The sequence below is a fragment of the Winogradskyella undariae genome, assembly GCF_013285155.1.
In the GTDB taxonomy this organism is placed as follows: domain Bacteria; phylum Bacteroidota; class Bacteroidia; order Flavobacteriales; family Flavobacteriaceae; genus Winogradskyella; species Winogradskyella undariae.
Genome location: NZ_JABTEL010000014.1, coordinates 1 through 57671, shown reverse-complemented (window position 1 = coordinate 57671; position 57671 = coordinate 1). Strand labels below are relative to the sequence as shown.

Sequence of the window (57671 nt, the reverse complement as noted above, 5' to 3'; positions counted from 1 at the left end):
GTGAGTTCTCCCCACTTTTGCTTAATTTTTCCTTTAGCTATATTCCAATTTCCTTTTGCTTTATCTTCCCATGCTTTTGACATAATTCTTGAGTTTTTGTAGTTAATGCAAATCCTTGTGATTCGCTATGGTGTAAAGGTAATAGGCTTTGTAAAGGTATTTTAGCTCTATTCATTTATTAGTTGACTCGTTTCACTAAACAATGTTATCCTTGTTAATAGTAGATAAGAATCTATTTAATAAGACTAAACATAAACCTTTGTTAAAAAAAAGAATGAACGTTCATTTTTACTTACATTTGTACCAGAATTAAAATTATCATGGCAAAACTTCAAAAAAGTATAGACAAAAGAAACGCATTAGTTAAAGCAACCATAGAGTTGGTCAATAACAATGGATTTCACGCTACTCCAATGAGTAAAATTGCAAAAATGGCAAAAGTATCGCCTGCAACAATTTATCTCTATTTTGAAAACAAACAAGATTTAGTTAATCAAACTTATATCGAAGTTAAAGCAGAATATACCAATTATGCTTTTGCAACTTACGAAGAAAATATGTCCGTTGAAGATGGTTTTGAATTGATTTGGAAACGCATAGCAGATTTTAAATTAAAAGAGTGCGAACACGCTATGTTTTTAGCCCAATGTGATAATACACCAATGATAGATGAACCCAGTAGAATTGAAGGTATAAAACACCTACAACCCCTACTCGATCTTTGGCAACGCGGCAAAAAAGAAGGTTTAGTAAAACCTCTATCTGATTTTATTTTGTACGCCTATGCCATTAATCCTCTATCATTTTTAATGATTACTCAAAAAAGAGGTGCATTTCAGTTAAATGAATCCCATATCGAAGAGGCTTATCAAGCGGCTTGGGATAGTATTAAAGTGAATAAGTAATATGAAAAAAACAGCTATCCTATTAGGAGCTTCAGGCTTAACAGGCTCTCATGTGCTTCAAAAGTTAATTGCTGATGAACGTTACGAGACCATCAAATTATTTTCGAGATCTAGAATTGAAAGTTTACCTCAAAATAAAGTACAACAGTTTACAGGAAACTTACTAGAGTTAGAACAATTTAAAACCGACTTTATAGCGGATGAAATATACTGTTGCATAGGTACTACAAAATCAAAAACACCAGATAAGGTGATGTATAAAAGAATTGATTATGGTATTCCTGTTGCAGCTTCAAAATTAGCAAAAGCTAATGGCATCAACACCTTTTTGGTAGTCTCTGCAATGGGTGCGAATAAAAAGAGTAGTGTCTTTTATAACAAAACTAAAGGAGAAATGGAGCAAGATGTATTAGCACTAAAAATAGCTAACACTTATATCTTCAGACCATCTTTAATTGGAGGTAATCGTGAAGAAAAAAGAACTTTAGAAAAAATAGGGCTAGCATTATTTAAAATTATTCAACCCTTATTTATCGGAGCTTTAAAAAAATATAAAATTGTTGATGCTGCTATTATTGCTGAGGCAATGATTAAGACAGCAAATACTAAAAAACATACTGAAGCCATTATTACTTCAGATCAAATTAATACAATAGGTAATAACAATTAAAAAATAAAATATGGAATTATTAGATAAATTAAAATGGCGTTACGCAGCTAAAGCAATGAACGGTGAAACTGTTCCTGAAGAAAAATTACATAACATTTTAGAAGCCGCACGCTTAGCACCAACATCAAGTGGTTTACAACCTTTTGAAATCATAGTAGTTGAAAATAAAGACTTAAAAGAACAAATTAGACCAGTAGCTTGGAACCAATCGGTAATTACAGATTGCTCTCACCTACTCGTTTTTGCAGCTTGGGATACGTATACACCAGAGCGTATTAATCATATGTTCGATTTAACAAATGATATTCGTGGTTTTAAAAATCAAGGTTGGGAAGACTACAGACAAATGTTATTAAATTCTTATCCTCAAAAAGATGCTGAAGAGAATTTTAATCACGCTGCTAAACAAGCCTATATCGCTTTTTCTCAAGCTTTAACTGCTGCTGCTTTTGAAGGTGTTGATGCGACACCAATTGAAGGTTTTGACCCAGATGCTGTAGATAAAATTCTTGGATTACGAGAAAAAGGATTACGCAGTGCCGTTTTAATGCCAATTGGTTATAGAAAAGAAAATGAAGATTGGTTAGTAAATCTTGTTAAGGTGAGAAAACCTATGGAAGAATTAGTAACTGTAATGAAATAAAAACAAAACATGATGACAAAGACTATATCATTAAAAAATAGACCTCAAGGAAAACCATCACTATCTAATTTTGAATTTACAACAGACGATTCAGAATTATCAATTAAAGATGGAGAACTCCTTTTAGAAACCACTTATGTTTCTGTAGATCCTTATTTAAGAGGAAGAATGAGCGATGCAAAATCGTACGTACCACCTTTTAAACTTAACGAACCTGTACATTCTGGCGTTATCGCTAAAGTGATCAGTTCAAAAAATGAAAAATTTAAAGAAGGAGACTATGTTTCTGGTATGTTAAACTGGCAAACAAAACAAGTTTCTAATGGTGAAGGACTTAATAAGGTAGATCCATCTAAAGCACCATTAAGTGCTTATTTAGGGATTTTAGGGATGACTGGTTTAACCGCGTATTGTGGATTAACAGAAATAGGAAAACCTAAAAAAGGAGAAACTTTAGTGGTTTCTGGTGCTGCTGGAGCCGTTGGTTCTGTGGTTGGACAAATCGGAAAAATACTAGGATTAAGAGTGATTGGTATTGCGGGTTCTGATGAAAAAGTAGAGCTATTAAAATCAAAATTTGGTTTTGATGAAGGCATCAATTACAACACGACTGAAAACATGCAAGAAGCTATTGCTAAAGCAGCACCTAACGGTGTAGATGTTTATTTCGATAATGTTGGAGGACCTATTTCAGATGGTGTTTTAGTGAATATTAACCAATTAGCAAGAATCATAATTTGTGGTGCAATTTCAGTTTACAACAGTACAGAAGCACCAAAAAGCTTAAGTGTACAACCATTTTTAGTAAAAAACAGTGCTTTAATGCAAGGGTTTATCGTTTCTAATTATGCAGCTAAATTTCCAGAAGCGATTAAACAATTAGCAACTTGGTTAGCTGAAGATAAATTAACCTATTCTGAAACTGTAGTTGAAGGTTTTGATAACATTCCTCAAGCTTTTATAGACTTATTTGATGGTAAGAATAAAGGTAAAATGGTTGTTAAAATTTAAAAATCAAATGACAACTACTCCCAACATTTCCATTTATAAAATGATCTATTAAAGAGCATTTTAGAATGGATTAGAGTAAATAATAAAATTAAAAAAAGAAAAGAAAATGAATAATTTTGAATTTAAAAACCCTACCAAAATCATATTTGGTAAGGATACCATAGAAAAACTAGAAAACGAAATCCCTAAGGATGCAAAAGTCTTATTACTTTATGGAGGCGGAAGTATTAAAAAGAACGGCATTTACGACCAAGTAAAAACAGCTTTAGCAAAAGTCGATGTTGTTGAGTTTGGAGGTATTCCTGCTAACCCAGAGTATTCTAAATTAATGGAAGCTCTAAAAGTAATTAAAGACGAAAACATCACCTATTTACTTGCTGTTGGTGGTGGATCTGTAATTGATGGGACTAAGTTTTTATCGGCTGCTGCTTTATATGAAGGCGATACACCTTGGGATATTTTAACTCAAAACATCAGAACAGAAAAAGGAATGCCTTTTGGTACGGTTTTAACTTTGCCAGCAACAGGTTCTGAAATGAATTCTGGTTCTGTTATTACAAGAGCAGAAACTAAAGAAAAACTAGCTATGGGAGGTCCTGGTTTGTTTCCTCAGTTTTCTATTTTAGATCCACAAGTCATTACTTCAATTCCGCAACGTCAATTGGCAAACGGAATCACGGATGCTTTTACACACGTTTTAGAGCAATATATGACCTATCCTATTGGCGCTTTATTGCAAGATCGTTTTGCTGAAAGTATTTTGCAAACCTTAATCGAAATCGCACCAAAAGTATTGAAAGATCCTACAGATTATAAAGCCGCTTCTAACTTTATGTGGAGTTGTACTATGGCTTTAAATGGATTAATTCAACAAGGTGTTCCTGGAGACTGGGCCGTTCATGCTATTGGTCATGAGTTAACAGCCTTATTCGGAATTGATCATGCACGTACCTTAGCGGTAATTGCACCAAGCCATTACAAATATAATTTTGAAGATAAAAAAGAAAAATTAGCACAGTACGCTGAGCGTGTTTGGAATATTACTGAAGGAACTACTAATGACAAAGCTTATGCTGCCATTGATAGAACGGAAGCATTTTTCCATGAATTAGGAATTGATACTAAACTTTCAGATTACACTAAAGATTATGAGGGGACTGCTGAAGAAATTTCAAAACGTTTTGTAGAACGTAAATGGATGGGATTAGGAGAGCATAAAACCTTATCACCAGACCGTGTAGAGAAAATTGTAAAAATGGCTTATTAATTTTAGAAATGAAATTAATAAAAACCATGGCTATTGTGCTCATCAGTATAACAGCTTTCAGTTGTAATAATGCACAAAAAGAATCACCTTCTGAAAACGTTTCAGAAGCTATAAAAGAATTTAAAAAACAACATACAATGAACGTATTATTTGTATTAACGTCTCACGATCAATTAGGAGACACCGGAAAAAAAACAGGCTTTTGGGTTGAAGAATTCGCTAGTCCATATTACACCTTATTAGATAAAGGTGCAAACATTACTATTGCAACACCAAAAGGTGGTGCAGCACCAATAGATCCAAGTAGTGATGGTCCTGATGCAGCAACAGCAGCAACAGAACGTTACAATAAAGATGATGAGGCAAAACAAAAAATAGCAAACACAAAAGTATTAGCAGATATAAATGCTGATGATTTTGATGCGGTATTTTACCCAGGAGGTCACGGACCATTATGGGATTTGACTAACGATGCTAATTCTGTAGCGTTAATTGAGAAGTTTGACCGTCAAGAAAAACCAATTGCTTTTGTTTGTCACGCCCCTGCTGTTTTAAAAGATGTTAAAAATGCAGATGGAACAGCTTTAGTTAAAGGTAAAAAAATAACTGGTTTTTCTAACAAAGAAGAAGCTGCTGTTGGTTTAACAGAGGTTGTACCTCTTTTATTAGAAGATATGCTTATTGAAAATGGAGCGATGTATTCTAATAAAGAGAATTGGGCACCTTACGCTGTGCAAGACGGAAACTTAATTACAGGACAAAACCCTGCATCTTCTGAACTTGTTGCTGAAAAATTATTGGAAGCACTAAAATAATCTCTCAAGATTAATTACCCTAATTAATAACAAAAAGCCTGTATAACATTATGTTTACAGGCTTTTATTTGTTTAGTTAGTAATTAAAATCAGTTGTGTTTAATCATCACATGTAGCAATAAATAAACTGTTTTCAGTGAATGTAATGCCTTTTAAATCTTTTACTTCTGAAGCAATTTTATAAAATGGTTTTAAATCATTTTCATTAGGATGTTCATAATATGGAAAAAACTCATTACCATATTCTAATATTTGAGGCAAGATTTCTCTTTCGGTATACGTTTTGGCAAAATTTAAAGTTTCTTCACTTAAATCTTCATAATTTTTACCTTTTCTAAGCTTTGTATATTCATCTAACAACAAAACACCGTCATGGTATTTCGCAATAAATGAACCGGCTTGAGAATAGTTTTCTGATAAACCAGCCAAAATAAAATCATTGTAATTTTCTTCAACTTTAAAACTATAAATACTTACACTATCCGTTGGCTCATCTTCATAATAATAGTCGTCTCTTGGTACACTTACTTCTAAGGTATTTAATTTTCCCTTTTGCTTATAATAGTAAGGATAGCTGAAACAATTTGCATTTTTATTAAATATTGGTGTAAAAGGTTCTTCACTTATTTTATTAAAACGAACGGCTAAATCTTCTCGTGAATCTACACCTATACTAACATTTACAGAATCTTTAAGCTCTGAATTAAAACGTCCATATAGCACAAACTTCGCTTCGGCATGATACGTAAATTCATAAATACCATCTGCTTTCAGTTTCCAAGTTCCTTTTCTTGCTCCACCAAAATAAGCCACTATAAAAGTTTGGTTGGGTAGAACAATAAAGGTGCTACCGCCTTCGGGGTTACCGCTGCTTTGAGCATAGGATCCTGAAATTTGATCATTCTGTGCATATAGGTTTGAAGAAATAAGTGTCATAATTATAAATAAGGCTTTCATCATATCGTAATTTATAAAATTAAAGATATGTTGAATTTTTAATACATAGGAATTATTAAAATATATTTAAATAAAACTTATGTAACCTTCCTATGATTAGCATACACTCCACTAAACATTTGTATTTTTGCATGCTTGTTGCAACATCATAACCTTAATTAAAAACATGATCGTATCTAAACTACATTATATATCTGAAGGAAATACACCTGAAGAACATTTACAAAACATACAAAGTGCTTGTACCTCTGGCGTAGAATTAGTGCAACTAAATTTACAAAATGTATCTGAAGACCAACTATTGGAAGTCGCTAAATCTGCTAGAGAAATTACATTACATTTTCAAACCCGATTGGTTATCAGTAAAAATTACAAAATAGCAAAAGAAGTTAAAGCGGAAGGTGTTTATTTGGAAACAACTGACGTCTGCCCTACTGAAGTTAGAAAACATTTACACACTTGGCAAATTATAGGAAGTGCAGCGCATAATCTTCAAGATTGTGAAACCTTAATCACTAAAAAAGTAGATTATATCTGTTTGGGCCCTTTTAAACCTTCTACAACTAGCGAAACTCAGATTCCTGAGCTAGGATTAAAAGGTTACGAAGCCATCACAGCTATTTTAAATACAGAAATCCCAATACTTGGTTTTGGAAATATTACCACAGATGATGTGACTGACCTCTTAGAATCTGGCCTTTCAGGAATTGCTGTAGACCAAGCCATCACGCAAAATTTTGATAGTATTAAAGTCTTTAATCATTTACTAAAAGCAGCTGTTACAGCAGAACAACGCCATACTTTTGAATAAGTACTTAAGCAAATACCTAAACAACCAACAAATCACCATTCACAAATAACGAATCACCAATCACCAATCACAATAAATATGTGGATGTATTTAGGCTTATTAGCCGCACTTTTTCTAGGACTACATAACTTATGTAAAAAACATGCTGTACAAGGAAATGAAGTATTCCCTGTACTTTTAGGTACCGTTTCTAGTGGGTTTCTATTTGTAGCGAGTTTCTATGTATTGTCTTTGTATTTTCCAGAATATGCCTTATCAAACGGTTATAATTTTCAGAAAATCCCTTGGCAAACGCATGGTTATATTTTTATAAAATCGATAATCATGGCGAGTTCTTGGATTCTTGCCTACCAAGCGCTTAAGCATTTACCGATTACCATTGTAACACCAATACGATCGGCGGGTCCGTTTTTTACCTTTATTGGCGCCATTTTAATTTATCAAGAACGTCCTAATTTTTTACAATGGATTGGTTTTTTCCTCATTATCTTCTCGGTTATTCTCTATTCTAAAATCGGGAAAAAAGAAGGGATTAACTTTAAGCGTAATAAATGGATCTTTGCTATTATTGGCGCGACTTTTTTAGGGGCTTCTAGTGGATTATACGATAAATTTTTAATTCAGAATCTGACCTTAAATCCGCAAACCTTACAGTTTTGGTTTTGTTTATACACCATTCTAATTCTATTAATTATATTAACCGTAACTTGGTTTCCGCATACCGAAAAACGTAAAGCTTTTAAGTTTAGATGGTCTATAATAGCCGTTGGTATTTTATTACAAGCGGCCGATTACTTCTATTTTAAAGCACTTCAGGATCCTGATGCATTAATCATGTTGTTGTCTGCTATAAAACGAAGCCAAATACTAATAGCAGTAGTTGTTGGAGGTCTTGTTTTTAAAGAACAAAACAAACGAAAAAAATTAGTGCCTCTAATAGGTATTATGATCGGTGTAGGCTTAATTTTGTATTCATAAAAAATAGATCAATAATTTTAACAAAGCACTATACATGGGATCCGATTTTACAATCATCATTGAGAAAGCATATAAGAAAATAAGTCTGATTAAAGATGAAGGAAAAGTAGCAACTTACATCCCTGAATTAGCTAATGTAGATCCTGATATGTTTGGTGTGCATGTTACTAAAATTGACGGGACTAATTTTGGAATTGGTAATCATCTCGAAAAATTTTCAATACAGAGTATCGTTAAAGTATTATCCTTAACGTTAGCGTATAAAATTGTAGGTGAAGATTTATGGAAACGTATTGATGTAGAACCTTCAGGTACTAAATTCGATTCCCTTTTATTGCTTGAAACCTATGGGGGGATTCCTCGTAATCCGTTTGTAAATTCTGGTGCTATAGTCATTTGCGATGTTTTAATTTCACATTTAAAAAATGCGAAAGAAGAATTTTTAGATTTTGTAAGAGATTTAAGTGATATTCCAACACTCACCTACTCTGATAAGATTGCCGATTCAGAAAAAAGAACAGGCTTTAGAAATGTAGCGCTTTGTAATTTTATTAAAGCCTTAGGTAATATTGAAAATGATCCTGCTGAAGTCTTAGATTTTTATTTTGATATCTGTTCTTTAGAAATGACTTGTCAGCAGCTTTCGCAGACTTTTACTTTTTTAGCAAATAATGGTCGTAAAATTAGTGATGATAAAAAAATAATATCTAAAACGAAATCAAAACGTATTAATGCTTTAATGTTAACTTGTGGTTTTTATGACGAGTCGGGTGAATTTGCTTTTAGAGTTGGTTTACCTGGTAAAAGTGGTGTTGGTGGTGGTATTGTAGCGTTATATCCTAATAATTACACAATAGCTGTGTGGAGCCCTAAACTAAACAAACACGGCAATTCTTTTAAAGGTATGGAACTGCTTGAAGATGTCACAACATATTCTGAATTGAGTATTTTTTAATCCCTTAAATTATGGTTTTAAAATCATTTTTGCTTTTCTTTATATTAATTCATAAAAATTTAACAAACACTTTACTACAATATCATTTTCAGGTAAAATATCTTATTTTGCAAAGAGATAGGTCACTTTCAACCTTTCGTTACTAAAACCTTATACTTCTTATATGGCATTAAAAATTGTAATATCTCACAAAACGACCTACAAATACGATCGTAAAGTTTCATTGTCACCACATGTTTTTAGATTAAGACCAGCACCTCACTCTAGAACACCAATAGAATCTTATTCGATTAAAATAACACCAGAAGATCAGTTTTTTAACTGGCAACAAGATCCATTTGGTAATTACGTGGCACGTTTGGTATTTCCTGAGAAAACAGATGAATTGTCTGTAGACGTAGAAATTATTGCAGATTTAAAAACCATAAACCCTTTTGATTTTTTTATTGAAGAGTATGCAGAAGAATATCCCTTTGTATATACCGATACTGTTAAGAAAGAATTACAACCATATTTAGAAATCACAGATAAAGGCAAATTATTAGAAGGCTTTTTAAAAACCTTAGATTATACACCGAGGAAAACGATCTATTTTCTAATAGATATCAATCAGAAAATTTATGAATATCTAAGTTATAATATCCGAATGGATCCTGGTGTACAAACTTGCGAAGAAACTCTTGAAACTAAAAAAGGATCTTGTAGAGATTATGCTTGGTTATTTGTACAAACCTTACGTCATTTAGGTTTTGGGGCACGTTTTGTTTCCGGTTATTTAGTACAATTAAAATCTGATGAAAAGTCTTTAGACGGACCTTCAGGACCTGAGGAAGATTTTACAGATTTACACGCTTGGGCAGAAGTTTACCTACCTGGTGCTGGTTGGATTGGTTTTGATGCCACTTCGGGGTTATTAGCAGGTGAAGGTCATATACCATTGGCTTGTACGCCTTCTTTTGAAAGTGCAGCTCCGGTTTCGGGTATGACAGATGTTTGTGAAACAGAATTTTTCTTTGAAAATTCTGTAAAACGAATTTTAGAATCACCAAGGGTTACAAAACCTTATACAGAAGAACAATGGAAAGCCATAGATAAGCTTGGAAATAAAGTAGAAAAACAACTTCAAAAAAACGATGTTCGCTTAACTATGGGAGGCGAACCTACGTTTATTTCAATTGATGATTTAGAATCCCCTGAATGGAACACAGCTGCAGATGGTCCATACAAAAGAAAACTAGCTAAAGACTTATCTAAACGGTTATATGAAGAGTTTGGTCATCGTGGTGTTTTTCATCATGCACAAGGAAAATGGTATCCTGGAGAACCTTTACCAAGATGGCAAATAGAAATTTGTTGGCGTAAAGATGGAAGACCTATTTGGTTTGATAAAAAATATTTAGAAACCTTTGCAGATGCTATTGTTATTCCTAAACATACAGATAAGTTATTTTTAGAAACCTTAACCAAATACTTAGGTGTTTCTACGCAGCATATTCTACCTGGTTTCGAAGATGCGTTCTACTTTTTATGGGAACACGGAAACCTACCTATAGACATCGACCCTACCAAGGACAGAGATAATACACTTGTAAAAAATAAATTAAAGGAAATATTAGAAGGTGGAACATCCGAGCCTGTGGGGCATTTATTACCTTTAAATAATACACAAGGAAAATGGTTTACAAGCGAATGGACGTTTAGAAGACAACATTTATTTCTAACCCCCGGGAATTCGCCAATGGGATTAAGATTACCTTTAAATTCTTTACAAGAGAAACCTGAGCACGAAATTTTTCCTTCTTATGAACCTGATCTATTTTCTAAAAAGAAACGTTTACCAAGTTTTAGAAATATCATAAAGAAAAGGCATCAAGATTATATTGAAAACGGTTTAGACCCAAACCAACCTAACTATTTTGTAAGAACAGCAATCTGTGCAGAAGTAAGAGAAGGTAAACTCTATTTATTCTTACCGCCTTTAGATTCGGCAGAAAGTTTCTTAGATTTAATTACAGCGATTGAATTTACAGCCAAAGAATTAGATGTTCCTGTTATTATGGAAGGTTACGATCCGCCAAAAGATAACAGACTAGAGTCACTTAAAATTACACCAGATCCAGGTGTTATTGAAGTTAATGTGCATCCGGTAACCAATTGGAAAGATTTATGTCATAATACATTTACTTTTTATGAGCAAGCCAAATTATCGCGTTTAGGAACTGAGAAATTTATGCTCGATGGTAAACATACCGGAACTGGAGGTGGAAATCACGTTACTTTAGGAGGTACAAGTCCAGCTGATAGTCCACTACTTCGTCAACCAAGTTTACTAAGAAGTTTATTAACCTTTTGGCAACATCACCCTGGTTTAAGTTACTTATTTTCAGGATCATTTGTGGGACCAACAAGTCAGGCTCCAAGAATAGATGAAGCTAGAACAGATAGTTTATACGAACTAGAAATTGCCTTTAGCCAAATCCCAAAAGATGGCGAAGTTCCATTTTGGTTAACCGACCGTTTATTTAGGCACCTTTTAACCGATTTAACAGGAAATACGCATAGAGCAGAATTCTGTATCGATAAATTATACTCACCAGATTCTTCAACAGGACGTTTAGGGATTTTAGAATTACGTGGTTTTGATATGCCACCACACCCTAAAATGAGTCTCGTACAAATGTTGCTCGTTAGAACCTTAGTGTCTTGGTTTTGGAAAAAACCATACGAACATAATTTAGTACGTTGGGGAACCGAATTACATGATAAATTCTTAATAGAACATTATGTAAGAGAAGATATTAAAGACATTGTTTCTCAATTAAATAAAGCAGGTTATCAATTTGAAGAAGATTGGTTTAATCCATTTTTCGAATTTAGATTTCCGCTGCATGGTATGGTTGAAATTAACAATATTCATTTAGAATTAAGAGCAGGAATTGAACCTTGGAATGTTCTAGGTGAAGAAATGACTGGCGGCGGAACGGCAAGATATGTAGATTCTTCTCTTGAGAGATTACAAGTAAAAGTTTCTAATTTTATAGATGAACGCTTTGTATTGACTTGTAACGGCGTAAAAATACAATTGAAGAACACAGGAGTTCGCGGCGAATATGTTGCAGGTATTCGTTATAAAGCATGGAATCCATATTCGGCTTTACACCCAACCATTTCAGAAGATACCCCTCTAGTTTTTGATGTTGTAGATACCTGGAATAAGCGATCTATTGGTGGTTGTACGTATTTTGTAGCACATCCTGGCGGAAGATCTTACGATGCTTATCCTATAAATAGTTTTGAAGCTGAGTCTAGAAGAATCAATCGTTTTTGGGAATTTGGTCATACACAAGGTGAAATTAATCCGGTAGAAAACATTAATCAAGAAACGGAAAGTCCAAATAGATCGGTTGAGAAAAATAATAGTTCAAAAAGTTTTACTTACAAAGAATTACCTATTAATTTTGAATTCCCATATACGTTAGATTTACGTAAAAAATAAAAGATTGGATATTCATCCTATGAAGACCAAAACAAAGACATTATTTGAAAATTATTTTTCAGCATCAAAAAGTTATGATGAGCTACTCACTTCTAAAATGAGTATTAAAGACAATTGGAAAACATTGTCTAAAAACATATTGAATATTGGTCCTGAAAACTTAGCGATAAAGCAAACAGAAATCAATTGGCTTTTAGCAGAAAATGGTGTTACTTATAATGTTTATAACGATCCAAATGGATTAAACCGTCCTTGGGATTTAAATATTGTTCCTTACATCATTCATCAAAACGAATGGAACCAAGTAGAAAAAGGAATTCAGCAAAGAGCCGAAATTCTAAATCTTGTTTTAAAAGATTTATACGGTAACAGAGCGTTACTTAAAAATGGAATAATTCCACCAGAAGCCATCTATGCACATAGTGGTTTTTTACGTGCTTGCGACCAGATACAATATAAAAGCGCTAAACAACTTTCAATCTATGCGGCAGATTTAGCTCGTGGTCCTGACGGAAGATTGTGGGTTGTAAATGATAGAACACAAGCACCTTCTGGTATGGGATATGCTTTAGAGAATCGGTTTTCTACAAGCAAAATTATACCAGAATTATATACAGATATCAACGTAGCACAACCCTCTAACTTTTTTAACGACTTTAATACATTGTTGCAAAATTCAGCATGTACAAATGTTGAAAGTCCAATGGTTGTGATTTTAACCCCCGGACCGCATAATGAAACTTATTTTGAGCATTCTTATTTATCATCTTTCTTAGGCTACCCATTAGTTAAAGGGAATGATTTAGTGGTTAGACACGGAAAAGTTTGGTTAAAATCACTAAAAGGTCTAAAACAAATTGATGTTATTTTAAGACGAATTGATGATACCTTTATGGATCCATTAGAGCTACGAGAAGACTCTTATTTAGGAGTTGCAGGATTGCTCGAAGCTGTTCGTTTACAAAATGTAACTATTATAAACCCTATTGGTAGTGGTATTTTAGAGAACCCTGCTTTAATTCCTTTTATGGAAAATATTTGCAAATATTTTTTAGACGAAGAATTAATCTTACCTCAAATCGCCTCTTGGTGGTGTGGACAAGAAAAAGAAAGAAAACATGTTTTAGCAGACTTACCATCATTTGTAGTAAAACGAATAGACAAATCCCATAGAGAACATATTTATTTCTGTGAATTTTTAGATAAAAAAGCACTTAAAAATCTTAAAAAAGAAATCTTACAATATCCTTACAAATTTGTAGCGCAAGAAAAAATATCCTTCTCTACAGCACCTAATTATATTAAAAACCAGCTAGAACCACGTAAGATTTCTTGCAGAACATTTGCTATAGCAAAAGATGATGGTTATAGTGTTATGCCTGGTGGATTGGTTAGAGTAGCGCCAGAACGTGAAGAGTTATTTGTATCTAACCAACGCGGAGGCACAAGTAAAGATTTTTGGGTTATTAACGATAAACCACAGCCTAATCTTCAAAATTATTCTTGGAGTAAAACAAATTCTAGCCCATCAATAGACATCAACGATGTACCAAGCAGCACTGCAGAAAATTTATTTTGGTCCGGGAGATATATAGGAAGAGCTTTAATCACGGCACGCTATTTAAGAATGGTATTGAGCCAAATGACACACGCACAATACAACGACCGAAAACCAGAATCTGAAAGTTTAAAAATTTTATTTCAATCTATTACTAAAATCACCTCTACCTTTCCTGGGTTTATGACGGAAGATGAAGACGTTTTAAAAAACCCATTAAATGAAATTAAAGACATTATAATTGACGAAAATAAAATAGGCAGTTTTGCACAATCCATGCAAAGTTTCCATTTCTCTTATTATGCACTTCGTAATTTATGGTCTAGAGATATGTGGCGTGTTTTTGATGGCATTGAAAAACATATAAAAAACTTAAAAAAAGAAGAAAATTATACCGTTTATAAACTGACTAGTTTTTTCGATAAAATTATTACCAGACTCATTGCTTTTATGGCACTTACAGAGCAAAGTATTTTGGTTAGACAAGGACTTCTACTCTATTTTATTGGATTACAGATAGAAACAAGTGCTATGAATATCGAAAAATTTAGAGCCTTGCTTATCGTAAATTATGATGAAGAGTTAGAATATGAAATTTTAGAATCGTTATTAAACAGTCACGAAAGTTTAAATATCTATAGATACAGTTACAACTCTTACTTAAGTATAGAGAACGTCATAAATTTAATCATCCTAGATAAAGAATATTCAAGATCTTTAACTTGTCAATTACACCGACTAAAAAAGGATATTGATAAATTACCTGCTACCAATAAAAACGCTGAGCTCACCCTTTGTCAAGAAAAAATGAATCTTGTTATTTCTAAAATGGAAAGTTTAGATTTAGAAGATATGTTAGAAATAGACCAAAAATCTAATATGCGCCAGAATCTTGATGATTTATTATCAGATTTAAGCGAGTTGCTGCACACGACATCCATGTCTATTTCAGATACTTATTTTAATCATTCTCAACCACAAAAGCAGTTGGTAAACAGAAATATTACAAATTAATATGATTTTTGACCTTTGGCATAAAACTAAATATTCTTACGAAAACGGAGCTTCCTTTTGTCACAACATCACGACGATTAAACCTAAGAGTTTTCTTGGACAAACACTTTTAGAATATAGCTTAGAAATTACACCTACACCAACAGATATTTCAGAACGTTTAGATTACTTCGGAAATTCTGTGACGCGATTCTCTATTCAGCAACACCATAAAGAATTGATTGTTATTGCGCGTAGTAAAGTAGATCGAAATTATGAAGCTCAAGTTAATGAAGCAGAATTTGCAAAAGGAAAAAAAGTTACTATAGCAGAAACAAAAGTACATTTAAAAGCTACGGATTCTGAAATTATTGATGTCCGCCAATTTGTAATGCCATCACCTTTAATCTCTAATAATAGTGAAGAAATTAGAGCCTATGCTGCTGTATCTTTTAAACCTGAGCGCTCTTTTTATGAAGCCACTTACGAATTGATGCAACGCATATATACTGATTTTGATTTTGTTCCTGGCTTCACAAATATTGCAACACCTTTAAAAGAAGTGATGGTAGCAAAGAAAGGGGTTTGTCAAGATTTTGCACAAATTGCAATTGCTTGTGTACGTTCTATGGGGTTACCTGCCAAATATGTTAGTGGTTATATTGAAACAATCCCCCCAGAAGGAAAGGAAAAATTAATAGGAACCGATGCATCACATGCTTGGTTTTCTGTTTATATACCAACATATGGCTGGGTAGATTTTGACCCTACAAATAATCAAATCCCAAAAAACCAACACATTGTTGTGGCTCATGGACGAGATTATTACGATGTACCACCTTTAAAAGGTGTAATTTATAGTATGGGAAAAAACACGATGGAAGTTTCTGTAGATTTAAGACCTGCTAAATCACAAGATATTGAAAGAGTGATACAAAGTCAATCACAATCTCAGCAATAGTATTTAACTTAATTCCGTTTTACTAATAACAGCTTATGGATAAACCTTAGTTTTTCTATAATAGCAGGTGAAATTACAAAAGGATAAACATCTGGTATGCCCATCGCTCTATTAATACTATTTACGGCTAATGATAAAGGCACACACTTTTGTACAATTTCATCAAAATTAGTTTTTGTGTAAGGATCAAATGAAACTTTCGTTTTTAAAGCTTTGGTTTTAAACTTGGGTTTTACATTAAGTCGAAAGAAATAAGCCGTTTCAACCATATCCATAATATGTAAATAATGCGCCCAAGTTTCTGCCCAATCTTCCCAAGGATGAGCTGTGGCATAAGCACTAATATATGATTTTCGCCAATCTTTAGGCGGACCTGATTTATAATAAGTTTGTAATGCTTCAGAATAATTTAGAGTTTCATTCCCAAAAATAGTTCTAAATTCAGATAATATTTCCGGTTTATTTCTTACTAGACGTTCCCAATAATAATGCCCTACTTCATGACGTAAATGCCCTACTAATGTTCTATAGGGTTCAATCATATCTTTTCTAGCTTGCTCTCTTAAAACAGAATTTCCTTCTCTTATTAAAATAGTAATAACACCATTGGCATGCCCTGTCATTAATTTAGGGTCGTCTTGCTTTTTTACAAAATCGAAACAAAAACCATCAGGATCTCTTAGTTTACTAATGATCGGTAAACCTATTTTTTGAAGTTGATATATTAAACGATGTTTAGCAATTTCAAGATGTTGCCAATTTTCAAAATTATCTAATTCTGGATTCGATAAATTGGGAATGGTTCTATTTAATTGACAGGCTTTGCAGTACTCTTCAGGACTATTTTTTTCTATAACCCAATTACAAACGTGATAAGAATGATTTTTACAATATTTATATGCAACATGTTCTCGGTCCGATATAAGCGCTTCTGTATCAGGTTTAAAAGTGAGCATCATTCTATCCTCTGCTCTAAAACCTGTTAAATGCCCACAGTTATCACAAGTGTAATTCTCAAAAAACACCGAATAATTACAATTTCCACATTGAAATATCTTCATATTTAATTCCTGTATAAACTGTTTTGTTTTAACTTATACTGTAACAAGCAAATGTAATTGATTTTTCAATTTAATTAACATGGGGTTCTATAGAAAAGAAAGCTTCATAAATTGCTGTAGAAATATCATTTAGTTTCCCTTGAATGTTATCTAAATACTCATGTAAACCCTCTGCTATAATATCGTTAATATCTGTAAATTCTAACTGAGCTTTTAAAGCTCCTAATTGCCTTTGTGCATTATTACAGTAACCAAAAGAACTACCACATAGTCTAACAATAGATTGTTCTGCTCGTATTAAACAATTAAGTATAGATCTTGGAAAATCAGTATCTAATATTAAGAATTCCGCAATACTCGTTGAAGATAATTTTCCGTATTTTTTTCGGTACATATCGTAAGCACTTACTGATTTTAATAGTGCCGTCCATTGTATTAAATCTAATGAAGACCCCACTTGGTTTGCAGAACCTAAAAGTAGATGGTATTTAACATCTAGAACTCGAGATGTTTTGTCTGCACGTTCTATAAGTTGACCAAGTTTAGCAAAATTCCAACCTTCATTTCTAGAAATTGTAGCGTCATAAATTCCGTACAATAATTGACATCCATTTTTTATATCACTAAAAAAATGACGCACTTCAGAATCATTTAAACGCTTTTTTTCTGAAGCCTTTTTTACCAAATAATACAATGCATTAATTTGCTCCCAAACCTCTTTTGTGATTTCAGGTCGTATAGCACGTGCGTTTTCTCTTGCATTGATAATACAATTACAAATAGAATTTGGGTTCTCTGATTCAAAAGCCATAAAATTTATGACTTTATTTTTCTCTGCTTTTTCATGCAACGATTCATACAAAGGCCAATCTCCTGTTATAACCACAAGAGGTTTCCATTGTTGCTCCTCATTGGGAGATAATTCTAGTGATAAATTAAAATTAACATCCATAAAACGCGCATAATTTTCAGCACGTTCAAGATACCTATTCATCCAATATATAGTGTTTGCAACTCTACCTAACATAATTTTATTTTAACTGTTTAATACCCAAGTATCTTTACTTCCTCCGCCTTGAGAAGAGTTTACAACTATAGATCCTTTCTTTAATGCCACTCGCGTTAATGCGCCCGGAATAATCTTAATATCGTCACCAAATAAGGCATAGGGTCTTAAATCTACATGACGTCCTTCAATAGTATCATCTGTAAGCGTTGGTACACGAGATAAATTAATCATAGGCTGTGCTATATAATTACGTGGTTTTTGCTTAATCTTTGTTATAAATTCTTGTTGCTCTGCTTTCGTTGATTTTGGCCCAATGAGCATCCCATAACCTCCTGAAGCATCCGTTTGTTTGACGACTAAATTATGGATATTTTCAATCACATATTTTCGGTCACTTTCTTCATCACAGATATATGTTTTTACATTTGGTAAGATCATATCTTCACCCAAATAGTATTTTATAATTCTTGGAATATAGGCATAAACAGCTTTGTCATCAACCACTCCTGTTCCTGGCGCGTTAACTAAAACAACATTCCCTTTTAAATAAGCTCTAAATAAACCAGGGGTTCCTAATAGCGAGTTTTTATTAAAGACTTCTGGATCTATAAAATCATCATCCACACGACGATAAATAACATCTACACGTTGTAAGCCATGCGTTGTTATCATATAAACAATATCATTTTTCACAATTAAATCGCGACCCTCTACTAACTCTGCTCCCATTTGCTGCGCTAAGTAAGAGTGTTCAAAATAAGCCGAATTGTAAGTTCCTGGGGTTAAAACAACAACAGTTGGGTTATCTACTTCTGAAAGAGATTCTAAAGTGTCTCTTAAAATATGTGTGTAATTATAAACTGGTTTCACATCTAATTTCTCAAATAATTCAGGAAATGTACGCTTCAAAATTTCTCTATTTTCTAACATATAAGAAACTCCTGAAGGACACCTCAAATTATCTTCAAGCACATAATATTGACCATCTCCTCCTTTAATTAAATCGGAACCTGTAATATGACACCAAACATCTTTTGGAGGCTTAAAACCTTCTAATTCTTTTAAATATGAAACACTTGAAAAAATCATCTCTTTAGGAATAATCTTATCTTTTAAGACATTTTGATCATTATAAATATCTTGAATAAACATATTTAATGCACGGATACGCTGCTGCAAACCTTTTTCTAAATGATTCCATTCTTTATTATTAATAATACGTGGAATAATATCTAAATGCAGAATCCGTTCTATACCCTGATTGTCATTATAAACATTAAAAGTCATACCCAAAGAAAGCTGTGATCGATCTGTAGCATGTTGCAGTTGTTTTAATTTTCTTAGACTCATTTTTTCAAGCCGTTCTAAAAACAGTTTGTAATTAGGTCTAACAATATTATTTTCATCAAACATTTCGTCATAGAACCCATTAGAATCGTAAGCGGAGAAATCTAGTTTTGGCATAAGTGTTTCAAATACAAATTTTAAACGCGTTTTTAGATATTTATATTAAGCTAAAAAGCTCAATTAACACTTAAAGGCGAATTGAGTTAATAAAATATAATGATAAGGTAATACTAGTCATTGCATTCCAACAAAGTACAAAAAATATCATATAGATACTAATACAGTAACACACTTTACGATTCCAATAATTTAACAGTAAAAATAATATTGAAATAAAAATTTAACATTATTATAATTAATAATACCTAAAGAACACTAAAGAGCAAATCTTAACGTATGCTACGTTAATAAAGAAATATAGAGGATTTAAATCGCTGTAAAATGAAGTTTTTTTATATTTTAATCAAAAAAAAAGCATCACTCAACATAAGTTAAGCGATGCTATTTCTATTGTAATATAAATTCTTTTATTTAGAAGCAAACGGGTAATCGGTATAGCCTTTTTCTCCAGGCGTATAAAATGTATCCGTATCCCAATCTGTCAACGGCAAATTGTTTTCAAAGCGTTCTACCAAATCCGGATTAGAAATATAAACTTTACCATAAGCCACTAAATCGGCATCACCATCTGCAATCACTTTATTTCCTTTTTCCTGATCAAAATCACCATTAATCATTAATGTTCCATTATATAACGGACGGAAGTGCTTAGCAATTTCAGTAACCGCAAACGGTACATCTGTAACATCTGTAAAGGGTTCTGATAAATGGACATAAGCCAAATTATAGTCGTTTAGTTTCTTAATAATATATTCAAACGTCGGAATGGTGTCTTCATCTACCGTAATTCCAAATATACCATGAGCCGACGGATTAAAACGGGCGGCAATCTTTTCTTCAGGAATCACTTCTTTTATAGCATCTAAAACTTCAAAAAAGAAACGTGCATTATTTTCTATACTTCCCCCATAATCATCCGTTCTGTGATTGGAACAATTATTAAAAAATTGTTGAAATAAATAGCCATTTGAAGAATGAATCTCTACCCCATCAAATCCAGCTTCAATAGCATTAACCGCTGCCTTTTGAAAATCTTTAACCGTACGTTTTATATCTTCAATAGTCATTTCTTTCGGCGTCACCGTTTCTTTAAAACCCGAAGGCGTAAACGATTGTGCTTTAGGGTTAATAGCTGAAGCAGAAACCGGTAATTCACCATCATGGAAATCGGGATGCGAAATACGCCCCACATGCCATAACTGAATAAAAATCTTACCGCCTTTATCGTGAACACGACTGGTTACGGTTTTCCATCCTTCAATTTGAGCTTTAGAGTGTATTCCTGGTGTATTTATATAACCAACGGCTTCCTTTGAAACTTGTGAGCCTTCCGTTATAATTAAACCTGCAGACGCACGTTGTTCATAATACAACCCCTGCAAATCATCTGTTGCAACTTTACCTTTATTATCTGCACGACTCCGCGTCATTGGTGCCATAACAACACGATTATTTAATGATATATTTTTATGATAAGGTGTTAAAAGAATTTCTGTTTTCATTGTCTTTTTTTTTAATTAGAAGTATTAAAGTTACGAATTTCAATCACCAATATCTTTAAACGTTAAATCAATTAATACAGATTTAACGTTTAAAAACCATAGAACAACCTATCAGAAATTTCTCAGTAAAAAAGAACAACCTAAGAACAAAAAACGAAGTATTAGCCTAGAAAACAATAACCCATTCCTCAATATTACCTTTTAACAATTGGATTAAGAATCTTTAGTACTCTCATTCATATTTTTCTGATAATCAGCTTCAAAAACCTCTTTAATTCGTCTTTTTTTTTACTTTAAATTTTCAATTTCAGCCTTAGAACAGTTCAGTTCTTTTACTTGCGCTAACTTTTCGTTTAATTCTTTTTTAAGAGCTTTGATGTGCTTCAAATTGTTCAGATTGCTCTTCTTTTAGCTTTTACTTCAATTTAACCTCAATCTCACATAAAGCAAAGACTAATTAGCAATCGTAAATATCAAATTTAAACGAATAATAAACTCTCATTTTCACTATACTAATTAATCACTATTCCTTAATTTTACAGTCAATTATAACATATATTACGCCTCTATTTTAAATGAAGCAATTAACTTCTTATTTAAAACAAAACCCTTGGTTTTCTTCATTTAGAACTGCATTTTTAAGCAACCCTAATAGAATTTTATCTGTTAAAGCGACTTTTGTAATTGGTCCTCTTATCATTATTATGGTCAGTTTAGGCTTACCTTTTTATGCCGTAACTTTAGGCTTAGGAGCTTTAGCTGGTGCACTTTCTGAAACAGACGATCACCCTAACGGGCGTTTAAAATCTATGGCTTTAAAAGTACTTAGCTTTGCAATCGCTAGTTTTTCGGTAGAACTGTTACAACCTTATCCTATTATCTTAGGGATTGGACTGGCTTTATCAACTATCTTATTTATTTTAATTGGTGGCATTAGTGAACGGTTTAGAGGGGTTACTTTTGGTGGTTTATTAATAGGAATCTATACGATGATAGGAACTCAGATTAGTCCTAACTGGTACATTCAACCTATTTTACTTATCTCAGGTGCTTTTATTTACGGAACATTTTCATATATATTATTACGTATTAAACCCTATAGTTTATTAGAAGAACAACTTGCTAGAGGGTTTTCTGCTCTTTCATTATATCTCAACGAAAAATCAAAACTATTCCCTGTTACTAAAGAAAGAGAAAAAGAAATTAGAACAAAATTAGCAGTATTAAATGTACAAACGGTTGAAGCTTTAGACCGCTGTAAAGAAGTGCTAAATAGTTATAGTGAATCATTAAATGATCAAACCCCACTAAAGCCTTACTTGTACTATTTTATGGTATTGCAAAGCTTACACGAACGTGCTACATCTAGCCACGAACGTTATGATTTATTAAGTACAAACCCTTCTAATAGAGATTTAATTGGAGGTATACGCCAATTATTAAAAGAGTTGTCTACCGCAACTCAAAGATTCGGAATAAGTTTACTTACTGGCATTCCTTATAAACACCCAACAGTTGTTGACTGGTTAATGAACGCTGTTTCTAACTCCGTTAAAAACGATAACTTAAACCCATCTGTTCCTATAAAATTATTGATTATAAATTTAACGCAGTCACACAATCTTTTAAAAAATATTAAAGAAAATTACAATGTCATTTTATTACCTAAATTAGAAAAAGAAACACATAGTTATTATGAACGGTTTAAGCTCCAACTAAATATAAACCATCCTAAAATGCGCTATGCATTAAAGTTAAGTTTAGCTTTTTTAGTTTCTTACGCAACTTACAAATATTTTAAAATTGAAAAAGGAGAATGGATTGTACTCACCGTTTTATTAGTCCTTCAACCAAGCTATAGTGAAACCAGAAAGTTTTTATTTCAGCGAATCTTAGGAACTTTAGCTGGTGTACTCAGTGGTATTATAATCATTAAACTATTTACATTTTACGGGCAAATTGCTTTAATGATAGCTTCAGCTTATCTATTCTTCTTTTGGTTAAAACGAAAATACTCAATCAGTGTTATTTATGTTACCTTCTTTGTTATGTGTGCTTTCAATATCATAGCTAATAAAGGCATTGATGTTATGGGACCACGCTTAATAGACACTGTAATAGGGGCTTTTATTTCGTTTTTAATCGTCCGGTTTTTATGGCCTAATTGGCAATACAAAAAATTACCTCATCTTTTAAGTGAAGCTGTTCTTAAAAATTCTGCTTATTTAAAAGCCATTTTAAATGAATACGAAAAACCTTTAGTAGACGATTTAGAGTATAGAATAGCAAGAAGGGAAGCACACAGAGCCGATAATGCTTTGGTTAAAGCATGGCAAAATATGCAATTAGACCCTAAAAAGCATCAAAAACTTAAAGCAACAGCTTTTAGATTAACCTACCTTAACCATGCACTACTTTCTTATCTATCAGCTCTTGGTGCACATAGAGACCAAAACAAGAAACAACCTTTAAACATATTATCTTTTGAAAATCATATCTTAAAAACCTTAGAAGAATCTTTTAATTGGTTAACAATTGTAGATAACAGCCAAATAAATCATATTGAAAATAATTTAGAAGAATTACGACAATTATTACATTCTAAGAAAGAAGAAGAAGCCGTACGTATAGAATATAGCCTATTGTTTAACATTACAGAGGTCACGCAACGGATCTTAAAACAAGCACAGCTATTCAAACTCGCCGAAGGAGAAAACACTAATAAATGATTTTAAATTTCTTAGACTTTGAAAAGCATTAAAATTTTGAGGGATTAAGTCAAGCGTCTCACTACCTAATTATTAATTTTGAATGAACCTCAAAATAAAGTAACATGAAAAGTGAAGACCAGAAAACAACATACAATTCAGAAATCACCAAAGAAGACAAAAAAATTTTAGGTGATCAATCAGGAAATTTAAGGCAAGATAACGGAGATGATGAGATCCTTAAAAAACGCAAAAATAAACCAGACTTTGCTGCAAATGATTTAGATATTCCTGGTGGTAGAAATGCTAGACCTTTAACTAACGACAGGCATGCTGATGAAGAAAACCGTCACCACAGCTTAGGAAGCGAACATAATGAAAATTTAGAGCAAGATATAGATCAGGCTAAATAACTTGTCTTATTTTTTATAAAAAAATAATATTAGATCAAGTACCCTATCTTGCTTATCAAGACCTGGGTATTAACAAAATTAAGTTCTATCATTACAGTTTTAAAAGAAGGCTTCAGTCAGTCAATCGTTATTCAAATGTCTGACTTTTTTTTGTCAAGATATGCACCGAGAATGCTATAAAAATGGAGTCATACCTTAATTCAACAAGAAACATTAAATAAATATTAAAATGCCTTCCTTATTTGCCTTTTCCTTACATTATCCTGACCTTAGTAAAAAACAAACCCAATGACAATATTTGTAGATATGGACGATGTACTTGCCGACACCTACGGCAAACACATTGAAATGTACAATTTAGAACACAAAAAAGAATTATCTATCTCTAAAATTACAGAAGGTGAAATGTGGCAAAATGTACCAGAAATACACCAAAAAAGTATTTTAAAACACGCCTACCAACCTGGTTTCTTCAGAGATTTAAAACCTATAAAAGATGCCATACAAATCATGGAAGCTTTGTATGCAAAACACGAAGTTTATATTGCTACGGCTGCAACGCAATTTCCTAATTCTTTACAAGAAAAAAGTGAATGGTTAGAAGAATATATGCCTTTTATTACTTGGGAACACCAAATAATGTGTGGGCATAAATTTATTTTAAAAGGAGATCTATTAATAGACGACAGAACCTATAACTTAGAGAAGTTTGATGGAGATACATTACTGTTCAATTCACCACATAACGTACATGACAAAGGTTTTACAAGAGTTTCTAATTGGTTAGAAATTGCAGAGCGTTTATTGTAAACTTTATAAAAAAATACATTTAAACATAAAAATAGCCCTAGTAAACACTAGGACTATAATGTAAAATGCTCCTACTTTTATTTTTTCTGCTACAATATTTTATATTAATCACACTTGTAACTGCAGAACCGGAATGGTAGCTAGAAGTTTAAGCTTTTGAGGAGTCATAAAGCTAATTTTAGGATTTTTTAGTCTCATAAACATAGCTTCTAAAGAAAATGTAAGCTTATCAAGAGCTATCAATATAGCTAATACAATATTTTCAGCTTTACAGCTTACAGGCAATGGTTGTATACCATTTTTAACTTCTGTATCTAACAAACATTGCATAGCATTAGACGCTGTTATTTTTTCATTCTCATCAGATAAATGAACTTTTAATTCTACAATATCCGATTCATAAACTTCTAAACTACCGGATATTAAAGATCTTAAATAAGACTGATCTTTCTCATTTATCGTTATCTTTTTATTGATATTAAATTGAATTCTCATGGTCGTATTTTTTTAATTATTAAAATTTAAAAATTTTATTCTTTTATAATATTTTTAATAATTAATAAGTCATTTAAATAATGATATGCCTGCATTTTTTTTTACGCGTTTTTTTGTTTTAGGTTTCATTTGAGGAATTTTAGGTTATAATCCAGTTAATTTTACCTTACTGATAACCAATTACTTATAAGTTAACCTATTACTTACATAATATCTAATAAATAAGGTTAAGTCTTTGTTAAAGGTCTATAATAACCATATCATGGCTACTTTTAGTAAAACTTCAAGATAATCTCACTTAGATTTTGAAGTTTTAGAATAAACTACAAACACTATCAATAACTATCATATAGCAATATCAACTATACCGCTATCAAATTTCAAAACCCTAGTAAAAACAATTATCTTGCAATGCATAAGAGTGCCCTCAAAAAAATCTGTTAAAAAACGAGAGACACATTAAAAAACAAGCCTTAAAACATGATCTACACTATTATTGATGTTGAAACCACAGGAAAAAGCAACCGTCTTACCGAAATTTCAATTTTTAAATTTGATGGCAACACTGTTATAGATGAATTTACATCACTAATTAACCCCATTATTTACATACCAGATCACATCACGGCACTTACAGGCATTGATAATAATTTGGTTGCTAATGCCCCACTTTTTGAAGATATTGCGCAACAAATTTTAGACATTACCGAAGACACCGTTTTTGTAGCTCATAATGTAAATTTCGATTATAACGCCATTGGTGGTGAATTTAAGAAATTGGGCATAGAGTTTAACAGAAAGAAATTGTGTACCGTAAGATTATCTAGACGCTTATTACCCGGACATCGTTCGTACAGTTTAGGGAAACTATGCAAAGATTTAAACATAGATTTAGTAGGGAGACACCGTGCCAGAGGGGATGCAGAGGCTACAGTAAAATTGTTTCAACTTATGTTAGAGCAACCTGAAGCGGATGCCGTTTTTAAAGAGTTTTTAAATAAGAATTCTAGAGAAGCTACCTTACCGCCTAATCTTCCTAAAGAAACTTTTGAAGCCTTACCAACTACAGCGGGCATTTATTATTTCAAAAATAAAAAAGGCAAAGTCATTTACGTAGGTAAAGCTATTAATATTAAAAAAAGAGTTCTAAGTCATTTCTATAGCAAAACAAAAAAAGCTCAAGATATGGTTAGAGAAACCGGTGATATCGATTTTGAAACTTCAGGAAGCGAACTTATAGCACTCCTTATGGAAGATGCTGCTATAAAACACCATTTTCCAATTCATAATAAAGTAGCTAAACGGGCACCACAAGCCTTCTCTATTGTATCTTACCAAGATCGAAAAGGTATTATACATTTAGCCAGTAATAAAGGGAATCTTGTTCCTAATCCTATCGTTACGTTTTATAGCCTTAGAGAGGTTAGAGCCTTTTTAGAAAAGCTGTGTGCAAAGTATAATTTATGTCCTAAATATTGTCATTTACAAGAAGATGTTTCAGAATGCTCACACTACAACCTTACCGAATGTAAAGGTATTTGTAAAGACGAAGAACCTGTAGAAACCTATAATAATAGAGTTCTCGAAGCGATCTATGAGGTCTCTAATCAAAAAACCGATATAATTCTAAAAGAAAAAGGAAGAACCGAATACGAAGAAGCCTTCATTATGATTAAAGAAGGTGAATATCTTGGCTATGGTTTTATTGAAAAAGAAGTACAAATCAATCATGTTGAAGAGCTAGAGGACTTTTTAATACCCCAGAAAAACAATAGAGACATTCAAAAAATCTTAAGACCATATATTGTAACCATATAAAGCCTTTTAAAATCATATGTAATTACAATACACTTTACAAATCGTCTTTCTTCTTTTTCTTCAAAATAAAAAACACTGCAATAATAACTATAGGCATAACGATGTAAACAATAACATCAAAAGGATTTGAGACATCTATAGGCGTATTACTTCCTGGTTTAGGTGTTCCTGTTGGGGTTTGTAATAATAAAAACGACATACTGTTTAACATAGTTCTGTACTTTAGAGGTTCATTCTTAAAATACAAAACAATAACTAGGTTAATCTTAAAATTAACTTAAACCTAAATTCACAACCACAAACAGTTTCAAATACAAAGAATATATAATCATATCCAAATATATTCAATCACCTTTTTTACCTATTTTAATAACTATTAAAAATCAGAGCTCTCCCCCGGGTATGCGTCGGGTATGCCTCGGGTGTACGTCGGGTATGCCTCGGGTCAGCCATTTATAATTCTAACGGTATTAATCCATTATAATTTAAGCAGTTTAAGTATTAAAACACAAACGCCTACCCTTCTTTACGTAATACAGCTAATGGAGAGCTTTTTAATACCGTTCTAATATTACTTAGACCTATAATTAAAACTAAGAACGTAATTCCAGGCAAAAACACCAAAAACGGAATCATTGAAGGTACAAACGGTTCATTAAATAATAAAAGCGCCAAACAAAGACTACTCAATAAGGCGAGCAGAATACCAACTAAACTCCCTAATAATCCTAAAAATAGATATTCTAATGCTGTTATTTTTAAAATCTGAGCATTCTTAGCTCCAAGAGTTCTTAGCAAAACACTTTCTTTTATGCGCTGATATTTACTTGTTCTTACAGAGCCAATAAGCACTATAATTCCTGTAACAATACTAAAGAATGCCATAAAATTAATCACCCAAGAGACTTTATCTAAAATATCTTCAACAATATTAAAGACTTGACGCAAATCTAAAACCGTTAAATTAGGAAACTCAGAAATCAATTCTCTTTGAAGTTTAGCTGAGCGAAATTCATCAGGAACTGAAGTCATAATCACATTAAACTGTGGGGCATCTTCCAATACGCCTGCCGGAAATAATACTGTAAAATTAGGATGTAGTTGCCCCCAATCTACAGCTCTTATACTTCCTACACTCGTTTCCATTAAAACACCTTGAATATTAAACACAACGGCATCTCCTACTTTAAGCTTCGTGCTTTCTACTAAATTATCTGAAATCGAAATTTCTATAGGATCACCCGCTGCCAATCTTGGCGTCCAAGTACCTTCCATTAAGGTTTCAGAATCTATCAACGAGTCTCGGTACGTGGCTCTAAATTCATGACTAAAAACCCAACGTCTTACCTGCGTTGTAGAGTCTTGACGTAAATCATTTATCAAATCCCCATTAATACTATGCATACGCATCGTTACAATTGGTATGGCAGACATCACTGGTAAATCATTGGCTTTAATACGTTGCTCTACAGCTTCACGTTGTTCGGTTTGCACATCTAATAAAATTAAATTAGCATCACCAGAACTCTGTTCAATATCTGTTTTGGCTAAAAGAATATCTTTTGTAAAATAAAGCGTACTGATTAAAAAAGTCCCCAAACCAATGGCCACAACTAAAACTACCGTTTGGTTGTTAGGTCTAAATAAGTTTAATAAACTCTGACGTGCTGTAAAACTCCAACGCAATGGAAAATAACGTCTAACGCCTTTTATACTCAGCGTAGCCACACCTGCTAATACAGCAAAAGTAATAAGGGTTGCAACTACAAATGCTAAAGCATAGACGGCATTATTAAGTAACCAAAACGAGAATAAAAACAGAAAAACCAATATTGCACCATACACAAACAACCTTACTTTTAAGGGTTCTTGTGAAGCTTTTTCATCGACACGCAACACTTCTAAAGGCGATACATACCAAGTTCTAAGCAATGGTAGTAAAGCGAACAATACAGACATAAACAGCCCTAGAAATACACCTATAATTAAAGGTTGAACAGAAATCGATATTTCAACAGAAAAAGGTAAAAAATCTTGCAGTAAATAAGGAAACAAAGTCTGAACGCCTATACCTATCAATGAGCCAATTAACCCACCAATAACACCAATACCTGCAATTTGAATAAGGAATATAAGGAAACTTTGTAAACGCGATGCGCCCATACATTTCAGTACAGCGATGGCTCTTAGCTTCTCTTTTATATAAATGTGCACAGAGCTAGCAATACCAATACAACCTAATAACAAGGCGATAAACGCAGCAAGATTCAGGAAGTTCCCAACATTCTCATAACGTTTACCTAAACGTCTACTCGTACTTGTATGGGTATCAAGATTTAAATCTACAGCCTCTAGTAAAGGACGCATAGCTCTTGCAAATTTATCAATATCTAATGTATCTGATCTTTTATAGAAAAACTGATATTCTTTTCGACTTCCAAATTGAAGCAATCCTGTAGCCTCAATCGATGCAAAAGGAATAATAATCGGTGGTGCTACTGAGGTTGAAATTGCCGTACTTCCTGGTATGGCTTTTAAGGCACCAGAAATAGGTAATGTTAAATTCCCAACTTTTATAGAATCTCCTGGTTTTACATCAAATTGAAGCATTAAAGTAGCATCAACCAACGCACCACCTAACTCTTGATAACTTTTTGATGCAGTAGCTGGTTCTGTATCAATAGTGCCGTAAAAAGGAAAATCACCTTCTAGTCCTCTTACTTTAACTAGTTTAGTGCCTCCGTTCTTAGGAAAAGCAACCATTGACACAAAGTTAATTTCCTTAGCATCGGGTTGTAATGAATCAATAATTTGTTGTTCAAGCGCTGTCGGTGCTTGCCTACTATCTAGCGTAAAATCTGCACCCATTAAGGCTTTAGATTGCAATTTTATATTGTCTTTAAGATTGCTACTAAAAAGCTGAATTGATACGACTGCCGAAATCCCTAATATAATTGAAGCCATAAAAAGCAACAATCGCACACGACTCGCCTTAGCATCTCTCCAAGCCATTTTAAATAGCCAGGTTGTATTTTTATTCATGTATTGTAAAATATTTACAGTACTTCCGTACGTTCATTAGTTAAGATATGTCCTCCTTTTAGTCTTAAGATTTGCTGAGTTCTGTTCGCTAAATCTAAATCGTGAGTGATAATGACTAAAGTGGTTCCTGCTTCTTTGTTGAGTTCAAAGAGTAATTGAATCACTTTTTCACCGGTTTCTTCATCTAAATTTCCTGTAGGTTCATCAGCAAATAAAATAGAAGGGGCATTTGCAAAAGCTCTTGCTAAAGCCACACGTTGTTGCTCTCCTCCAGAAAGTTGTGACGGATAATGATGAATACGCTTTCCTAACCCTACTTTCTCTAGTAATTCTGTGCTCTTTTTAACAGCAGCTTTATCGCCTTGTAATTCTAAAGGCACACTCACATTTTCTAACGCCGTTAGTGTTGGTAAGAGTTGAAAATTCTGAAATATAAATCCGACATCTTTATTTCTTAATTGCGCACGTTCATCCTCATTAAGCGCATTTAAATCTTGTCCGCAAAGCTCTACAGTACCAGAATTTGGTTGGTCTAAACCAGCACATAAGCCTAATAAAGTCGTTTTACCACTTCCTGATGGCCCTACAATAGAAAATGTCTGACCTTTTTCTACTGCAAAAGAAATATCATGTAAGACCGTTAATTGTTTGTTACCGCTAGAATAAGTCTTTTCTAGACCAGTTATCTTTAATATATTTGGCATACTAATTTTAATTAAATAAGACACTTTATGTCCAAGGCTCAAAATACTCAATTGCATTTAAATCTACTAACCTCAGTAGCTCAGAAATTCATAAAGTTTTGTTATTTTATAATTCTGTTCTTAGTCGTTTCTTGTGGAGAAAATAACACTGAAAAGAAAATAAATGAAGCTAAGTCCGAAAAAGAGACCGAACAAACAGAAGCTACAGATGCAAGTACTAAAACTATTTTATGTTTTGGTGATAGTATTACAGCAGGTTATGGCTTAGATGATGTTACTGATGCTTTCCCTGGTGTGATTCAACAAAAAATAGACTCTTTAGGTTTAGATTATACGGTTGTAAATTCTGGAGTAAGTGGAGAAACAACGGCAGGTGGTAGAGGACGAATCGATTGGATTCTAAATCAAAAAGTTGATATTTTTATTTTAGAACTAGGTGCTAATGATGGCTTACGAGGTGTTAATCTTGTAGAAACCACTATGAATCTTCAAGCTATTATAGATGCTGTAAAAGCAAAAAGCCCGAAAACTAAAATTGTTCTTGCAGGCATGCAATTACCGCCAAACATGGGACAAGAATATACTAGAGATTTTAAACAAATCTTTATGAATGTTGCAGAAAAGAATGAAATAGAATTAATTCCTTTTATTTTAGAAGACGTTGGTGGTATTGCTGAGTTAAATCAGAAAGATGGCATTCACCCTACAGTTGAAGGTCATAAATTGGTTGCAAACACCGTTTGGAAAACCTTAGAACCTTTACTTGAAAAATAGTTATTCTAAGTAAGCCTAAATAAAAAGACCTCACCAACTTTAAAAGTAGTGAGGTCTTTTTTTATTAAGAGATAGGCGAATTATTAAACCACATAAACACGAACTTTCTTTTTCTTTAATCGTGAATTATTCAATTCTGAAACTAAACCTTCCGCAAGGCTTGCTGGCACAGAGACAAAGGCACAATCTTGTTTTAATTCAATAATTCCTAATTGATCTTTCTTAAGCTTACCTTGTTTAAAAAATAAACCTGCAATATCTCCTTTAGAGATTTTATCCTTTCGACCTCCAGAAATAAAGAGGGTTTCCCAATAGGTTGGTTTTATTGTAGATTGATTAGAAATATCTGCAACATCTGTAGCGTCTATAAACTCAGGTAACAACTGATCTTTCCACTTTAAAACATAAGCCGTTCCTTTTGCAGAAACACGAGCTGTACGACCGTTTCTATGAATAAACTCTTCTTTATGTAATGGTAATTCATAATGTATAATGAATTCCATTTCTGGTACATCAATTCCTCTTGCGGCTAAATCCGTAGCAATAAGTAATTGATAAGTTCCATTTCTAAATTTAATTAAAGCACGCTCTCTATCCTTCTGCTCCATGCCGCCATTAAAACAACCATGCGTAATGCGATGTTTATTTAGAAAGTCGCTCACAGTTTGAATACTATCCTTTAAATTACAGAAAATAATACCTTGCTGACTCCCTAAATGCTTCAGCAATTCTAATAAAGTAGTTAGTTTACTTTTATCTGGCGAAATCACCAATTTAATAGCGAGTTTAGATACCTTAGTATGTAAATAATCAATCACAGTCGGATTCTTCAAACCTACAAAATCAGGAATTTCAACACCTTGTGTCGCCGAAGTTAAAACACGTTTATTTAAAGCTGTTAAATCTTTAATAATGCCACGCATTTCATATTCAAAACCGACTTCTAATGATTTATCAAATTCATCTAAAACCAATGTTTTAATATCTTCTTTAATAAAACGCTCGTTTGAGAAATGATCATCAACACGCCCTGGTGTTCCTACTAAAATAGCTGGTGCATGTTTTAATTCAATCTTATCTTTAGACATCGCTCTACCACCATAAACCGCATTGACTTTATAACCAGACCCCATAGAACGAATCACTTGCTCTATCTGAATGGCTAATTCTCTTGAAGGCACTAAAATTAAAGCCTGAATATTTTCACAATCAGGATCTAAACTTTGAATCAACGGCAAAGCAAATGCTAAGGTTTTTCCTGTTCCTGTTGGTGAAAGCAATATGGTATTTGCTGTATTAGGAATGATTTGCAAGGCTTCTTCTTGCATAGGGTTTAAAGCTGAAATGTTTAATTTTTCTAATATTTCAGCTTGATTCTTTACGGGTTCTGCCATAATTACTTCTTTTTCTTTGGTTTTGAAGCTTCTGGTTTTTCGACCTTGCTTTGCGTTTGTAACAAATAATTTGCAAGAATTTTATCGACTAATTCTTCCTTCGTTAAATGATGAAATATAGTTTTTATTTCAGATTTTAAACCTTCAGAAACCTCACGATTCGGTTTTGTTTTAAATATTTTTTTCGCCCATAATAAGGTATTATTATCTTCAATACTCTGAGCATTTGCTTTTTTAATTTCTTTAAAAGTGATTCCTAATTCATCTTCAAAACCATCAATATCAATAACTTCTTCTTCCTGTAAAACCGTTAAAGACAAACCTTTTGCTCCTGCTCTTGCAGTACGTCCACTTCTGTGCACATACGCTTCATAAGTATCTGGTAAATGATAATTAACCACATAAGAAATATCTTTTACATCAATACCACGAGCTGCTAAATCTGTAGCAACTAATATTGAAATGTGGCCTTCTCTAAATTGTCCCATAATACGATCTCTAATACCTTGAGACAAACTTCCATGAAGTGCTCCTGAAGAAAACTTATTTATAGCTAAATTTTTAGCTAACTTATTTACAGCAGCTTTAGTTTTACAGAAAATAATACCGCGTTGCCCTGCTTTAGAATTTAAGAAATGCATTAAAATTTCTAGCTTTTCTATAGGTTCTACAACAACAAATTGATGATCTATGCCTTGATGCCCTAAAGTTTCCATGTCTGCTTCAACCTGAACCACATGCTTAGACATGTAATTCTGTACCAATTGCTTAATGGCACCAGAAAGTGTTGCCGTAAACAAAAACGTACGTCTCGCTTTAGGAATCGCTTTAATGATAATATCTAAATCCGTTTTTAAAGCGCTTACCATTTCATCTGCTTCATCTAAAACAAGATATTTAAGCGTTTTAATATTTACAGCTCCACGACTTATTAAATCTACCAAACGACCTGGTGTTGCTACAATAATATGCGTCTTTTCTGTTAATCGTTCTATTTGTGGCTTTATAGGAATCCCTCCAAAGGTCGCCGCTATAGAAATTGCTGAACTATGCTTTGAAAAGTCTACTAAATTAGCATGAATTTGTTGTCCTAATTCTCTTGTTGGTGCTAAAATTACAGCTTGAATATTGGTATCTTCAACATCAATTAATTGTAATAATGGCAAACCGAAAGCAGCAGTTTTCCCTGTTCCTGTTTTTGCAATTGCTACAACATCATCCTTTCTATTAAGGATAACAGGAATGGCTTTTTCTTGAATATCTGTTGGAACAGAAATCTTTAATTCCGCTAAACTTTGTATAAGTTCTGCGTTGATTCCTAAATCGGAAAAGTGCTTAGACATAAAATATAATTTTTGCAAAGGTAAGAATACCGTTTTTGGTAATGGAAAAAAAATTATCATTCCGAAACATGAGAAATCTCATAAAGAATAAAAGTTTAAACGTTGTCATTTCTGTAAAAGTAGAAATCCATAATAAATACCTCCTATTTCAAAACCATTCACAAATAATAGGTATAGCGTATATACTCCATAGATACTCCGTACCCAGTCCGTACCTAAAAAAGCAAGAGTCTAAATAAAAGAAATAACCATTTAATACGTCAGCGCTAACAGAAAATCTAATCAATAAAAAAAGTAAAGCTTGTTTCTTTATAAAAAACAAGCTTTACTTTATAATCATAAGAGGCTTCTTACCTTCAGATTAATTCAAATAAAATGAAATATACTAATCTGTAATAAGTGCTTTTACCTCATCGAAATCTAAACCACCATAATTACCTGAGCTCATTAACAATAACGATTTGTTATTAAAGTTTTGAGAAAACAAAAAGTCCTTAAATTCTTCTGGATTGGTACAAATAATTAAATCATCGCGTTGAAAAGCATTCGCAATTTGTTCTTTAGAAACTTCTTCTAGTTTTTTAATTTCGACAGCATGTGGAGAGTAAAAAACAACGGCAACATCTGCGGCATCTAAAGCGCCTTTATATTCTTTTAAAAATTCAGCATTAAGACTACTGTAAGTATGTAATTCTAAACACGCTACTAAAGTTCTGTTACTGTATTGCTCTTTTACAGCTTTTGTAGTCGCTTCTACTTTACTTGGCGAATGGGCAAAATCCTTATAAGCAATGCTTGTTTTAGATTCGGCAATTTTCTCTAAACGCTTGCTTGCGCCTTTAAATGTAGATATAGCTTCGTAGAAATCATCTTCATCGATCCCCATGTGTTGGCAAATCCATTTGGCTCCTGCTAAATTATTTAAGTTATGCGCCCCAAAGACTTCAATAGGCATTGGTCCTTCAGGAGTTTCTAATAAAGTCTCTCCATCTTCAACCGTATATTCTGGTGTTGTATAAGGTATTTTTCTGATCTGATTTTCAGAAGCTTCTACTATGCGCTTCACCTCAGCATCTTCTTCATTGTAATTAATACTTCCTCCTCTAACAATAGAATCTACAAATATTTTGAATTGCTCTACGTAGTTTTCATACGTTGGAAACACATTAATATGATCCCAAGCAATTCCGCTTAACAAAGCTATATTCGGCTTATATAAATGAAATTTTGGACGCATATCAATCGGAGAACTTAAATACTCATCGCCTTCTAAAATCATAAAATCATTGTCGTCGGTAAGTTTCACCATAACGTCAAAACCTTCAAGTTGTGCGCCCACCATATAATCTACATCACGATCGTGATAATGCATAACGTGTAAAATCATAGATGTAATCGTTGTCTTTCCATGACTTCCACCAATAACTACTCGTGTTTTATTTTTGGCTTGTTCATATAAAAACTCAGGATAACTATAGATTTTTAAGCCAAGTTCTTGTGCTTTTAAAAGTTCTGGATTATCTGCTTTAGCATGCATCCCTAAAACAATAGCATCTAAAGATGATGTAATTTTTTCAGGATACCACCCAAAAGCTTCAGGCAATAAACCTTTAACGTTTAATCTTGATTTTGAAGGTTCAAAAATGGTATCGTCACTTCCTGTTACGATATAACCTTTATTGTGAAGTGCTAGGGCTAAATTGTGCATTGCAGCACCACCAATTGCTATAAAATGTACGTTCATTGTATCCTAAAATATATACCGTAAAAATACTACAAGTTTTTTAAAATGTGAAGAACTAAAAGGGATACCTCTAAGCTAAAACAAATGAAATTTATAGTTGATTTGAATAGCGTTGATTATATAAATATTCTACACTTCTCTAATATAATTAAAGTCTCAATAATTAAAAAAAAAGAACATTTGAATTCCTTTTTACAATTCAGGATTAACCGCTAGGCTATTAAATAGTTTTGCTTTTGTATTAAAAAATTTATTCTGAATAGCGATGGCTTTCAATTGACCGTCTATTAATTTAGACTCTCTAGAATTAACCAAAAACAGAGAACTTTCTCCCAATTGAAACTTGCGTTCTTCTGCCTGTAACATACGCTCATAATCGGAAACCATTTCTATGGTAATTTCATTCTGAACCGTGTAAGATTCTAGCTCTTGTTTTAAAGCTGAAATTTTATTTTGAAGATTAACACGTGTAGCATCAATTTCAAATTCAACATCTTGTTGTTTTAATTTTGCGAGTTTTAAATCGCCGCGTTCTTTTCTTAAAAAAACAGGAAAGCTAAGCGTTAACCCTCCTTTATAATCTGCGGTATTAAACGTTTGGGTTTCTTCTGGTTTTTCGCTCAAGAAATTGTACTCTGCTTTTATCTTTGGTAATAATTTATTAGCCTTTAATTTTCGTTCTACATCTAAGCTTTCTAGTTTATAATTTAGAGATAACATTTTAGGGTGTTCTTCTAAAACGGTGTCTTGTTCTCTTAGTTGATTAATATCAAAAGTAGAATCTATTATAGATTCTGAATTAACATCCGGAATCATATCGGGTTGTAATTCTACCGGCACATTATGCTCTAACCATAAATAATTAGACAACTCTAAAGCTGCTTTCATCAATTTTACTTTAGATTGCTCTAAACTTAATTTTCTATCATTAACTGCTATTCTTGCTTCGGTAGCCTCAATTTCAGCATTTTCACCGACCTCAACTCCTTTAGCTATCCCTGTGTAACGCAACTCTGCATTCACTAAAATATTTTCGAATAATTTAAGTTCGTTATAGGCTTGCAACCATTTAAAATAAACCAAAGCAGCATCGTACAATATTGTATTCACATAAATATCTCTATCTAGTTTTGCTTGCTCTCTATACAGTTTAGCCTGTTTTAAAGCTGCCATTCTATTATTTATCCACAACCCTTGACCTAGAGGAACGGAAACACCTGCACTATACAAACCGTTATCTGGCACGGTAGATTCCGGATTTAAATAATACCCCGAGTTATCATCAAAAGCGGCCTTTACTTCTACTCCAAACCATGTTGGTATTTTAAATGTTCCGTTAAGCTTATCGTAATAATCTGTGTTTTTGAATTTCTTCTGACTGTAATCGACTTCAATTTTGGGGTCAAAAGCACCACGAGACTTCATTAATTTCGCCTGACTTTCATCAATGACTAATTCGGCCTGTTTAACTATAGGATGAAACTTTTTTACGAAGCCTAGATATTCATCAAAACGAAGCACTTTAGAAACCTCATTAGATTGTGAAAACCCTAAAGACGTATAACCAACGAGAAGTAGTGTTAATACATATTTCATTTTTACTTCGTTTTAGTATTAGCAGATGCTTTTGGTTGATAATAATTAGGTGGAAATCCGTTAAGTTGTCTCCATAATTCGTACCAAATAGGCACATCTTCTAACAACGCCATAGTATATGCTCCTGAACCTGCTCTAATAGCATCTGGCCAAGCTTGCGTTTCTTTATCTGGTGCTAGAAGCACTCTAAATTTACCATTGGGACTGATAAAATTTTCTACAGCAACTACTTTTGCACCATAAGTTCCATAAGATATATCTGGCCAACCGCTAAAAATCATTGCTGGCCAACCATCAAATTGTACACGTACTTTTTCGCCTATATTAATTAAAGGTAAATCAATTGGTGCTACATAAGTTTCTACCGCTAAATCTACATTAGCAGGCATTACTCCAACTAAATCTTCTCCTTCTTTAAAGGTTTGTCCAACCCCTCCTCTTATCGCTTTATTTATATAACCATCATAAGGCGCTCTAACATACCGAAGATCGCTACGCATTTGGTAATTTGAATACGCATTATCTAATTTTGAAACTTGCGCTTCAGTATCAAACTGGCTAGATTGTGCTGTATACTTATCACTTTGTGCTTTAGAAATTTTATCAGCATACATGGCATTTACTCTAGAAATTTCAACCTGAGCATTAATAATTTCATTTCTACTAGCCAATAATTTGTTTTCTTGTGAAATTAACTTAGCCTCTGTTTCTTGAAGTTTTAATCTTGCATCCTCAACATCCTTTGTGGCCTTAAAGCCTTCCTCTTGTAAAGTCGCTGTTCTTTCATATTTAGACTGTGCGATGGCAATATTTGTTTTAGCAGCTTCAAAATCGATACTATCGCTTTTTACTTTAAGTTTAGATTGTAATAGCTTATTTTTTGATTGCTCTAATTTTAAACCTCTGTCTCTAGATAAAGCTGCAATTTGGCGATCTAAAGCTTTTACTTTTTCTTGGTAAGAACCAACAGATTGTGCTTTAGAGCTACGTTGTTCTCCTGTTCTTTTTACTAAATCCGGATCAAAATATTCACTTTTTATTTCCGAAATCTCCATAATAGTATCGCCTTTAGCCACAAAGTTACCTTCCGAAACAAACCATTTTTCTATTCTACCAGGAATTGGGGACTGAATAGTTTGCGGCCTTTGGTCTAAGCTTAATGTGGTAACATTTCCGTTACCAGATATATTTTGAGTCCACGGCAAAAACAAAATGAAAGCAATTGCAATTGCAGCACCTAATAAAAAACGATTAAAATATTTATAATATCTACCGTTGAAAATACGCTGTCCTGATTTAAATTTTTTTAAATCTACAGACTTGTTAAGTTGGTTATGAGATATGTTTAACATTGCAAATTCTTTTAAATTATTTCTCCTTTTTTAAGCGTAATTACTTGAGTACAATTTTTCTTCCAATTATCGGTTTTACTCACGACTACTAAAGCCCAAGGATTTGCCGTATCGGTTAAAAAATCTACTATTCTATCTGATTCATCAGCCTCAAAATACTCTAAAGGGTCTTCTAAAATTAATAACCTAGGCTTATTTACAATGGCTCGTGCTAAAGCTATTTTTTTGGTAATTGTAAATGATGTTTGTTTTCCTTCTGGGTTTAATATGGTGTTTAATCCTTTTGGACTTTCTTTTACAAATTGATTCAATTCTACTTTATCTATAGCCCATAATAATTGTTCTTCTGAAATATTTTTATTTCCGAAGGTGATATTTTCCCTAATGGTTGCTTCAAAAGGTGTTTCATCTGAAAGCGATAAGCCGACATGTGATCTATAATGATTGATATTAATGTTTTTTACATCATAATCATTTATAAAAACACGCCCTTTTGTGGGTTCAACTACCCCTCCTATTAAACGTAATAAACTAGATTTACCCGAACCACTCTCACCGGTTATTAGTAACTTACAATTAGTCGTTATTTTTAAAGAGATCTTCTTTAAAATATGTAATTCTCTGTTAGGAACTCCGTAAGAAACATTATCTAATTCAACAGTAAAGTCGCCATTAAAAAGTGGTTTATCACCTTCTTGGTTTTCCAATTTTTTATCAACTACTTGTCCCATTTTTTCTAATGAGGTTAAGACATCATAAAAAGACTCTAGGCTAAGAATTAATTTCTCTACAGAGGTAATTACTAATAGAATGATGATTTCAGCTGCCACAAATTGCCCTATATTCATTTCTTGATTTAAAACCAATAAGCCACCAATTGACAATAAACCTGCAGTTACTAAAACTTTAAAGCCTATCATTTGTATAAATTGAATGACTAAAATCTTAAAATGCTTTTCTCTAGACTCTAAATAATCATGAACTAAATCATCATTTTTATCAATCGCTAATGACGTTTGACCAGAGAGTTTAAAACTAACAACAGCTCTTGCGACTTCTTGAATCCAATGTGCAACCTTATATTTAAATTTAGATTCTACCAAACTGGTATCCATACCTGATTGTGCAGTAAATTTGAATACCGTATATATTAAGACTAATAATAAAATACCGAATGCAATAAAGAAAGGGTGATAAAAAGACAATAATATTAAGGCGAAAATAATTTGTAAAATAGCAGCTGGAATATCAACTAAAATTTTAGATAAACCTTTTTGAATATTCAAAATATCGAAAAAACGATTGGCTAATTCTGGTGGATAATGACTTCTTAATTCACTCATTTTCATTTTTGGAAAACGATACGTAAACTCAAAGGAAGCGCGCATAAAAATTCTCTGCTGAATTGTTTCAATAATTCTTAACTGCATTAACTGCAAAACACCAACAAAAGCAACTCCCAAGGTTACCAAAATAACCAAAACCATCCAAGACGTACTAACCTGAGCCCCTTGTAATAGATTAATAATAGCCTGGATCCCTAAAGGCAAAGTCATGCTTAATAATCCTGAAAAAATAGCATAATAAATTACTTGCCTAATATCTCTTTTTTCAAGCTTTACAAGACCTACAAAGCGCTCCCAAGGCGACATAACATTTTTCTTTTTCATTTATAGTTACTTTTTTATAGCATTAAACGTTAATTCTTTAAAAAAATCATAAGGTGATACATTATCATTACAATCAGTAATGGATGTAAAGTGGTCTTTTAAAAAGTGCTGATGTAATGCGCCTTCTACAATAGTGCTAGCCAAACTAGAAGCAAACTTATATTCCGGATTCACCTCTAAAATCATATCTCTTAAACGCTTAATCATACGTTTATAAACAATAAAATAACCGTCTTTATTTTCGTTATCTACCTCTTTTGTTAAATAAGATTTAGAAGATTCATCGATTATAATCTTATTAAGTAAAACTTCATTGATATGAGAAAAACTATCATCTTGTTCAATGGTTTTTGTAACAACTTCTATAGCTTTTAACAACTTCTCTTTAGGCTCTTGCACATTAAATGTAGTAAACACCATTTGGTATTCTATCCAAGCCCAATACCAAGAAGTAAGATAAACTAAGAGTTTATGTTTACTTTCAAAATAACGATAAATAGAACTTTCATTAGAACCAATTTCAATACCTAATTTTTTAAAAGTAAAACTATCAAACCCTATTTTATCGATGAGAAGTATGCTATGTTCAATAATTCGTTTACCCAATTTAGAAGACTCTGGATCTTTAATATATATTTTATCTGGAACAGATATTTTCATATTTGAAAGTAAACTTTTCATATTTAAATTATTTAATTGCAAATATAATAGTAATGCTATTAATTTTAAATAATTAACAAAAAATTAGTATCATGACTTATAAATGGTAAACAAGAGTAAATGATACGTTACTAATCAACTACAGTTTAGAAATAACTGTTTTTTCTTTTTTAAAGACTTCTATTTCTGGTAAACCAGATATTGCTTTATTTATCCATTTTAAAGCTTCCGTTTTATGACCTCTATGTTTATAAATTTGAGCTAATCGATAATAAGCCCACGCTTTTGGCACCCCATCTTTTGCAGAATGATGAGATAAATAAGCTTTTAAACATTTTTCTCCTTTATCTAACTGAATGTTGTAATCTGCAGAAACTTTTCCTATTTGATAATGCATTGCATTACGTTGGTGCTTTTGTTGTGCTGCTTCTAAATTAGAAATTGCCTTATCAGGTTGATTTTGTCCTTCGTAGAAGGACGTTAATTTTTCAAAACAAGTTATAGACCCGCCAACTTTAATCGCTAATCTATAATATTTTTCAGCAAGTTTTGGTTCGTCATCATACTCGTAAACATAACCTTTTGCTAAGTAACCATCTACTTTAGATAATTTTTCTAATTCCTCTGCATAATCTAAGGCTTTAGATGTACTTCCTCCTATAATTCCTGGTAATGAAACATATAATTCTACCAAAGCCCAACGCGCATCAATATGTTTTGGATCTAATTCTGCTGCTTTTAAAAACGCTTCTTTTACATCTCCGATAATACCGAGTGCTTTAATTTTACTAATACTCAAAGCTTTCATCCCTAAAGCACCTCCGTACTTATACTGATAATTAGCATTCTTAGGATGGTTCTGACTTAAATATTGATATTGAGAAATGGCATCATCCCATTTTTTCTGATGCCCATAAGCGTCTCCCAATAATTCAATAGCATCTATATCTTTAGGATTGGTTTTCAAAAACAAAAGCAACTCACTCTGTGCTTTTTTAAACTCTTTTTTTTCAATAAAGGTTTCTGCCTTTTCTTTTGATGTCTGAGAAAAACACATTGAAGACACTAATAAAATCCAAAAGAATCGATACATATAATTATAGTTATTAAACAAAAATACAATTTAAGTTTTAGTCATAAAGCCTTAATTGAATAACGTTCCATTTCACTTGCAAATTGTTTAACTTCACTCATTCATATGAAGCTTTCACTATTTTTTCCTTTTTTTGGACTAACTTTTGTGAGTACTTTGTAGAAAAACTGAGATCAATGAAAAACTATATAATATTACTTATGATAATTTGCTTTGCTTTTTTTTCTAATGCTCAAAACAAAGAGGAGAATCAATGGAAAGAGGTAGATCAATTAGAAAAGAAAGGACTTACTAAAAGTGCTTCTGATTTAGTTGAAACTATTTATAATAACGCCCTTGAAGAAAATAATAAAAAGCAACGTATTAAAGCATTATTATATACAAGTAAATATATGTTAGTGCTTGAAGAAGATGCACAATTCAATATTGTGAATCGGTTTAAGAATGAAATAAATAGCATTAACGACACAACAACAAAACAGCTTTTAGAAAACATGTTAGCCACTATGTATTGGCAATATTACCGAGACAATCGTTATAAATTTTACAACAGATCTAAAACAACTAATAAAACGAGTGATGATTTTAGAACATGGGATTTAGAAACTTTATTTAACGAAATTCACATCCATTACCAACGTTCTCTTCAAAATGATTTATTACTTCAAAAAGCACCTTTAACCGATTATAGTACGCTTTTAAATGAAGTTAAAAACTCTAAAGAATATCGCCCTACACTTTATGATTTATTAAGTCATAACGCTCTTAGTTTTTATAAAACAGACGAAAACGGTATTACACAACCAGCAAACAAATTCACTATTGATAATGATGCTTTTATTGCTAATAGTAAAATTTTTACAACGATTGATTTGTCTTCAAAAGATACGTTGTCATTACAGCGAAATGCTTTAAAAATCTATCAAAACTTATTAAAATTTCACAGTAAAGATTCAACTTCAAAAGCGTATATAACTGTAGATATTGAACGTTTAAATTTTGTATTTCAACACGCTACATTTAAAAACAAAGAAGAGTTATTACTTAAATCACTTAAAGAAAAAGCTGAATTATTAAAGGATTCTCCATTATCTGCACTTTATAATTATGAAATTGCATCACTTTATTACCAACAAGGAAATCGCTACGACAGTGATACCAATGCAGGAGTTATCGATGAAACTCACCGTTGGAAACTGAAGGAAGCAGTAGAACTTTACAATTTAATAAGCTCTAAATACCCAGATAGCAGAGGAACTAAAAATAGTCTGTCTATAATTGAAAAAATAAAAGAGCCAAGCCTTAATATCCTAAGGGAACAATATATTCCTATTAATACACCTTCTAAAGTTTTAGTGACTTATAAAAACATCAATAGCATTGATTTTAAGATTTATAAAGTCAACCAAAAACAATTAGAAAAATATAACGAATTATATCAATATAAAGAGAAAGCGAAGTTTCTAAATTCACTTAAAACCTTTAGAAACTTTGCTTCAAACTTAAAAACAGAGCATGATTTCCAAATGCATACTACTGAAATTGTAATGCCAAATCTTTCTAATGGTCTATACATTATTAAAGCAGATGTTCAGGATAATATTTTTGCCACATCAGATATTCAAGTTACAGATATAGCTTTGATTGAGAGTTCTGAAAGTGGTTGCCAGCATTACCAAATTATCAATCGACAAAATGGTGAACCTTTTACCAATGCTAAAGCTGAAATAACCTATTCTAATAGCCAAAGAGATAAACGATTTAATAAAACATTTACAACAGATCATTTTGGAAGGTTTCAATTCGAATTTGAAAAGGATCAGAATTACTACAGAGATGTTGAAATAAAAATTAGTACTAAAGATGATACCGCTTATTTTGGTAATCACAGTATTTATAAAAATCACGAAGACATAAAGAATAACGACACCAAATACAATGCTTTTTTATTTACAGACCGAAGTATTTACCGACCAGGACAAACTGTTTATTTTAAAGGTATAATTACAAAATTTAAAAATGAAGAATCATCGGTTGTAAAACGACAAAAAATTAAGGCCGAATTATATAATACAAATGGTGAGAAAGTATCAGAACAATCTTTTACTTCTAATGAATTTGGATCAATTCACGGAGAATTCATCCTCCCAAATAATGGTTTAACAGGTCAATTTTATATTAAATTAGTTTCTGATATCATTAATAAACAGCATTACTTTTCAGTTGAAGAATACAAACGCCCTAAATTTAAACCTGAGTTTCAACCCATCACTGAAACTTATAAAGTTAACGACAGTATAACGGTAAACGGAACTGCCATTGCTTTTTCTGGTAGCGCAATTACAGACGCAAAAGTTGTATACCGAGTAAAACGCCAAGTGCAATACCCAAGTTGGTTTTATTGGAGACGACCATATAACAATTCTCAAGCACAAGAAATTACTTTTGGAGAAATCAAAACCAACAATAAAGGTGAATTCAACATCACTTTTAAAGCACTACCAGATGACGGTGCTTTAAAAGAAAATCTTCCTGTATTTAATTACGAAGTTACTGCTGACATTACAGATATTAATGGAGAAACCAGAACAGTAACAACGACCGTTAATGTAGGCTATCATAGTATGACGGTTAATGTTGTTGCTCCAAAATTCATCGATAAAAAAGAAAAGAACTCAGAATTATCTCTAATTTCTGAAAATCTAAATGGGGAATTTGCACCTGCTAAAGGCACTTTAAAAATCTATAAATTAAAGGCACCACGAAACGTTTTAAGAACAAGACCATGGAGCGCACCAGACTATCAAGTTTTATCTAAAGATGAATTTAAAAAACTATTTCCTCACGAATCTTATGATAACGAAGTTTCTGTAACATCATGGAAAAAAGGTAAAGAAGTTTTTAGTTCTAATTTTAATACCGAAAAAGACAAAAGCATTAGCTTAAAGAATCTTAAAAAATGGGATTCCGGACAATATATTATCGTTTTAGAAAGTAAAGACAAATTTGGACAAGCTTTAAAAGACGAAGCCAATATTTCAATTTTCAGTACTGATGACAAAACAATAGCAGACAATCAATTATTTGAAGGACAATTAAATAAACCTAGCTATAACATTGGTGATACAGCTTTGCTCACTATCGGTTCTGCTGCAAAAAACATTGTAGTGACTGTAGAAATTGAAAAGGACAATAAAATTGTAAAGACACAACTTATTAAACTAAACAACTCAAAAGAAACTATATCAATTCCTGTTTTAGAAAATGATTTAGGAGGATTTGTTGTGCATACATCTTTTGCTGCTTTTAATGAATTTAAATCTCAAAGTTTTAACGTAAATGTTCCCTACCCTAAAACAGATTTGGAAATTGAAACCATAACATTTAGAGATAAGTTACAACCAGGACAAGATGAAACTTGGAGTTTTAAAATTAAAGGTCCTCAAGGAGATAAAGTTTCGGCTGAATTATTAGCAAGCATGTATGATGCTTCTTTAGATGAATTTAAATCTCATAATTGGAGTTTCAACCCTCTAAAAAAACCTTTATACTACGGAAAAATCAATAAAACATTTAGAAAAAGTTTTGGAAATACAAATTTTAGAGTGTATAATAATTTTAAAACAAACACGAGTTACTCTCATCAAAGCTATGATGAATTAAACTGGTTTGGTTTTAGTTTTGAGAATAATCGTTATTTAAAAAGAAAATCTAGACTAAGTGTAGCTCCAATAATGGAAGATTCTTCCGGATTACAAGAAATTGGTTCTTTTGATGATATATTAAGCGGAAAAACTAATGGACTGGAAGTAGTATCAGGATCCGGACAGCCAGGAGCAGCAACACAAGTAAGAATAAGAGGTAATTCCTCCTTATTAGGAAATAATAAACCCCTTTATCTATTAAACGGAGAGGCTATAACTGCTGATGCTTTTTCAGCACTTAACCCTAACGATATTACAGAAATTACAGTCCTTGATAAATCCCAAGATTTAACACTTTATGGTGAAAGAGGAAAAAATGGAGTTATTCTTATTACTACCAATTCTGGTCTAACAGAATTACAACAAGTAAACATCCGTAAAAACCTAAACGAAACCGCATTCTTCTTTCCACAATTACATACCGACAAAGAAGGAAATGTAAGCTTCAATTTTAAAGCTCCTGAAGCCTTAACCAAATGGAAATTACAACTTTTGGCGCACACCAAAACATTAGAAAGTGCTGTAACGCAACTAGAAGCTGTAACACAAAAGGAATTAATGGTGATACCAAATACACCTCGATTTTTAAGAGAAGGAGATGAAATTACCATTAGTACTAAAATTTCTAACCTTACAGAAAGTCAATTATCAGGTATTACTCAATTAGTATTAACAGATGCTGTTTCTGGTGAAGATGTTTCAAAACAACTTATCTTGTCGAGTACTTCAAACAATCAAAATTTTGTTGTTGATGCTAAAGGTAATACGCAAGTTTCTTGGCAATTAAAAATCCCTGAAGGCTTACAAGCTGTACAATATAAAATCATAGCAAAAGCTGGAGATTTTAGTGACGGAGAACAAAATGCCTTACCTGTTTTAAGTAATAGAATGCTCGTTACTGAAACACTACCGATGTGGGTTCGTTCTAACCAAACTAAAACATTTACATTAGATAAGTTAAAAAATAACACCTCTACATCTTTAACAAACCATAAGTTAACGTTAGAGATGACCTCAAATCCGGCTTGGTATGCTGTACAAGCTCTGCCCTATTTAATGGAATATCCTTACGATTGTAATGAGCAAACATTTTCACGTTATTATGCCAATGCTTTAGCACAACATATTGTAAAATCGAACCCAAGAATTGAAGCCGTTTTTAATCAATGGAAATCTACAGATGCCTTACTTTCTAATTTAGAAAAGAACCAAGAATTGAAATCATTACTCATACAAGAAACCCCTTGGTTACGTGATGCTCAATCCAACACGGAACAGAAAAAACGGATTGCGTTATTATTCGACCTTAATAAAATGAATAATGAGTTACAATCTGCAGTCCGAAAATTAAAGACTAATCAACAAGAATCCGGAGCTTGGCCTTGGTTTAATGGCGGACGGGATAATCGTTTTATCACGCAACATATTATTGCAGGCTTTGGACATTTAAAACAACTTTCTGTCACATCAGGTGCAGTCGAGATGTCTATGATTGAAAATGCCATCAATTATTTAGATACAGAATTTGTTCAAGAATATAAAAACATTAAAAAATATAATAAAAGTGCAGATTTAAGTAAAGATCATTTATCACATACACAATTGCATTATTTATACACACGAAGTTTTTATCCTGAAATTAAGACTTCATCTGAAGTTGAAAAAATCATGGATTATTACCAAGGTCAGATTAAAAAGTATTGGTTAAGTCGTTCTTTATATGAAAAAGGCTTGATGGCCTTAACGATGAACCGAAAAAATGATACCAGAACTGCAGGTGAAATTTTAAAGTCTTTAAAAGAGAACAGTATAACTTCGGAAGAACTAGGTATGTATTGGAAAGATAATACAAACTCTTGGCATTGGTATCAAGCCCCAATTGAAACTCAAGCCCTAATGGTAGAAGTGTTTTCTGAAGCTGGTAATGTTATCATGAGCGAAACGAAGAATCTCGAAGCTATAGACAATCTAAAAATATGGTTGCTTAAAAACAAGCAAACTAACCGTTGGAAAACCACTAAAGCAACCACTGAAGCCGTTTACGCGTTATTATTACAAGGCAGCGATTGGTTAAGCATTACTGAACAAGTAGATGTAAAAGTTGGTAATGAAACTATTACGCCTTCAACTTTAGAAAACGTAAAATCTGAAGCCGGAACAGGTTATTATAAAACAAGTTGGAATGGCTCAGAAATAAAACCCGAACAAGCTGATGTTACCATTACAAAAAAAGGAAAAGGCATTGCTTGGGGAGCTTTATACTGGCAATATTTTGAAGATTTAGATAAAATTACTTCCGCAGAAACACCTTTAAAATTGAGCAAAAAATTATTCTTAAAATCTAATACAGACAAAGGTGAAGAAATCACAGAAATCACTTCAGAATCGAAATTAAAAGTTGGTGATTTAGTTAGAGTGAGAATAGAATTAAGAACTGATAGAAACATGGAATTTTTGCATCTTAAAGATATGCGTGCAGCAGGTCTAGAACCTGTAAATGTATTATCGCAATACAAATGGCAAGATGGTTTAGGTTATTATGAAAGTACAAAAGATGCTGCTACCAATTTCTTTATGGACTATTTACCTAAAGGAATTTATATTTTTGAATACGATTTACGAGTGAATAATGCTGGAGATATGAGTAATGGTATAAGCACTATTGAAAGTATGTATGCTCCAGAATTTAGTAGCCACAGTAAAGGAGTTAGAGTTTTGGTTGAATAAATTTCTAAATGAACAAAAAGTAAAAACAAAAAAGATGTCTGAATATATACTCAGACATCTTTTTTTATAGATTTAAATTCAACTCCTATCTATAATAATTAGGATCGTTTTGAATTTATTATTGGTCGCTTACTCTAATCCTTTTTACAAAAAGGAACAGTCATAGTTTTATTTACTCTAAAGGGCTTCCTGAATTTTCAGGAATAAAAACTATTAATTAAAATGGATATAGGCTTATCCTTAAGATTTCTTAATCACACGTACATTAGTAGCGATTGGACCTTTTTTACCTTTTTCAATATTAAAAGACACTTTGTTTTTCTCTCTAATCTTATCTATAAGATTTGTTGTGTGAACAAAGATCTCTTCGTTAGAATCATTAATGATAATAAATCCAAATCCTTTTTTAGCGTTAAAAAACTTCACGACTCCTTCTTTCGTTTCTAATTCCTTACTGCCGCCAAACAATTTTTTTATAAAGTTTTTAATCATCATTTCTATTATATATTATTCTTAAAATGTAAAAGCAATCGACTACTTTTCTTCGTTATGGTTGCAAAAATAGTATAAATAATAGAGTTTGTAAGAATCATTCTTAAGATATCACGGAATATTGTAAAATTTCATTCTTATAATTCCTTGAATATGTATCTTTGAACGATAAACACTTAGTATAAAAACGTGCAACAAATAAAAGCTTACTTAGACCAACTAGCTACAATATCACAGCCTGATTGGGATTTTTTTACATCAAAATTGCAACGTCAGTGTATTAAAAAGAAAACAATCTTTTTAAAGACCAATAAAATAGAGAACCATATTTCTTTTATTGAATCTGGTGTGGTACGATTATTCATTCCTAAAGAAAACCCTGATAAGGAAATTACGTTTGGCTTTAGCTTTAAAGATCAGTTTGTTAGTGCTTACGATTCTTTTTTAACCCAAACACCTTCCGCCTATCAACTACAAGCCCTTACAGACACTACGTTGTTAAGTATGACCTATTCAGATTTACAAGAAGTCTATAAAAACACTCAAATAGGAAATCTTATTGGTCGGCTTACTGCAGAACGCCTTTTTTTATTAAAATCTAAACGCGAACAAAACCTATTAAACCTTACTGCAGAAGAACGTTATTTAAAACTTTTTAAAGAACGCCCAGAACTATTAAAAGTGATTCCTCTTAAATATATCAGTTCTTATATTGGTGTTACAGCACAAGCGTTAAGTCGTATTAGAAAACGATTATAGTATCTATTTAATTGATTTGGGTTCATTGTTTTGCACAAGACATCAATTTATCTTTGCAAAAAAAATGTTATGATTATTATTCTTTTTGTTTTAATACTCTGGTATGGAGGCTTATTTTTTCAATCTTTCTTTTTGCATCGTTATGCCGCTCACCAAGTATTTACCATGTCCAAAACTGTAGAACGTATTACTTTTATATTAACCTGGGTTTTTCAAGGTGCAAGCTACTTAAGTGCTTATGGCTATGGTATTATGCACAGAATGCATCATGCTTATACAGATACTGAAAAAGATCCGCATTCACCTTCCTATGACGCAAATGTTTTTGCTATGATGTGGAAAACTAAAAACGTGTACCAAGACATTAATAAACAACGTATTGAGATCGATCAACGGTTTACTAAAAATGTGCCCCAGTGGAAATCTTTTGATAGTTTTGCTAGTTCAAGATTCTCAAGGTTATTATGGATAACACTTTATGTTTTATTCTTTGCTTTCTTCGCTACAGCTTGGTGGCAATGGCTATTATTACCTATCACTTTTTTAATGGCACCTATTCATGGTGTTATTATTAATTGGTTTGGACATATATATGGTTACGTTAATTTCAAAATGAAAAACACCAGTAAAAATTTATTCCGTTTCGATTTTTTAATGATGGGAGAAGGTTACCATAATAACCATCATAAATATGCTAGTAGAGCTAATTTTGGTGTAAAATGGTATGAAATCGATGTTACCTATGTTATCATAAAAATACTTGATGCTTTTGGTATTATTAAACTGAAGCCTATTCGAATTAAAGATTAAATTTAAAAATAATATCTAAAGACCACATAAATATTCTGAAGATATTATTTACGCTCTTAAAAAAAAGCACATAAAAAAACGTCCTAAATAAAAATATTTAGGACGTTCTCATTTTTTATACTAAAACTATAATTTAGCTAAAGTATTATCTGACTCTAGAGTAATATTATGTTCAGCAACTAAGATACCATCTTCAGATTTTAATTTAAGAATACGATTTACATCTCCTTTTTTCATCATGCGCTTCACACATCTTTTAGTTAGTAATGGATCTTCCTCAAACAATAAAGATTCTACTGCATATACAGGTTTAGAAGGCGTTTTAATTAATGGGAAAATTTGTTGCAATTGATTGTATCTTCTATCTCCACCAGGAATAAACGTATATAACGTATACTTACCATTAGCATCTGTTTTAACCCAACTTCTATGAAAAACATAACGATCATCTCCTGTTTTTCGTAAATCGAAATCTCCATTTTCATTAGGCTGCTCTATAAATAAAATAACATCTTTTGCAGGAGTAACACCATCACTTAAATATATAGTCCCTGTTAATTTTAATTTATTTTTTTTAGATCTAAAATCAGGAATGGTATCCGTACTTGTTAACTGATCTTCAGCACGATCATAAATAGGACTATTAAAATCTATATGATGTTCTAATTCTTGTGCAAAAATAGGATTAGCAGCAATAAAAAAACAAAGGATATAAAAAGATTTTAATAAATATTTCATCTTAGGCTATGATTTTGGGTTTAACCAAAATTGATGTTTTTATATCATAATACCCTAAAAATCATTTGAATGCTTATTATTTACGATAAACAGAAAAAAGTAACAAAAATCACCGACAAAAGACACACTATTGATCACTAACACTTTAACTCTATCATGTAAAAAGCTGTTTTCTCATATTAATAAAGATAAACAGAATTTACATAATCATTAATAAGAAGGAGTCATTTTAAAAGAAATATGCTATTCATCTAAAAAGAAGTTTTACAATAAAAAAAAAGTTTATTTTTAACAAAAGCACTCCAATTATATGGTTTATACTCTTTTAAAAACAAAAAGTATTTCATCGATAAAAGATTACGTTTTATCAAGTATTTAAGCCGTTTAACCCCGAAATAGGTATTTCACACATAAGTATGTTTTATTAAAAATCCTTAAATAAAATTGTTTTATATAATAAATTGCATAGATTTGCGATGCTAAGATTAATTTAAAAGCACGAACATGAAAATCAAATCTACTTTTTTTTGCACTCTTTTTCTACTTATTATGAGTGTTAGTTTTGCTCAAAATAACGATAAGTCACAAAGCATTATTAGTGGTAAAGTGAATATCAAAAAATACCACAGTCGTGATGAATTAAAAAAGATGAAAAAGGGAGACTTACTTGTTCTTTATATAGAAAGAATAGAAGTTATTGTAAATATCCTTCCAAATATTGCATTTGCTACAAAACCGGGAGTTACAATGGTAAGTTTAGGTATACCAGAAACAAAAGATAACATAAAAGCTTTAGAAGAAAACATTGAAGCTTCAACCTTATATTTTGAGAGCACAATAGAATTTCAAAAAAAGATATTACCGTATTCTGATACCATAGACTTAATAGCCGCAATTCTATTTTATGAATCGACATTAAAATCATTACATACTTACGAAGATTTTAAAAAGGAATAAGTTTTTTTTTAAAATTGTAAAATATATTTTTATTAAACCTTGACTAAAAGTCAAGGTTTTTTTATGATTAAATTTTTATTGTTAAAATTTTATTTTACTATCATTTAAAACGATTAATCGCCTTTTATTGTAGTATTAAGATTACATGACACATAATAAAGTGCATTTTGTCGATATTATTTGTGTTTCGTAGATAAAGTTCATATATTTGAATAGAAATGTTTAAAAAGCTATAAAATCTAAACATAAATTTCGCCTATTATGAAAAAAATTACTTTTACTACACTCGTATTTTTAGTTGTGTTCAGTAATTTATTTGCTCAACAAGAGAAAGGAATTACAGGATATAATAATTGGTTGGATTCTTGGACAGACTTCCAACCTAACAAAGCCAACTATGAAGAACCGACCCAAATTCTTTCTGGCAATATTTCTGAAAACATCACATTAACAAAAAGAAACACTTACCTTCTTTTAGGAGATGTTTTTGTAACTGACAGCACAACTTTAACAATTGAACCTGGCACAGTTATATTAGGAGACTTTACAAGTAAAGGATCTTTAACTATAACTAATGGTTCTATGATTGTTGCAGAAGGAACAACAACCGATCCAATTGTATTTACATCTAATAAAGCAGATAAAAAACCAGGTGACTGGGGAGGCTTATTTATACTAGGAGATGCTCCTATAAATGTTTTTGGAAAAGTAACGTCTCTAAACTACGGACTAAAACCTACAGCAACCGAAAATATTATTTTTGGTGGTGATAATATACAGAGCAACTCAGGTTCTCTTAAATATGTTAGAATTGAATATGCAGGAAAAAGAACAAAGGAATTTGGAAACTTTAGTGCATTAACTTTAGCAGGTGTTGGATCAAACACAGAAATAAACAATGTAATGGTAAGCTATTGTAAAGGAAGTTCATTTAATGTTTTAGGTGGTGAAGTTAATTTATCAAGAACTGTTTCTTATAGATCTAATAAAAACGATTATAACTTTAATCTTGGTACGCAGAGCAATATAATAAATTCCTTAGCCATAAGATCTCCTTATATTTCAAGTGCTGATGGTTCTCGTTGTATTTCAATTAGTTCATATGATATAAAAGAAAATGCAGATAGTTCTAAAAAAGAAACATTTGTAAATGCTACAAACCTTACTTTGGTTAATGTAAGTAACAATCTAAAATCAGATATGCAAATTGGTTTAGTACAAGAAGCTATTCTTATTGGACCAGACACATCGTTTCATATTAATAAAAGTGTTATCTCTGGTTTTCAGCCAGCAGTAATTTTAGATAGCAAAATTGCTATAAACAATACCAATCTAGCGAAAATAAAATTTACTAGTTCTTATTTTAATAACTGTAAAGGAAATATTTTTAGAAAAGGATATACTAATAATGATGACTTAGAAAGCTGGTACGGTAGTAGAGCTTTTGATAATGTTTATTCTAAAGGACCAGATGATGAAACCTTCATTGATTCTGAGAATAGTAGATATCCTGATTATAGATTACGAATAAATAAAATTATAGCTTCAAATGATTTATATGATGATTATAACGAAGACTAAAACAGATACAAAATATCAATAAAACCAAACATTAATTCATAGTGTATTTAGATGGTTTCTAAATACACTATGACACTGATAAAACCCCAAACTAGCTTATAGATTAGAAATTAAATTACAAATACTACTTCAATGCTTAAACCTAACCACCTCAATAGATTCTTATTTGGATTTTGCTTCTTTACCTTTTTCATGGTAAAACATGCTAATGCTCAAATAGTCATCGGGACTCCAAACTTAGGTTTTACTCAAGCTTGTGCTAGTGATTCTTTTAACACATATTATGCAACTTTTATTTTTAGCCCTGAATCTTCATTAAGTGCTTCAAATCAATTTAGTATTGAAATGTCTGATGTAGATGGTGAATTTTTAAGTCCTACTATTATACATACCACTGCTCCTGGAGAAATAACAAGCTCTCCTGCAACAATTGCCTTCTCGTTACCAGAAACAACAGCAGGAGAAAATTATCGTATAAAAATTAAATCTAGTGGCCCTATTGCTTCAAGTTCTAGATCAGTACCTTTTGCTGCTTATTATAAAATTCAAGATTCACCTTTCACAATTAATAATCTAGTTTCTACAGGTGCTTTTTGTGCAGGTGGTAGTTATTTATTAACAATAGATAATCCTGGAAATAACACAAACGACTCTCCGCTACAATATCCAAGTCTTACCTTTAAGTGGTATAGAGAAACAAGCCCTACAACATCTACTTTTGTTGCTGATGGACCTACTTTAACTGTAAATAATGAAGGAACTTATTTTGTAAGAACAAATTACGGAAGCTGTACTTCAGATTCTTTTTCTAATCGTGTAACAATTACTCAAGCAGCATCTGGTGAAGCTTCTGCAACTATTGTTTCAAGCCTAGGAAATCCTTTTTGTCCAGAACAAGGTTTTACAACCTTAAACACCATCGGAGGAGTAAGCCATCAGTGGTATAAAGATGGAAATATTATTCCTGACGCTACAGAACAAATGTATCAAACTAATGAATCTGGTGTTTATTCTGTTCAAGTAGATTTAGGAGAGTGTTTAGCTTCTGGTTCAATTGATTTAGTTAGTGAATTATTTGATAGTACAATTGATGTACCAGAATTTAATGAAATGTTAGCTGAAGAAACTTTAACGGTAACGGTAACCTCAACTGCAATTACCCCTGAATATGAATGGTATTTAAATGAAAATATTATTCCTAGTGCAACAAATGCAATTTTTGAAGCAACTGAATTTGGAGAATACAAAGTTGTTATTACCGAAACTACAGGATGTAATGCTTCAATTGAATATTTATTTACAATTGAAGAGGAATTAGATTTATTTCCTGAAGTTGAAAAAATACCAAACCTCATCAGCCCAAATGGAGATACTATAAATGACACTTGGATTATACCATCTGATTACGTGAGTGGTACAAATACAGAAGTTCTTATAATGACCACTCAAGGTAAAATTGTTTTAAAAACAAATAACTATCAAAACAACTGGCCAGAAAACGATTTAAACTTAACAAGCATCAGTCAAGTATATTATTACGTGATAACAACAGAAGATAATAACACAAAAAAAGGCTCAATAACGGTAGTAAAATAGCATGAAAACATTTGTCTTACTTCTTATATTATGTGTCTGTTCTACACAAAAATTCTATTCTCAAGAAGATGATGGGGTGGTTTCACTTGACATGCCAACACGTAATTCTCTAACTTTTAATCGTTACACCTTAAACCCTACTTTTAGCTTTGTAAGAGAACAAAACAAATACATCAGTTTTTACAATAAAAGAGAATGGGTACAGTTCGAAAATGCACCACTCACTTATTTAGCAAGTTATTCAGGACGTTTTGGAGAGAATATTGGAGCTGGTTTAGGTCTTTTTCAGCAAAACTATGGGGTTTTAACAACCTTTGGAGGAATTCTTAATTTTGCTTACAATGCACAATTAGGTCTTGATAATAACTTAACATTCGGTATTAATATCGGTGCTTATAAAAGTGGGGTTAACACTTCTAATGTGATTACTAATTTTGAGGATCCTTCCTTACAAAACATCCCAGATAATTTTTTATTAACAGTAAACCCAGGAATTAATTATGGTACAGAATTTTTAGATTTTGGACTATCAATTAACAACTTAGCATTATATAATGTTAATTCTTCAACTCTAATTGAAGACAATCCTAAGCAAAGTCTTCAAGCTCACTTCATGTACACAGGTTACATGAGAAATAGAGGATTTTTTGACGATAGTAAATTTACAACCTTACTAAGGTCTGATTTTCAAAAAGAAGAAACCATTATTTCAGCTGTAACAATGATAACTATACCTAAAGGAATTTGGGCTCAAGTAGGCTATAATACACTTTATGGAGCTTCTGGAGGTTTAGGACTTAACCTTACAACACAAATAGCTATAGAATACAATTACGAAACTGCTTTTGGTGACTTAAGCAATTTTGGTCCTTCACACGAAATTACTTTAGCGTATCGCTTTAAAAACAAGAACTACTATGATTATAGTCGTGAAGATGAAATAAGTGGTATTCTTTCAAATGAAAATAAGAGACGTCGTGTTACTAAAACTTCAAAATCAAAAGTAGCTAGTCGTACTTCTGCAAGCACAACTCAAGCAAAAATAGAAGCTGATAAACAAAAAGCATTAGTTGCTGAACAAAAAGCTAAAGCAGAGTCTGAAAAACAAGCGGCATTAATAGCAGAACAGAATGCTAAAGCAAAAATTGAAGCAGATGAACAAGCTGAAATATCAGCAGCTCAACAAGTAGCAGCAGGAAAAGCAAAACAATTAGAAGAACAAAAAGCTGCAGAATTAGCTAATGCAAAAGCAGAAACTGATAAGATTGAAGCAGATAGAATAGCAAAAGAAAGAGCTGAAACAAGAGCACGATTGCTAGCCGAACAAAAAGCGAAACAAGAAGCAGATGCAAAAGCTAAACTAGCTGCTGAACAAAAAGCACAACAAGAAGCAGATGCAAAAGCCAAACTGGTTGCTCAACAAAAAGCACAGCAAGAAGCAGATGCAAAAGCTAAACTAGTTGCTGAACAAAAAGCACAGCAAGAAGCAGATGCAAAAGCTAAACTTGTTGCTGAACAAAAAGCACAGCAAGAAGCAGATGCAAAAGCTAAACTTGTTGCCGAACAAAAAGCACAACAAGAAGTAGATGCACAAGCCAAACTTGTTGCTGAACAAAAAGCACAGCAAGAAGC

The 57671-nt window shown here is 32.2% G+C and carries 44 protein-coding genes (1 of these 44 running past the window's edge); 24 read left to right on the top strand and 20 right to left on the bottom strand.

The window, feature by feature from the left end; genetic code table 11:
• Positions 1-83, bottom strand: partial view of a CsbD family protein gene (locus tag HSX10_RS15950; RefSeq protein WP_173589249.1) — the beginning only. 118 nt of this gene lie to the left of the window's left edge; the window shows 83 of its 201 coding nt (coding positions 1-83); the start codon lies at positions 81-83; its stop codon lies off the left edge, out of view.
• A gap of 237 nt (positions 84-320) precedes the next feature.
• On the opposite strand from HSX10_RS15950, the gene HSX10_RS15945 reads away from it, so the two are divergent.
• The 6 genes from HSX10_RS15945 (at position 321) to HSX10_RS15920 (ending at position 5311) form a co-directional block, all read left to right on the top strand.
• Entirely contained in the window at positions 321-905 is a 585-nt protein-coding gene (locus HSX10_RS15945) for a TetR/AcrR family transcriptional regulator (RefSeq protein WP_173589248.1), read from the top strand.
• Between the two features lies 1 nt (position 906).
• Positions 907-1575 carry an NAD(P)H-binding protein gene (locus HSX10_RS15940; RefSeq protein ID WP_173589247.1) on the top strand — a complete coding sequence of 223 codons (669 nt, stop codon included), beginning with the start codon at positions 907-909 and terminating at the stop codon, positions 1573-1575.
• A 10-nt stretch (positions 1576-1585) separates the two neighbouring features.
• Positions 1586-2218 carry an NAD(P)H-dependent oxidoreductase gene (locus HSX10_RS15935; RefSeq protein WP_173589246.1) on the top strand — a complete coding sequence of 211 codons (633 nt, stop codon included), beginning with the start codon at positions 1586-1588 and terminating at the stop codon, positions 2216-2218.
• 12 nt (positions 2219-2230) lie between these two features.
• Positions 2231-3229 carry an NADP-dependent oxidoreductase gene (locus HSX10_RS15930; protein WP_173589245.1) on the top strand — a complete coding sequence of 333 codons (999 nt, stop codon included), beginning with the start codon at positions 2231-2233 and terminating at the stop codon, positions 3227-3229.
• Positions 3230-3335: 106 nt separating this feature from the next.
• A complete protein-coding gene (locus HSX10_RS15925) occupies positions 3336-4496 on the top strand; it encodes an iron-containing alcohol dehydrogenase (protein ID WP_173589244.1) in 1161 nt (386 codons plus the stop codon).
• A gap of 8 nt (positions 4497-4504) precedes the next feature.
• On the top strand, positions 4505-5311 hold the full coding sequence (locus tag HSX10_RS15920; RefSeq protein WP_173589243.1) for a type 1 glutamine amidotransferase domain-containing protein: 807 nt from the start codon (positions 4505-4507) through the stop codon (positions 5309-5311).
• Between the two features lie 99 nt (positions 5312-5410).
• Here HSX10_RS15920 and HSX10_RS15915 read toward each other — a convergent pair whose 3' ends face one another.
• Positions 5411-6271 carry a hypothetical protein gene (locus HSX10_RS15915; RefSeq protein ID WP_173589242.1) on the bottom strand — a complete coding sequence of 287 codons (861 nt, stop codon included), beginning with the start codon at positions 6269-6271 and terminating at the stop codon, positions 5411-5413.
• Positions 6272-6434: 163 nt separating this feature from the next.
• Between HSX10_RS15915 and HSX10_RS15910 the strand changes: the two genes are divergently transcribed.
• From HSX10_RS15910 to HSX10_RS15885, 6 genes are all read left to right on the top strand, one after another.
• Entirely contained in the window at positions 6435-7079 is a 645-nt protein-coding gene (locus HSX10_RS15910; RefSeq protein WP_173589241.1) for a thiamine phosphate synthase, read from the top strand.
• 78 nt (positions 7080-7157) lie between these two features.
• Positions 7158-8057 carry an EamA family transporter gene (locus tag HSX10_RS15905; protein WP_173589240.1) on the top strand — a complete coding sequence of 300 codons (900 nt, stop codon included), beginning with the start codon at positions 7158-7160 and terminating at the stop codon, positions 8055-8057.
• A 34-nt stretch (positions 8058-8091) separates the two neighbouring features.
• The gene (locus HSX10_RS15900) at positions 8092-9012 is read left to right on the top strand and encodes a glutaminase (RefSeq protein WP_173589239.1); all 921 of its coding nucleotides are present in this window, start codon (positions 8092-8094) and stop codon (positions 9010-9012) included.
• A 163-nt stretch (positions 9013-9175) separates the two neighbouring features.
• Positions 9176-12508: a transglutaminase family protein gene (locus HSX10_RS15895; RefSeq protein WP_173589238.1), complete on the top strand. Its 3333-nt coding sequence runs from the start codon at positions 9176-9178 to the stop codon at positions 12506-12508.
• 19 nt (positions 12509-12527) lie between these two features.
• Positions 12528-15080 carry a circularly permuted type 2 ATP-grasp protein gene (locus HSX10_RS15890; protein ID WP_173589237.1) on the top strand — a complete coding sequence of 851 codons (2553 nt, stop codon included), beginning with the start codon at positions 12528-12530 and terminating at the stop codon, positions 15078-15080.
• A 1-nt stretch (position 15081) separates the two neighbouring features.
• On the top strand, positions 15082-16020 hold the full coding sequence (locus HSX10_RS15885; protein WP_173589236.1) for a transglutaminase family protein: 939 nt from the start codon (positions 15082-15084) through the stop codon (positions 16018-16020).
• Between the two features lie 8 nt (positions 16021-16028).
• On the opposite strand, the gene HSX10_RS15880 is transcribed toward HSX10_RS15885, so the two are convergent.
• The 4 genes from HSX10_RS15880 to HSX10_RS15865 all read right to left on the bottom strand — a co-directional run bounded on the left by HSX10_RS15880 (position 16029) and on the right by HSX10_RS15865 (position 21059).
• Positions 16029-17081: a zinc-binding metallopeptidase family protein gene (locus tag HSX10_RS15880; RefSeq protein WP_173589235.1), complete on the bottom strand. Its 1053-nt coding sequence runs from the start codon at positions 17079-17081 to the stop codon at positions 16029-16031.
• A gap of 70 nt (positions 17082-17151) precedes the next feature.
• The gene (locus HSX10_RS15875) at positions 17152-18108 is read right to left on the bottom strand and encodes an alpha-E domain-containing protein (RefSeq protein ID WP_173589234.1); all 957 of its coding nucleotides are present in this window, start codon (positions 18106-18108) and stop codon (positions 17152-17154) included.
• A 9-nt stretch (positions 18109-18117) separates the two neighbouring features.
• The gene (locus tag HSX10_RS15870) at positions 18118-19554 is read right to left on the bottom strand and encodes a circularly permuted type 2 ATP-grasp protein (protein WP_173589233.1); all 1437 of its coding nucleotides are present in this window, start codon (positions 19552-19554) and stop codon (positions 18118-18120) included.
• A 410-nt stretch (positions 19555-19964) separates the two neighbouring features.
• Positions 19965-21059: an alkene reductase gene (locus HSX10_RS15865; RefSeq protein ID WP_173589232.1), complete on the bottom strand. Its 1095-nt coding sequence runs from the start codon at positions 21057-21059 to the stop codon at positions 19965-19967.
• A gap of 575 nt (positions 21060-21634) precedes the next feature.
• On the opposite strand from HSX10_RS15865, the gene HSX10_RS15860 reads away from it, so the two are divergent.
• The 3 genes from HSX10_RS15860 (at position 21635) to HSX10_RS15850 (ending at position 24990) form a co-directional block, all read left to right on the top strand.
• Complete coding sequence (locus HSX10_RS15860) at positions 21635-23788, top strand: FUSC family membrane protein (RefSeq protein WP_173589231.1); 2154 nt, start codon at positions 21635-21637, stop codon at positions 23786-23788.
• A gap of 104 nt (positions 23789-23892) precedes the next feature.
• Positions 23893-24180: a hypothetical protein gene (locus tag HSX10_RS15855; protein ID WP_173589230.1), complete on the top strand. Its 288-nt coding sequence runs from the start codon at positions 23893-23895 to the stop codon at positions 24178-24180.
• Positions 24181-24468: 288 nt separating this feature from the next.
• Positions 24469-24990 (top strand): 5' nucleotidase, NT5C type, encoded by a 522-nt coding sequence (locus HSX10_RS15850; protein ID WP_173589229.1) that lies wholly within the window; start codon positions 24469-24471, stop codon positions 24988-24990.
• Positions 24991-25098: 108 nt separating this feature from the next.
• Here the strand turns inward: HSX10_RS15850 and HSX10_RS15845 are convergent, their stop codons facing one another.
• Positions 25099-25485 (bottom strand): hypothetical protein, encoded by a 387-nt coding sequence (locus HSX10_RS15845; protein ID WP_173589228.1) that lies wholly within the window; start codon positions 25483-25485, stop codon positions 25099-25101.
• 480 nt (positions 25486-25965) lie between these two features.
• Here HSX10_RS15845 and HSX10_RS15840 point away from each other — a divergent pair, with 480 nt between their 5' ends.
• Entirely contained in the window at positions 25966-27303 is a 1338-nt protein-coding gene (locus tag HSX10_RS15840) for an exonuclease domain-containing protein (protein WP_173589227.1), read from the top strand.
• 34 nt (positions 27304-27337) lie between these two features.
• Here the strand turns inward: HSX10_RS15840 and HSX10_RS15835 are convergent, their stop codons facing one another.
• The 3 genes from HSX10_RS15835 to HSX10_RS15825 form a co-directional block, all read right to left on the bottom strand.
• Positions 27338-27502 (bottom strand): adenylosuccinate synthetase, encoded by a 165-nt coding sequence (locus HSX10_RS15835; RefSeq protein ID WP_173589226.1) that lies wholly within the window; start codon positions 27500-27502, stop codon positions 27338-27340.
• A 317-nt stretch (positions 27503-27819) separates the two neighbouring features.
• Positions 27820-30315 carry an ABC transporter permease gene (locus HSX10_RS15830; protein WP_173589282.1) on the bottom strand — a complete coding sequence of 832 codons (2496 nt, stop codon included), beginning with the start codon at positions 30313-30315 and terminating at the stop codon, positions 27820-27822.
• Positions 30316-30359: 44 nt separating this feature from the next.
• Entirely contained in the window at positions 30360-31049 is a 690-nt protein-coding gene (locus tag HSX10_RS15825) for an ABC transporter ATP-binding protein (RefSeq protein WP_173589225.1), read from the bottom strand.
• Positions 31050-31076: 27 nt separating this feature from the next.
• Between HSX10_RS15825 and HSX10_RS15820 the strand changes: the two genes are divergently transcribed.
• Entirely contained in the window at positions 31077-31823 is a 747-nt protein-coding gene (locus HSX10_RS15820) for an arylesterase (protein WP_173589224.1), read from the top strand.
• 83 nt (positions 31824-31906) lie between these two features.
• Here the strand turns inward: HSX10_RS15820 and HSX10_RS15815 are convergent, their stop codons facing one another.
• The 8 genes from HSX10_RS15815 to HSX10_RS15780 form a co-directional block, all read right to left on the bottom strand.
• On the bottom strand, positions 31907-33217 hold the full coding sequence (locus tag HSX10_RS15815; protein WP_173589223.1) for a DEAD/DEAH box helicase: 1311 nt from the start codon (positions 33215-33217) through the stop codon (positions 31907-31909).
• A 2-nt stretch (positions 33218-33219) separates the two neighbouring features.
• Positions 33220-34560, bottom strand: a complete 1341-nt coding sequence (locus HSX10_RS15810) for a DEAD/DEAH box helicase (protein ID WP_173589222.1) — start codon at positions 34558-34560, stop codon at positions 33220-33222.
• A 385-nt stretch (positions 34561-34945) separates the two neighbouring features.
• Complete coding sequence (locus HSX10_RS15805) at positions 34946-36304, bottom strand: UDP-N-acetylmuramate--L-alanine ligase (protein ID WP_173589221.1); 1359 nt, start codon at positions 36302-36304, stop codon at positions 34946-34948.
• 192 nt (positions 36305-36496) lie between these two features.
• Positions 36497-37900 (bottom strand): TolC family protein, encoded by a 1404-nt coding sequence (locus HSX10_RS15800; RefSeq protein ID WP_173589220.1) that lies wholly within the window; start codon positions 37898-37900, stop codon positions 36497-36499.
• A 2-nt stretch (positions 37901-37902) separates the two neighbouring features.
• Complete coding sequence (locus HSX10_RS15795) at positions 37903-39252, bottom strand: HlyD family secretion protein (RefSeq protein ID WP_173589219.1); 1350 nt, start codon at positions 39250-39252, stop codon at positions 37903-37905.
• 11 nt (positions 39253-39263) lie between these two features.
• The gene (locus HSX10_RS15790) at positions 39264-40922 is read right to left on the bottom strand and encodes a peptidase domain-containing ABC transporter (protein ID WP_173589218.1); all 1659 of its coding nucleotides are present in this window, start codon (positions 40920-40922) and stop codon (positions 39264-39266) included.
• Between the two features lie 6 nt (positions 40923-40928).
• Positions 40929-41603 (bottom strand): TetR/AcrR family transcriptional regulator, encoded by a 675-nt coding sequence (locus HSX10_RS15785; protein ID WP_173589217.1) that lies wholly within the window; start codon positions 41601-41603, stop codon positions 40929-40931.
• A gap of 118 nt (positions 41604-41721) precedes the next feature.
• Positions 41722-42675 (bottom strand): tetratricopeptide repeat protein, encoded by a 954-nt coding sequence (locus HSX10_RS15780; protein WP_173589216.1) that lies wholly within the window; start codon positions 42673-42675, stop codon positions 41722-41724.
• 176 nt (positions 42676-42851) lie between these two features.
• Here HSX10_RS15780 and HSX10_RS15775 point away from each other — a divergent pair, with 176 nt between their 5' ends.
• Complete coding sequence (locus HSX10_RS15775; RefSeq protein WP_173589215.1) at positions 42852-49106, top strand: alpha-2-macroglobulin family protein; 6255 nt, start codon at positions 42852-42854, stop codon at positions 49104-49106.
• A 240-nt stretch (positions 49107-49346) separates the two neighbouring features.
• Here the strand turns inward: HSX10_RS15775 and HSX10_RS15770 are convergent, their stop codons facing one another.
• Positions 49347-49601, bottom strand: a complete 255-nt coding sequence (locus tag HSX10_RS15770) for a cold-shock protein (protein WP_367651281.1) — start codon at positions 49599-49601, stop codon at positions 49347-49349.
• Between the two features lie 186 nt (positions 49602-49787).
• Here HSX10_RS15770 and HSX10_RS15765 point away from each other — a divergent pair, with 186 nt between their 5' ends.
• Positions 49788-50357 carry a Crp/Fnr family transcriptional regulator gene (locus HSX10_RS15765; protein ID WP_173589214.1) on the top strand — a complete coding sequence of 190 codons (570 nt, stop codon included), beginning with the start codon at positions 49788-49790 and terminating at the stop codon, positions 50355-50357.
• Positions 50358-50426: 69 nt separating this feature from the next.
• A complete protein-coding gene (locus HSX10_RS15760; RefSeq protein WP_173589213.1) occupies positions 50427-51167 on the top strand; it encodes an acyl-CoA desaturase in 741 nt (246 codons plus the stop codon).
• A 126-nt stretch (positions 51168-51293) separates the two neighbouring features.
• Here HSX10_RS15760 and HSX10_RS15755 read toward each other — a convergent pair whose 3' ends face one another.
• Positions 51294-51905, bottom strand: coding sequence for a peptidase associated/transthyretin-like domain-containing protein (locus tag HSX10_RS15755; RefSeq protein ID WP_173589212.1), 612 nt, complete (start codon positions 51903-51905; stop codon positions 51294-51296).
• A 504-nt stretch (positions 51906-52409) separates the two neighbouring features.
• Here HSX10_RS15755 and HSX10_RS15750 point away from each other — a divergent pair.
• The 4 genes from HSX10_RS15750 to HSX10_RS15735 form a co-directional block, all read left to right on the top strand.
• Positions 52410-52862, top strand: a complete 453-nt coding sequence (locus tag HSX10_RS15750; RefSeq protein WP_173589211.1) for a hypothetical protein — start codon at positions 52410-52412, stop codon at positions 52860-52862.
• Between the two features lie 261 nt (positions 52863-53123).
• Positions 53124-54443 carry a beta-helix domain-containing protein gene (locus tag HSX10_RS15745; protein WP_173589210.1) on the top strand — a complete coding sequence of 440 codons (1320 nt, stop codon included), beginning with the start codon at positions 53124-53126 and terminating at the stop codon, positions 54441-54443.
• 132 nt (positions 54444-54575) lie between these two features.
• On the top strand, positions 54576-56039 hold the full coding sequence (locus HSX10_RS15740) for a T9SS type B sorting domain-containing protein (protein ID WP_173589209.1): 1464 nt from the start codon (positions 54576-54578) through the stop codon (positions 56037-56039).
• A 1-nt stretch (position 56040) separates the two neighbouring features.
• Positions 56041-57671 (top strand): PorP/SprF family type IX secretion system membrane protein (locus HSX10_RS15735; RefSeq protein ID WP_173589208.1); only part of this gene is annotated, 1631 nt, incomplete at its 3' end.

Excerpts from the sequence above, each read along its gene's own strand:
- HSX10_RS15945 (WP_173589248.1), top strand. The coding sequence starts at position 321 with ATGGCAAAACTTCAAAAAAGTATAGACAAAAGAAACGCATTAGTTAAA.
- HSX10_RS15940 (WP_173589247.1), top strand. The coding sequence starts at position 907 with ATGAAAAAAACAGCTATCCTATTAGGAGCTTCAGGCTTAACAGGCTCT.
- HSX10_RS15935 (WP_173589246.1), top strand. The coding sequence starts at position 1,586 with ATGGAATTATTAGATAAATTAAAATGGCGTTACGCAGCTAAAGCAATG.
- HSX10_RS15930 (WP_173589245.1), top strand. The coding sequence starts at position 2,231 with ATGACAAAGACTATATCATTAAAAAATAGACCTCAAGGAAAACCATCA.
- HSX10_RS15925 (WP_173589244.1), top strand. The coding sequence starts at position 3,336 with ATGAATAATTTTGAATTTAAAAACCCTACCAAAATCATATTTGGTAAG.
- HSX10_RS15920 (WP_173589243.1), top strand. The coding sequence starts at position 4,505 with ATGAAATTAATAAAAACCATGGCTATTGTGCTCATCAGTATAACAGCT.
- HSX10_RS15915 (WP_173589242.1), bottom strand. The coding sequence starts at position 6,271 with ATGATGAAAGCCTTATTTATAATTATGACACTTATTTCTTCAAACCTA.
- HSX10_RS15910 (WP_173589241.1), top strand. The coding sequence starts at position 6,435 with ATGATCGTATCTAAACTACATTATATATCTGAAGGAAATACACCTGAA.
- HSX10_RS15905 (WP_173589240.1), top strand. The coding sequence starts at position 7,158 with ATGTGGATGTATTTAGGCTTATTAGCCGCACTTTTTCTAGGACTACAT.
- HSX10_RS15900 (WP_173589239.1), top strand. The coding sequence starts at position 8,092 with ATGGGATCCGATTTTACAATCATCATTGAGAAAGCATATAAGAAAATA.
- HSX10_RS15895 (WP_173589238.1), top strand. The coding sequence starts at position 9,176 with ATGGCATTAAAAATTGTAATATCTCACAAAACGACCTACAAATACGAT.
- HSX10_RS15890 (WP_173589237.1), top strand. The coding sequence starts at position 12,528 with ATGAAGACCAAAACAAAGACATTATTTGAAAATTATTTTTCAGCATCA.
- HSX10_RS15885 (WP_173589236.1), top strand. The coding sequence starts at position 15,082 with ATGATTTTTGACCTTTGGCATAAAACTAAATATTCTTACGAAAACGGA.
- HSX10_RS15880 (WP_173589235.1), bottom strand. The coding sequence starts at position 17,081 with ATGAAGATATTTCAATGTGGAAATTGTAATTATTCGGTGTTTTTTGAG.
- HSX10_RS15875 (WP_173589234.1), bottom strand. The coding sequence starts at position 18,108 with ATGTTAGGTAGAGTTGCAAACACTATATATTGGATGAATAGGTATCTT.
- HSX10_RS15870 (WP_173589233.1), bottom strand. The coding sequence starts at position 19,554 with ATGCCAAAACTAGATTTCTCCGCTTACGATTCTAATGGGTTCTATGAC.
- HSX10_RS15865 (WP_173589232.1), bottom strand. The coding sequence starts at position 21,059 with ATGAAAACAGAAATTCTTTTAACACCTTATCATAAAAATATATCATTA.
- HSX10_RS15860 (WP_173589231.1), top strand. The coding sequence starts at position 21,635 with ATGAAGCAATTAACTTCTTATTTAAAACAAAACCCTTGGTTTTCTTCA.
- HSX10_RS15855 (WP_173589230.1), top strand. The coding sequence starts at position 23,893 with ATGAAAAGTGAAGACCAGAAAACAACATACAATTCAGAAATCACCAAA.
- HSX10_RS15850 (WP_173589229.1), top strand. The coding sequence starts at position 24,469 with ATGACAATATTTGTAGATATGGACGATGTACTTGCCGACACCTACGGC.
- HSX10_RS15845 (WP_173589228.1), bottom strand. The coding sequence starts at position 25,485 with ATGAGAATTCAATTTAATATCAATAAAAAGATAACGATAAATGAGAAA.
- HSX10_RS15840 (WP_173589227.1), top strand. The coding sequence starts at position 25,966 with ATGATCTACACTATTATTGATGTTGAAACCACAGGAAAAAGCAACCGT.
- HSX10_RS15835 (WP_173589226.1), bottom strand. The coding sequence starts at position 27,502 with ATGTCGTTTTTATTATTACAAACCCCAACAGGAACACCTAAACCAGGA.
- HSX10_RS15830 (WP_173589282.1), bottom strand. The coding sequence starts at position 30,315 with ATGGCTTGGAGAGATGCTAAGGCGAGTCGTGTGCGATTGTTGCTTTTT.
- HSX10_RS15825 (WP_173589225.1), bottom strand. The coding sequence starts at position 31,049 with ATGCCAAATATATTAAAGATAACTGGTCTAGAAAAGACTTATTCTAGC.
- HSX10_RS15820 (WP_173589224.1), top strand. The coding sequence starts at position 31,077 with ATGTCCAAGGCTCAAAATACTCAATTGCATTTAAATCTACTAACCTCA.
- HSX10_RS15815 (WP_173589223.1), bottom strand. The coding sequence starts at position 33,217 with ATGGCAGAACCCGTAAAGAATCAAGCTGAAATATTAGAAAAATTAAAC.
- HSX10_RS15810 (WP_173589222.1), bottom strand. The coding sequence starts at position 34,560 with ATGTCTAAGCACTTTTCCGATTTAGGAATCAACGCAGAACTTATACAA.
- HSX10_RS15805 (WP_173589221.1), bottom strand. The coding sequence starts at position 36,304 with ATGAACGTACATTTTATAGCAATTGGTGGTGCTGCAATGCACAATTTA.
- HSX10_RS15800 (WP_173589220.1), bottom strand. The coding sequence starts at position 37,900 with ATGAAATATGTATTAACACTACTTCTCGTTGGTTATACGTCTTTAGGG.
- HSX10_RS15795 (WP_173589219.1), bottom strand. The coding sequence starts at position 39,252 with ATGTTAAACATATCTCATAACCAACTTAACAAGTCTGTAGATTTAAAA.
- HSX10_RS15790 (WP_173589218.1), bottom strand. The coding sequence starts at position 40,922 with ATGAAAAAGAAAAATGTTATGTCGCCTTGGGAGCGCTTTGTAGGTCTT.
- HSX10_RS15785 (WP_173589217.1), bottom strand. The coding sequence starts at position 41,603 with ATGAAAAGTTTACTTTCAAATATGAAAATATCTGTTCCAGATAAAATA.
- HSX10_RS15780 (WP_173589216.1), bottom strand. The coding sequence starts at position 42,675 with ATGTATCGATTCTTTTGGATTTTATTAGTGTCTTCAATGTGTTTTTCT.
- HSX10_RS15775 (WP_173589215.1), top strand. The coding sequence starts at position 42,852 with ATGAAAAACTATATAATATTACTTATGATAATTTGCTTTGCTTTTTTT.
- HSX10_RS15770 (WP_367651281.1), bottom strand. The coding sequence starts at position 49,601 with ATGATGATTAAAAACTTTATAAAAAAATTGTTTGGCGGCAGTAAGGAA.
- HSX10_RS15760 (WP_173589213.1), top strand. The coding sequence starts at position 50,427 with ATGATTATTATTCTTTTTGTTTTAATACTCTGGTATGGAGGCTTATTT.
- HSX10_RS15755 (WP_173589212.1), bottom strand. The coding sequence starts at position 51,905 with ATGAAATATTTATTAAAATCTTTTTATATCCTTTGTTTTTTTATTGCT.
- HSX10_RS15750 (WP_173589211.1), top strand. The coding sequence starts at position 52,410 with ATGAAAATCAAATCTACTTTTTTTTGCACTCTTTTTCTACTTATTATG.
- HSX10_RS15745 (WP_173589210.1), top strand. The coding sequence starts at position 53,124 with ATGAAAAAAATTACTTTTACTACACTCGTATTTTTAGTTGTGTTCAGT.
- HSX10_RS15740 (WP_173589209.1), top strand. The coding sequence starts at position 54,576 with ATGCTTAAACCTAACCACCTCAATAGATTCTTATTTGGATTTTGCTTC.